Consider the following 57,671-nt stretch of genomic DNA (forward strand, 5'->3'; position numbering starts at 1 on the left):
CAATCTTCGTCCTACGGCAGTTTTTGATGAACTCTTAGACGCCAGTACGCTTAAACCAGAAGTGTTAAAAGGTGTGGACCTTTTTGTTGTTCGTGAACTCACAGGCGGTATTTACTTTGGTGAACCCAGAGAGAATGACGGCTTTAAAGCCTATAACACGATGGTTTACACCAAACCAGAAATTGAACGTATCGCACGCGTAGCCTTTGAATCAGCGATGAAACGCCGTAAAAACGTCTGTTCTGTGGATAAAGCCAATGTCCTTGAAGTCAGCCAACTCTGGCGTGATACGGTCACTGAAATCGCTAAAGAATACCCTGAAGTAACCCTCAGTCACATGTATGTGGACAACGCTTCAATGCAACTTGTGCGCAATCCTCGCCAATTTGATGTCATTTTAACGGGCAATATTTTTGGTGATATTTTAAGCGATGAAGCGAGTATGATAAGTGGTTCTATCGGACTTTTACCTTCTGCATCTATGGGTGGAAAAGTAGGACTTTTTGAACCTATTCATGGTTCTGCTCCTGATATTACGGGTCTTGGCATCGCCAATCCTTTAGCAACGATTTTGAGTGCATCAATGATGCTTCGTTTCGCTTTAGGCGAAGAAAAAGCGGCAAATCGTATTGAAGATGCCATTAAAAAAGTACTCCAAGATGGTTACAGAACGAAAGATTTAGCAGCGTTTGGTGCAAAAGAGGTGTGTTCAACCACTCAAATGGGAACTGTTATTGCCGATTATGTTGCCAAACTATGAAAACATTAACCCTCGCTTCTATCTATGAACTTCAAGGTCTCAAAAATGAGGCTTTGGAGATTTACAAAGAGTTGTTGCGCGAAAACCCCGATAATAAAGAGGCTAAAATCGCCATCAAACGACTTTCAGGTATTCGTAAAAAATACCTTGGCGTAGATGAAGAGATGAAAAAGTTTTTTTTAACGATGAACAGCGAAGTGGAATTTTTAGAATTTGAAAGGTGGTTGGTAAAACTATGGAACTAAAAGAGATGATCCTTTCGACGCTTAAAGAGCTCGATGAAGTGGTAACAAAAGAAGAACAACCATCCCATAGCAACGCACTCGCTCATGAATCTTTTGAGCCAGAGCCTTTACTCGAACTCACAGAAGAGATTAATACACTCAAAGCTTACGCTCCTTCTTTTAGCACAGAAGAAGAAGGATGCTCTCCTGAGAGCCAAAAACAATTTTATCTCAGCTTACGAGAGCGTATTTTAGTTTTATTTGAAGGGTTTCAATCACCCAATAACAAAAATATTGAAGCAAAAATTGATTTGACGCTCAACTTTTTAGAGTATCTCTTAGCCACCATTGATGAACAATTGGAGCATATGGATCGTTCAAAGCAATGAAACCACTGTGTGCACTTCCTGCGCATTTTTATGAACAAATCAAGCATGCAATTGAAGTATTAACGCCGTATACCAAACGGGCGTATTTGGTGGGTGGTAGTGTTAGAGATTTGTGTTTAGATATGCCTTTATATGACCTTGATATCGAAGTGTATGACATTGAACCCGCCGCGTTTGAAACGCTGATGAATCGCGTTGGGGCTGTTGGCGTTGGGAAAAGTTTTTTTGTTTATAAATTGGGCAATATAGATTTTGCACTCCCACGCGTTGAACGCAAAAGCGGTGTCGGACATGCTGCATTTGAAGTGCACGTGTGCAACGATGAAAAAGAGGCATCTAAAAGGCGCGATTTTAGTATGAATGCGATGATGCTCAACATCTTTGATGAAACGTTGCTCGATTTTTGGGGTGGCAAAGAAGCGCTTGCGTCTAAAACGCTCTGTATGATTGATGCGGTTTCGTTTCAAGAAGACAGTTTACGCGTGCTTCGCTCTATCCAATTTAGTGCGCGTTTAGGCTTTAAGATAGAAGCAAAAACGTTGGCGTTGATGCGAAGTATTGACCTGTCAGATTTGAGCCGTACACGGATGTTATGGGAATTTGAAAAGCTCTTTCGCGCACCTTTTTTGCACTACGGACTTTTTTACATGTACGCGCTAGATGTGTTTCAAAAGTGTTTTACATGTAAAGTTGAAAATCGTTTTTTAAGTATCGCCTTTGAATTGATACGATCTAAGCAAAATTTTGAAGAAAAACTACTTTCATACTATTTTGTTTATATCGTAGCCAATCGACTAGGACAAGACCCTTTGGTGTGGCTAAAGCTTCTAGAAGCGCCGAATCATTACCTTAAAACCTTCAAACATCAGCCTTTTTTTGAAGGAGACATCCGTGATGAAATGCTGTACCATGTGAGTCTTGAAATGCCACTGTGTGAATGGCTAGGACACTACCGTCATGGCATGAAAGAGCGCGCCCAAAGACTTGGAATTTGGGATAAGCCTTTTGATGGCGGTATTTGTGTGCAAGATGTGATTCACGATGGTTTTGAAGGGCGTGCCATTGGCGAAGAGTTATTACGAAGAAAGATTGAAATTATCAAACAGGTGTGTGAACATGGAAGAGATTAAAAATTATATTTTGAAAATTGATTGCTCTGATGAAAAAGGGCTTATTTACCGTATTGCGGATGTGGTTTTTAAATATCAACTCAATATCATTAAAAACGATGAATTTGTTGATCGTGAAAACGGCAAGTTCTTTATGCGAGCGGAACTCAGTGGTGAAGTGGATATGGGTGCGTTTAAAGGCACCCTTCAAGCGTATCTTCCCGCACGTGCCAATATCTATCTAGCAGAAGCACGCAAAAAAGATATCATCTTGATGGGAACCAAAGAGACACACTGTTTAGGTGACATTTTACTGAAACACGATAGCGGTGATTTAAACGCCAATATTTTAGCAATCGTATCAAACTATGACGCGCTTGAAGGGCTCAGCTCTAAATTTAATATACCGTTTCATTGTGTGAGCCATGAAGGTTTAAATCGCACGGAACATGAAGCAAAAGTGTTAGAAGTGCTTAGTCAGTACGATCTTGACTACATTGTTCTTGCAAAGTATATGCGTATCTTATCCAGTGAATTTGTCAGTCATTATGAAGAGAAGATGATTAACATTCATCACTCTTTTTTACCGGCTTTTGTTGGTGCAAATCCATATAAACAAGCATTTGCGCGTGGTGTGAAGATTATTGGGGCAACTGCGCATTTTGTCAATAACAATCTTGATGAAGGTCCAATTATCGCGCAAGATGTCGTACGTGTCAATCATGAGATGACATGGCGCGATATGCAACGTGCAGGTCGCAATGTTGAGAAAGTAACGCTTTCCAATGCGCTTGATTTGGTCTTTGAAGAGCGTATATTTGTACACGATAATAAAACAATTATATTTTGAGAGCATTTTTACACGCTTTATAGGCAAAGCTCATAAAGCTACGTTGCCCTAGACACTGAAGCTAGCCTCTTGCGAGGCAGAAAAGTTGTCTTCATAGACTTTACATGTAACGTTTGAAACGTTATGTTATTCTAGGTGTTGAAATTCTTGCTACTCGCGTGGCAGAAAGAAAATTGTGATACGTTTTGTTACTTGGGAGATTCATTTATGTTTAATATCGTTTTAGTTCATCCACAAATTCCACAAAATACAGGCAGTATTGGACGGATGTGCGTGAATGCGGATTGTAAATTGCACATCATTAAGCCTACGATGTTTGAGATTAGCGATAAAACGGTCAAGCGAGCAGGGCTTGATTATTGGCCGTTGCTTGACTTAACCGTTTGGGAGAGTTTAGACGCTTTTTTAGAAGCCAATAACGACCAATGGGATCACTTCTTTTTTGCCACAACCAAAACGAAAAAAACCTATTTTGAAGTCTCTTTTAAGCCAGGGGATTTTCTCTTTTTTGGCGGAGAATCCACAGGTCTTCCTATGGAATTGATGCAAAAAAAATGGGAAAATGCCATTACCATTCCCATGGGAAAACATGGTCGTAGTCTTAACCAAGCTACGTCTGCTGGCATTGTACTCTACGATGCGATTCGTCAAAATTTTGAAACGTTTAAGCAAACGTCCTTATCATGAACAGAGTGGTATCACACTATAAAGGAGCCATAAAAGATGCGTAAAAACCATTTCATTTTTCTTTGTCTTTTGCCAATCATCGCTTGTGCACAGATGAATATTACGACCAATGAGCGTGCTAGCAAAGAGCTGATGCCAGATGTTTTGCAAACACATTTTAGTTTTGAAGAAGAGTCAAAAGATGCCAATGTCATTAAAGAACATCTTAATGCATTGGTCGCTGAGGTAAAACGCTTTGATTCCAAAGGCGAAGTGTGTCGTGGTGGAGGATATTATCTCTCTCCTCGTTATAGCTATAAAGATCAAAAACAGCTCTTTATGGGGTACAGTGGTTCCCTCTCTTTTACCTGTGAATTAAACACCATAGAGCAGTACAATGCCCTTATGAAAAAACTCGATGAACGTAAAGCGCCTAATGTTCGCGTAAATCTAGGTGCTTTAGCATGGAGTGTCAGTAATAAAGCACAAAATGCGGCTCTTTTGAGTTTACGTTCAGAAGTCTTGCGCATCGCTCAAACACAAGCCCAAAATTTTTCGAATGAGACAAAAATGCAGTGTAACGTAAGTGCCGTTTCCTTTGAAGGAACGCAGCCCATCCGACCTGTGTTCATGGAGAACATGCGCGCTAAAGCAGCCATCAAAGCCGAATCTGTTCCTATGGAAGAACCACTACAACGTAATGAGACGCTTTCATTGAATGCTACGGTCAATTATACGTGTTTGAATGCCAAATAAAAACAAGTAGTTTGTGTGAAGGTGTATGATATCGTTTTCATTGGAGCGGGTGCGAGCGCTTTAATGGCAGCTTCTCATTTGGTAGGGCATGATGTCGCACTCATCGATTCCAATCCAAAAATAGGCGCTAAACTTCTCATCTCAGGTGGAGGAAAGTGCAATCTTACGAACCGTTTTGCCGATAGTTCGCATTATGTAGGCGATGCGGATATGATAGCATCTTGTTTTAAAACCTTTGATGCCTCTTCTATGATGGCTTTTGCTAAAAAACATGCTTTGGCTTTAGAAGAGCGCGCGCACGGACAACTGTTTTGTGCCAACAGTGCGAAAGATTTAGTTAGCATTTTTGCACGATTAAGCGCTTTTTGCACCTTTTATCTCTCTACAACCGTTTTACATGTAAAAAAAGAGAATCATTTTATCGTTACAACAAATCGCGGTGACATCGGTGCGAAGAAGCTCATTGTTGCCAGCGGAGGACTGAGTTACGCAAGTATAGGTGCGAGCGATATTGGGTATAAAATTGCGCAAACTTTTGGACATACGATAGAGACGCCTTCACCTGCATTGGTTGGGCTAACACTGCAAAAAGAGCAGTTTTGGATGAAAGAACTCAGTGGCATTGCAATCCCCGTTTGTATTGAAATCGAAGGAAAACGCTTTTGTGAAAACCTTCTCTTTGCGCACAAAGGTATCAGCGGCCCTTCCGTGCTCAGTGCCTCTTTGTACTGGAAAAAAGGTGCGATGCGTATTGATTTTTTACCACAGGTGAAAACGCTTGAGGCATTATTGAAATGCAACGCTAAAAAACAAATCACAACGGCATTAGGGCTTCCAAAACGCTTTTCAAAAGCTTTTTTAGACGCCAATGGAATTGAAGACAAAGTCGTCTCACAATTAACATCTCGTGAAAAAGAGATACTTGCTACGCTAAAAAGTTATACCTTTTCACCTGCAGGTAATTTTGGCTATACCAAAGCTGAAGTGACACGAGGAGGGGTGCGTACCCATGAAATCAATCCAGAAAACTTTGAAAGTCTCAAATGTAACGACCTGTATTTTATCGGCGAGGTCTTGGATGTTACAGGAGAACTCGGTGGATTTAATTTTCAGTGGGCCTTTGCTTCGGCAATACGTTTAGCAAAAGCAATTTTTTGATACAATCAACGAATATCGGTGCCAAAGGATGTATGTGAAGCAAAGGCTTTTTTTGCAATTAAATGACCCAAAGACTGTGCTAGTCGTTGTTTTTATGCTTACTTTTTCACTTCTGTCTTTGGGTATTTTTAAATTGCATTCACTCGAGCTTGAAAAAGAACGTACCCAAGTTGCGACAATTGCGGCAAATTATAGCTATGATATTAAATTTAATTTAGATAGAGCCCTTTCTTCAACCTACACGCTCCAAGCACTTTTAAGCCAAAGTAAAAATGGCATTATTGATAACTTTGAAACTTTAGTGAAAGAGATATTGCCTTCCTATCCTGGTGTCATTGAACTTGCAATTGCGCCAAGAGGGATTATTCAGCAAGTCGCTCCTCTTAAGGGCAATGAAAAAGCATTGGGCCTTAATCTTTTTGAAACGGCAAAACAAATCAAAGAGTCCACCTTAGCCAAAGAGAGTGGAAAGCTTACTTTAGCGGGACCCTTGGAGTTAGTGCAAGGCGGTATCGGCGTTGTCGGGCGCTTACCTATTTTTGAACTTGTGAATCAAAAAGAGAAATTTTGGGGACTTGTTGCTTCTGTGATTCGTATCTCTGATATTTTTGATAATGTCAAAATTGCACAGCTTGGGCATGAAAATTTATCGTATGAGGTGTGGCGAATAGACCCTAATACCGGGGTAAAACAGATTATTGCCCAATCAAAAAAGAAGTTTTTAATAGACCCTATTGAATATACCTTTGATGTTCCTAACAATCAGTGGACGATTACGATGGCTCCTGAAAATGGTTGGGGAAATGTCTCAGAATTTATGTTTAGAGAACTTATCGCTTTAGCTTTTGCCCTCAGCCTTGCCTATATGGCAAAATTTTTAGTCGATTTGAAGATTGCAAAAAGAGCGCTAGAGACCAAGGTCATCCAAACAGCGGGTGAAAGAGACATCTTAAAACGACAGCTTGAAATTATGCTAGATGCCATTCCTGACCTACTTTGGTTTAAAGATGTAAACGGTGTATTTTTATTTTGCAATAAAGCGTTTGAGCGTTTATATGGCGCTAAAGAAGCAGATATTATTGGTAAAACAGACTATGATTTTGTAGAGTACCAGTTAGCTGATTTTTTTAGAGCCAATGATTTAATTGCAATGGATGCGAAAGCTTCTGTGCGTAATGAAGAGGAACTTTGCTTTAAAGACGGTGGTTACAATGGGCTTTTTGAAACCATAAAAACACCTGTTTACGATATGCAAGGTGAATTGATCGGTGTCTTTGGTTTGGCTCGCGATATCACTGAGCGTAGAGAAAGTGAAGTAAAAATCCAGCAATTAGAATATTTTGATCCTTTGACGGAACTGCCCAATAAAGTACAATTACGCTTAAGAACAGAACATGATTTAAGCATGATGGAGCGAAAACATGAGCAATTGGCAGTCCTTTTTATCGACTTTGACCATTTTAAAAATATTAACGACACCCTTGGACATGCAGTAGGGGATGAATTACTAGTCAAAGTTTCCAAACGACTCAAACAGCTTTTGCGTCCTGTCGATACCCTTTCACGTCAAGGCGGTGACGAGTTTGTTTTAGTCTTACCAAGTGTGAGTGTGGACGATGCCGCGCATATGGCAAAGCGCTTGTTACAAACTATCGAACAGCCCATTGAGCTTAAAGAGCATGAGCTTATCATCACCGCATCTATTGGTATAGCGCTTTATCCTAATGACGGCCAAGATATTGATACTCTTTTTAAATGTGCAGATGCTGCGATGTATTTGGCTAAAAAAGATGGGCGCAATAACTACCGCTTTTTTACTGCGGAGATTCAAAGTCGTTCTTCTCGGTTGTTAAGCCTTGAAAATGCGTTGCGCTATGCACACACAAGGGGAGAACTCAGTCTTCATTATCAACCCCAAGTTTCCTTATGTGATGGGAAAATTGTGGGGGTAGAGGCATTACTGAGATGGAACCATCCTGAACTTGGAATGATTCCTCCTTCAGAATTCATTCCGATTGCAGAAGAGAGCGGTCAAATTCTGCTGATTGGTGAATGGGTCATGCGCTCTGCGGCCATGCGTATGAAACAGTGGATTGATATGGGATACCCTGCGATGAGCGTTTCTGTAAACCTTTCAACCGTTCAATTTCACCATGCGCATCTATCAAAGTTGGTGAGTACGATTATTGATGAAGTGAAATTACCGCCATGGTTTTTTGAAATCGAACTGACTGAAAGTGTCGCGGCACAAAACCCGATTCATGCCATTGAAACGATGAATGAGCTTTTTGAAAAAGGCATACGTCTTTCAATTGATGATTTTGGAACGGGGTATTCGTCTTTGAGTTATCTAAAACGGTTTAAAGTCTATAAACTCAAGATTGACCAGTCCTTTATTCGTGATATAAGCATTGACCCTGAAGATAAAGAGATTGTCAAAACCATCATTGCTTTAGGAAAAAGTTTAGGACTTAAAGTGATTGCAGAAGGGGTTGAAACCAAAGAGCAGCTAGATTTTCTAAAAGAGAATGGATGCGATGAAGCTCAAGGGTACTATTTTAGTAAACCCTTGAACATACCTGACATTGAAGCGTTGCTACGAAATCCTGAGATTATTGAGCGTAAGAACAGCAGTAGTCTGCTATCTTTATAACATTACATGTAAAACTAGAATTGGCCGGTACATGAAAAATACCTACGCCGTTTATTTTTAGAGGTTCTTTGAGATTAGGAAGAAGGACTTCGACTTCACCGCTTAAAAATTCCATGATTTCAGCGGCACCTGTGTTAAATGTATAACTTCCTACTTGCATAAAACCCAGTGTTTTTGTCGTGCCATCACTGAATTTAACGGTACGACTCACGACTTTACCATCGTAGTAAACATTCGCTTTTTTGACAACACTTACATTCTCGAATTCCATTTTTTTCCTTTACATGTAATTTTGAAAGCTTCACAATGCTTATGAAGACTTCTTAAATGAAATAGTTCGTAATTATAGTAACTTTGTGCTTGTAATTTCTTTTTCATTCTCTTTGTATATAATTGCATATTTTACAGCCTTGGAGAGTGTCATGAAAATAGCGGATTTGATTAGTGGATACGAGAAATTTAAGGATACAAAGTTTAAAAAATATGAAAATAAATTTTTAGACCTTGTTAAAAATGGACAACATCCAAAAGTTCTTTTTATCGCATGCAGCGATTCAAGGGTTGATCCTTCGCTTATTACCCTATCAGCACCCGGAGATTTATTTGTTCTTCGAAACGTTGGCAATTTTGTCCCTCCTTTTGCTCCTGACAATGACTTTCACGCAACGGCTGCTGGTATTGAGTATGCCGTATCGGTATTGGGTGTGACTGAAATCATTGTGTGTGGGCATTCTCATTGTGGTGCGATTGAGACCATGTACACCAAAATTACAGACATTAATTTAGTCCATGTCAAAAAATGGTTAGAACTTGGGCTTGATGCGAAAAAATATGTCGAACAAAAATTGAGTAAAGATGTCGAACATGCTAAACGACTTGAATTGACTGAGAAAATATCGGTTCTGTTCCAATCCAAAAATCTTTTAACCTATCCTGACGTTGAGCGTCGCGTGAATGAAGGTGAGCTGTTCATTCGAACATGGTATTATCATCTTGAGACAGGAGATTTAGAGTATTTTAATACCGATAGCGGTGAATTTGAACCGATGCATGGAAGTGATAATTAATGCGTTTTTTACTGCTTTTATTGCCTTTATTTCTAAATGCTTTCGATTTTAAAGTCGCAACGTACAATGTCGAAAACCTGTTTGATGCCTCGCGTGCTGGTAATGAATATGAAGAGTACATCCCCAATAATAAACACGGTTGGAATGATGCGATGCTTCGCCTCAAAATTGCCAATCTTGCACGGGTTATCAAAGATTTAGATGCCGATATTATTGCGCTTGAAGAAGTTGAAAATAGGGCTGTCTTGGAACAGCTCAATCAAGCTCTTGGCGACAAGGCGTATCCTTATTTTTTTTATCCTAAAAAGAAAGAGCGTGTTTCTATCGAAACGGCTCTTTTGTCACGCTTTCCTATTGAAAAGACACAAACCTATTGGCTTCCAGACCAAGCAAGAGGGATTCATAAAATTACATTCCGTATCGATGAACAGTCTTTAGATATTTATATCAACCATTGGCCCGCATATAAAGAAAGAGAAGATGAACGTCTGGTGTATGCAAAAACACTGCGTAATCTTTTGGAGAAAGAACGTACAAAAGAGTACATCATCATGGGTGATTTTAACTCACCTTATGAAGAACGTAAAGAGCATTGGGGTATGGGACTTGTGATGTTTTTACAAGCAGGAAACATGAAAGCACCTTTGTATAATTTATGGTATGAACTCCCACAAGACAAGCGTTATTCTCACAGTTACGGCAAACAAAAAGAGACGCTTGATCACATCATCATTCCAAAAACATTGATGGATAATCGCGGCATTGATTACACCAAAAATTCGTTTTCAGTGTTTATAAAACCTTATATGTTGGATGAAAATGGCAATCCCAATCGTTGGCAAATCAGCAATCGTGGTCGGGGAGAACACTTAGGAATAGGCTATTCTGATCATTTTCCTATCTCTGCATTTTTCCATACGCAAAAATTGTAACACAAAAATATAACACCTTTTTAAGCGCTTTGCTTTTATAGTTATACATTATATTAATTATAAAGGATAAAAAATGGCATGCGCTGAAAAATTGCAACGTTTGATGATGGCAGTAGTACTTTTTATTGCTTGCTGTTTAATGAGTGTTGGCTCAATCTATGGCACGATTCTTTTGGGTTTTGTGATTGCGATGATCCTTGTGTGGGCAATCACAGATTTTTGTCCTTCCATTTGGGTTTTCAGTAAACTCGTAGGACACTGCAAAAACTACCGCTAAAGAGCGTGTGACCTTTACATGTAAAAGGACGATTTAACCAAGTCTAGGTTAAAATAAGTCTAAATTATTTACATGTAAAGGTCGATCAATGATCAAACCTCTTTTAATTGAAATTGGCGTCGAAGAACTCCCTGCGATCCCTTTTTTAAAAGAACTTCCCAATATTGAAACATTATGGCTTGATATCTTAGAAAAAAATGCTCTTGGATGCGAGTTTGAGTTTTACTACACTCCTCGTCGTTTAGTCCTTTGGCATAATGCGTTTCCAACATCTCAAGAAGCGCGTGAAGAAGAATTTTTTGGTGCACCACTTAGTGTCGCGCTTAAAGACGGTGAACCAACTGCTGCAGCACTTGGTTTTGCAAAAAAATGCGGCGTTGCATTTAGTGAAATTTCACGAATGATGAAAGATGGCAAAGAAGTGTTGTATTATAAAAAAGCCATTGCCGGCCAAGAGAGTAAAGCACTTTTAAAAGAGATGATCGAAAATTTCCTCAAAGGACTTAATTTTGGAAAGTCCATGCGTTGGGGATTTTTAGAAGAGAGTTTTATTCGTCCTATTCGTTGGATTGGGTGTATGCTGGGTGATGAGCATGTTCCTTTTTCTCTCTACGGCGTTGAATCTACTCCTTTTTCCTATCCGCATCGTACAATTTCTTACGAGCCGTTTGCCTATATGTTCGCAGGCGATTATTTTGAGCGTTTGGCCGAGCGTGGGGTTATTTTGTATCCTCGCAAACGTGAAGCGATTATTTTAGATGAGTTTAAAGCGATTGAAGCAAAAGAGGGCGTTCATATTGAAATTGACCCTGATTTATTGGCAGAGGTTGTGGCAATTACCGAGCATCCAAAAGCGCTTATGGGAACATTTGAAGAGCGATTTTTACGTTTACCGCCAGAAGTCATTATTACGTCTATGAAAGAGAACCAACGTTATTTTCCTGTGTTCAAAAATGGAAAGCTCAGTAACCATTTTATCGTGGTTTCAAATGCCATTAGCGATGATTATGATTTAATTGTCAGAGGTAATGAAAAAGTACTGCGTGCGCGATTAAGCGATGCACTATTTTTCTTGGATAATGACCTTAAAAACGGGCTTCATTACGAAGGACTCAAAGACATCACGTATCTTGATGGATTAGGCTCACTGCTCGATAAAGAGTTGCGTGAAAAAGAGATTGCCTCTTACTTGATGCATAAATACCAAAGGACGCTTATCGCTCAAAATGGACGTTTGAATGCAGCTTCTCTGGATGCGTTAATGCAAAAAGCGGTGATGTACTCTAAAAGCGATTTACTAAGTGAAATGGTGTATGAGTTTACGGAACTTCAAGGGTTAATGGGCTATTACTACGCCAATGCCGCAGGTGAAGATGCTTTATTGGCATTGGCACTGAAAGAGCAGTACCTTCCTAACAGTGAAGAGAGCGAGCTTCCGAGTACACTTTTTAGCTCCATCGTTGCATTAGCGTATAAATTAGATTCACTCATCGCGCTCTTTAGCATCAATAAAATTCCAACAGGAAACAAAGACCCGTATGCTTTGCGCCGTGCGGTGAATGGTATCATTAAAATCGTCTTGGAACAACAAGTATCCTTTGACATCAAAAATGACCTTGGGGCGTTGGCGAAAAACTATCAGGCATTTGATTTTGCACCCTTAGAGACATTTTTCTTAGAACGTCTCTATCAGTTTTTTGATGTAAATCCTTCAATTATTACGGCAGTTATCAGTAGTGGTGAACGCGATATTTTACGTTTATCTCAAAAAATTAATGCTTTGGCAAGTATCGTACAAAGTGAAGGCTTTAAAGAGATGTTCTCAACCTTTAAGCGAGTGGCGAACATTATCAAAAATCTAGAAATAACCGATACGATGAGTGTCAATGAAGCCTTGTTTGATTCTCAACAAGAAAAAGCTCTTTTTGAAGCGTTTAAAGAGGTCAATGAAAAAACCTATGCCTCTTTTGAAGAGAACCTAGATGCTCTTTTTGCGTTGAAACCTTTGATTGATGCTTTCTTCGATAACGTTATGGTCAATACGGATGATGTGGCAGTTAAAACCAATCGTCAAAACCTCATTGCTTCTGTTTATAACGCGTTTAAATCTATTGCTGATATTAAAGAAATTAGCATTTAAAGAATATAAGTAGGTACTTTCGTGCCTACTCCCCTCTCTTAAATCGTTCATTAAGTTTACATTTGGCATAATAGGTTAAATTTATTTAACTACATTAAAAAAAGATTACCAAATATTATGTCAGTAAGCAAACGTATTAAATACTTCAAGCAAATTGCTATTTTATTAACAATTTTTTGGACTATTTTAACATCTCTTTTTGTTGTCTATCAGTTCTACAATGAAGAAAAACACATTGAAGAGAGTTCTTTAGAGAAGATTAAAGGCGTTGCTGAACAATCCATGGCATTTGTCTATTGGGCCTATGAGCAAAAGGCGAATGCGCTCAGTGAAAAAGAACGGTATGGGATTCGTCAAAATTTTTCATTGCGAACTCTCTTAGCCGCTTTAGCCAGTCATAGTGATATGGAACTTAATATTCACTCTATCTACAAAAACATTGATATGTTTTCCGCTCCTTATAATGTCAAACAGACACTTAAAGAGATGATTGAGACCAAAAAAGATAGTTTCACTGTTATTCAAAAAGAAAATGCCAAAGCGCTTTTTTATACCAAGCCAATGCCTGCAAATGCTTCATGTATCTCTTGCCATGTGCATAGCGACGAAGCCATTGGTTCAGTGCTAGGGTTTATGACAATTCAAATGCCTGTTCCTAGCTTCAAAGAGGCCAATCCTAAGAGTTATTATTTTTTAATTTTGATGTACACAGGCACATGGGGGTTGGGTATCTTTGCGATTTGGTGGATTCATGCAAGAGGGCGTAATTATCTAAATGAAAAAACGAAGATGTATGAAGAGAGTATGTACGCACTCATTGATATGGTTGAAAAAAGAGACAGTTATACCGCAGGTCATAGCCAAAGAGTCGCAGAATATGCCAAAATGTTGGTCCTTGCCATGGGCTATTCACACGATGATGCAGATTTTATTTATAAAGCAGGCATGCTTCATGATATTGGTAAAATAGAAATTCCTGATGCAATTTTACTCAAGCCTGATAAGCTAAATTCTATGGAATATTCATTGATAAAGCGCCACTCTACGGCAAGTTACGAATTGCTTTCACGCGAACCATTTTCGCTTTTAGCCAGCGTAGTGTGGCATCATCATGAGCGCTACGATGGAGGAGGGTACCCTAAAGGTCTCAAGGGGGATCAGATTCCTCTCTTCTCGCAAATTATTACGGTTGCCGATGCGTTTGATGCTATGACAACCAATCGAGCGTATCGTAAAAGCCTCACACGTGAAGAAGCAATAGACAATCTTGAAGAAGAGAGTGGAAAACAGTTTAATCCTTTTATTGTCAAAATTGCCAAAGAAGTGTTTAAAGACATTACGTTACCTGAAAATACAACGCAGATGCCAAAAGATTTGTTAGAAGAGATGCGTTTTTCTTACTATTTTAGAGACCAACTCACAGGCTTTTACAATGTCAATTACCTGAAATTCTTGTTTGCACATTCAAATGATTGTCAATTTAAAATCTTGTGTATCGACCATCTTAATTGTATGAATTTTGCGACCTACAATAAAAAACACGGTTGGAAAAAAGGTGATATCTTTTTACGCCAAATTGCTCAAGCCATAGAATCAATATACCCTGAAGCAATCATTGTACGCGCGTATAGCGATAATTTTTTAGTTTTACATGTAAAAGAACACACACATATGGAGTACGAAACAGTGGATAAACTGCTACGTGAGCAAGGGCTGATTATGCACTATCAACATCTTAAAATTGAAGAAGATGAAGTATTAAGCCTTGAAATATTAGAAGATAAACTGCTTCATTTAGATAACTAAGGTATAATTCCCGTAAAACTCCATATTTGAGGGTATAACGATGCATTTTACTACCTGTCCGTTAGATTGTTTTGATGGGTGCAGTATTGTTGTGGAAGAGGACTTAAAGCTCAAAGGCAACAAAGCGCATCCCATTACCCAAGGTTTTTTGTGCCATCATCTGAATCATTACTACCATTTTGATCGTATTGAAGAGGCACGCTATCAAGGTCAAAGCGTTTCATTGGAAAAAGCCTTAGAGCTTTTGGTCGATGCGCTTAAAACGTACGCTCCATCTCGCACGCTTTTTTTTAAAGGCAGTGGTAATCTTGGTGTGATGCAAGGTGTCACAAAAGCGTTTTTTGCCAAACATCAAGCCGTGCTTGCTTCTGGGTCATTGTGTGATGAAGCAGGCGACGCGGGTGTAGTGCAAAGTAGAGGTGCGAATTTATCGCTTTCGCCTTTACATGTAAAAGAGTCCGATGTCGTGATTGTATGGGGAAGAAACCCGAGTGTCACGAATTCACATATGCTTCCTGCGTTAAAAAATAAAACACTCATTGTGATTAATCCTGTAAAAATTGACTTAGCATCCAATGCGGCATTGCACATTCAAATTAAGCCAAAGGGTGATTTGTATTTAGCGCTTCTTTTATGCCGCTTGGTGGCGATGGAAGAGATGGAAGATAAAACGTTTGTACAAGAGCGATGCGATAACTATAATGATTTTTTAGAATTTGTTAATGCGATTCCGATGCGTAAACTCATTGATAAAGCAGGTGTCAATTTAGATGATGTTGGACAATTGCTCTCCCTTGTTAAAGGTAAAAAAGTATCGATTCTTATAGGTATCGGTGTCCAAAAATACAGTTTTGGGCACAGTGTTGTTCGCTCTATCGATGCGTTTGCCGCCATGTTAGGCTTGTTTGGTAAAGTTGGATGTGGGGTAGGGTATCTTTCTAACAGTGGATTTGGGTTTACTTCACCTTTTAAAGTGAACGCTAAAAAAGAGCCTTTACCTATAGCCAACTTTAGCAAATACGACCTTGTGTTTATTCAAGGCGGAAATCCTCTTAACCAAATGCCCTGTTCCAAAAAAGTCCAGGAAAATATCGCCAAAGCAAAGTGTGTTGTCTATTTTGGTCTGCATGAAAATGAGACATCCGCTAAAGCGCATTTGGTCATACCTGCACTCTCTTTTTTAGAGAAAAACGATGTAAAACTCAGTTATGGTCACCATTTTGTAGGACGTATGCCTAAAATTGTCGAGAACAGCGCAGGCATCAGTGAATATGACCTTGCACAAAAATTATTGCAGGCTTTTGGACATGAGGCATTGCCAAGCGATGAAAGCATCATCGAAGAGGTTATCGCTTCAAACAGTGTTCTGCAAGACGGTTTTTTAATTTCAAAAACGTATGAAGAGATTCCTTATGCAACGAAGTTTTATACACCAAGCGGAAAGTTTGAATTTTTAGAGGAATTTGATGATGATATGGAAGAAGAGGGGGAAGGTTTCTTCCTGATTGCCGCAAAACAAAACAAATCTCTGAATTCTCAATTCGTCACCAATGATTATTTGTATGTGCCGACTTCTTTGGGATTCAAGCAAGAAGAACGCGTTAGGCTTACCAATCGTTATGGCTCCTGTATTTATTCCGTGATGCCGAGTGCAAAGCTTCGAGATGATTGTTTATTGCTGTATAGCGGTGCTAAAAATGCCAATATGCTCACCCCTAATGCGATGAGTCAAGAAGGTAATTGTGCGATTTATCAAGATATGAAAGTAACATTGGAAAAGATACAATGAGCGATAACGATATTTTGCTTGATGATGCGTTGTTGTTGGTTGAGCAAAATTTTTATTTTTTGCATATGGGTGAGTTTTTAGGAAAACTCTCTAAAACAGAAGACTTAGTCAATCGAAGTTTGTTTGTTGTCAAAAAATACGATGATGAAAAAGCCTATTATTTTAACTCTGAGATTATTCACGAATTGTTGGTGAATGCTAGGGAAACAAAAAAAGAGGATATATCGCTTTTTGAGTATTTTGTTGAATTCAATGCGTTTCGAGGTATTTGTATGGCAATGGTTGAGAGTTTACGGTTTGAAAGCCCGTTTAAAATTTTCATGCAACAGCTCTTCGGCGATCAGTTTGAGAATTTTTTCGATATTCTCTCGTTTGTTCGCAATGTACTCTCTCATAATATTCACTCAGAAATTTGTTTGAGTGAAAAAGACTACGAAGGAACACTCAAACGCATCCGTCGTATGGGGCGTAATCCTGAGATGGCTTTTGCCTTTCAATACTCCATGACACTCCCTGAACTAGGCGCTCCCAATGATGCGTATACGTTTACATGTAAAATCAATTTTGAAGCACTCACCGAAGGGATGCCTTTTCTAGAAATTCTTTCTATGTGGGAATTGTTGATGCTCAGTGAACTCTGTTTTAATTTGGTAATGACTTACCGTATGAAAGAAGAAAAAGCGTTAAGAGAAGAGGAAGTATGGGCAGAAGAGTAATCTTTCTGCCCATAGGAGGTTTTATACAGCTTCGTTATCAAGCTCACCGGTTCTAATACGAACACTTTTCTCAACATTGGTAACGAAGATTTTTCCATCACCAATTTTGCCAGTGCGAGCACTTTTGACGATAACGTCTATAACTTTATCAACAAGATCATCGACAACAACAACTTCGATTTTGATTTTTGGTAAAAAATCAACGACATACTCAGCACCTCTGTAAAGTTCTGAGTGTCCTTGTTGTCTTCCGTATCCTTTGACTTCACTGACTGTCATACCTGTGATGTCAAGTTCAGCAAGTGCGTCTTTTACATCTTCAAGTTTAAATGGTTTGATAATCGATTCGATTTTTTTCATCTGTTATCCTTTGCGCTTATTATCTTAAGTTAAATGATTTTTCGCCGTGCGCTACTTCATCTAAACCTTGAGACTCTTCTTCACTTCCAACTCTTGCACCACCGGTTAAGATAGATGCTATTTTAAAGACAACAGCAGTCACGATTGCTGTATAGATAATTGTCACGACAATACCTTCAGCTTGAATGAGAAGTTGGTCAGCTTTTCCATAAAGTAAGCCTGTTCCTAATTCATTGACTTCTGGGTTTGCAAAAATACCCGTAGCCAGTGCACCCCAGATACCCGCAACACCGTGGATACCAAATGCATCGAGTGAATCATCGTATTTGAGCGCTTTTTTAAGGCCATTGACACCGTAGAATGCTACGATACCTGCAACGATACCGATAATTAAAGAGGCACTTGTATCAACAAAACCAGCCGCTGGAGTAATGGCAACAAGACCCGCTACGATACCAGAAGCGATACCAAGTAATGTGAATTTTTTATAGGTAACATACTCAATAACCATCCATGAAAGACCAGCAACCGCAGCAGCAGTGTTTGTGACAAGGAATGCACTCGCAGCAATACCATCAGCACCTAATTCGCTACCTGCGTTGAATCCGAACCATCCGAACCATAACATACTTGCACCAAGTACGGTTAATGTGATAGATGATGGGAACATTGCTTTACCATAATCTGAACGACGACCTAGCATAATACACATAACTAAACCAGCAACACCCGCATTGATGTGAACAACGGTACCACCAGCAAAGTCAAGAACGCCAAGCTCAGATAAGAAACCGCCGCCCCATACCCAGTGCGCGATAGGTGCATAACATGCAACAATCCAAAGTGCCGCAAAAATAATCCATGTAGAGAATTTTAATCTCTCAATAATTGCACCGCTTGCAAGCGCTACTGTAATACCAGCAAAAGTCATTTGAAATGCTGCAAAAAGAAGTACCGGAATGTTTCCAGTTGCCCAAATGTCGGTTACTTTAATACCACTCATAAATAGGCTATCAAAACCGATAACGCCACCGATGTCTGTACCGAACGCCAATGTATAACCACAAATAACCCATACGACAGACGCTACGATGTAACCCATAACACTCATCGCAATGGTGTTCAGTAGGTTTTTAGAGCGAGACATACCGCCATAAAAGAGTGCCAAGCCAGCGGGTGTCATAAACATAACTAGCGCAGTTGCAGTTAAAACCCAAGCGGTATTTCCCACGTCAAGTGTTAATACCTTTTCGGCAGCATCAGCAGCAGCTTCGTCAGCTGCCCACAATGTTGATAGTGGCAACAAAGTTGCAAGAGCAAGTAATTTACTTCTCATGAATTTCCTCCTAAAATGTTGAACTGATGAAATTGTATCACTAGTCGTATTTTAATATATGCACCAATTTGATTAATTTTTAATCACTTTTGAGAAAATGAAATTTTTACTGCATTTGCTCCATTAGAAGATATAATTCGATTTATTTTTCCAAAGGGTCACAAATGACAATGAATTTCTATTTATGGCTCTCTATCTCTTTCTTTGTTGTATCGCTCCTTTTATCTCGAAATCGTACACGAAATCGCTACTCTCTCTTCTTGGGCGCTGTTATTATCTTTTGTTACATTATTTTAACAGGAGCTTACATTGTTTCTGATTATTTTACAGGTGAGGGCATTAATGACGCCGTTATTTATCACTTACGGTATGGACTAGAAGGTTCTGGTTTTGGTGATTATTATTTAATCATTTTAATTGGATTTGGTTTTTTTCTTGCCAGTTTTATTCTCTCTTTCTTCTATTTTCGTCTTTTAAAGAACGATATCTTTCCTAAAGAGAAGCGCATACGAAGGATTTTATCGAGTCTGTGTTTGCTTTTGGCGCTTGTATCCCATCCAACACTTGTAACATTTTATGATGACGTGTCTGAGGCTGTGGGGATTGAGAATGAACTGAGTGTTCAAAACAATTTCGCAGAATACTATAAAACGCCGACGATTCAAAGTGTGAGCGATGAGCATCTCAATTTAGTCTATATTTTTGCTGAGAGCTTTGAAACTACCTATTTTGATGAATCGCTTTTCCCTTCTTTGGTGACGCATTTACGACACATCAAAGAGCAAACTACCTATTTTACTGATATTCGGCAAGTCAAAGGTACGAGTTGGACGATAGCAGGTGCAACAGCCGTGATTTGTGGGTTACCTTTAGTGACCCCTTCTTCAAGCTCCAAATCGTCTCAAGGCAACTCGATGTCAAAGATGGATTCGTTTTATTCTGGAGCAACGTGTTTGAGTGATTTGTTGCATAAAGAAGGCTATAAGATGGCAAGTCGCAGAGGCGCTTCTTTAAAGTTTGCAGGGACCGATAAATTGTATCGTACCCATCACTTTGATGATATTAAAGGGCTTGACGAGTTAAAACCCTCCCTCAAAAATCCAAATTATTTGACACCTTGGGGTTTGTATGACGATACGCTGTTTGATATCGCCTTTAATGATTTTAAAAAGCTCTCTTCGTCAAAGCGGAAATTTGCACTTTTTGTCTCTACGATGGATACTCATCATCCCGCAGGGCATGTCTCAAAAAGTTGCCAGAACAACAGTTATAACGATGGTAGTAACAGTATGCTAAATGCCGTGTATTGTTCCGATGAGCTGATTGCTAAATTTATCAAAAAAATCCAAGACTCTCCGTATGGGAAAAATACGATTATCGTTGTTGCAAGCGACCATCTTGCGATGCACAATTTAGCGATAGATACACTGAATAAAGGTGAGAGAAGGGATCAGTTTATGATTATTGATCCACGAACGCCAGTTGAGAAAAAAGTTGAGAAAACAGGTTCTACTCTTGATATCGGTGCGACGCTATTACCTCTTTTAGGGTATAAAGCAGAGCTTGGGTTGAGTCGAAATCTGCTTGGAAATGATACCTCTTTAGTCAAAGTATTTGACGATTTTGATGAGCAACTTGATGCATGGACAAAAGATATCAGCTTATTTTGGGAGTTTCCTAAAATTGAACACGATATGCTCCTAGAAGCGAATGGTCGTGGTTTTAAAATTGGAAAGACGTTTTATCGGTATCCGATTGTTTTGCGCATCAATGATGTCAGGGAAGTCAATCCTTTTTTTGAAGTCCAACTCAAGTATTTTGAGACGCCTAAATTGTTTGAGTATCTAAAAGACTTTCAATCCAATGACCTTTTCTTATGGGTCGATAAATGTTCGCGTATAGCCGCATTCAACGATGCCAATGTTTCCATCAAAAGTAAGTATTGCTACGCTTTGGGCAAATTAGGCAGTGAAATTGTGAGTGAAGGGCTAAAGACCGATACCTCCATCTCTCTTGAGCAATTAAATCACTTTTTAAACCTGCCAACGGATGAAAATATCACGGCACAACGACGAGAGCGTTTGATGCATCTTCAAGACAAATAGCTTTTACATGTAAAAAGATTAGTGTCGCATCAAACGGTATTTTTGCAAGACTTTATCGCCATAAAGATTGACCACTAAGCCAGTGATAATCATCATGGCGGCTATCATTTTCCATTGAGGCAATGCTTCGTGCAAAATAAATGCGGCTGATGAAAACCCAAAGATCGGCACTAACAGAGTAAAAGGTGTGACGATGGTTGCTGGGTAACGATTGAGTAGCCAACTCCACACCGCAAAGCCAAAGAGTGTGACAGGATACACAAGGTAGGCAACCGCGCCCATACCGGTCAATGAGAGATGCATCAGTGTTGAGGCATTCCACAGATGCGATTCTAAAATAAACGATAAAAGCAATAAAAAAGGTGAGGCAATCAAGCTTCCCCAAACAACAAGAGAGAGCATATCGACATTGCCAATGTTTTTAGAGACCAAATTGCCAATGGCCCATGAAAGAGCGGCTAATTCAACCAAGATTAATCCAAAAAGGTTTAGGTCACCGCCGGTGTGCATCCCTACATAGCCAATACCTAAAAAAGCGATGCACGCCCCTATGACTTTGCTATAACTCATAGACTCTTTGAAAAAAATAACTGCTAAAAGCGCTGTAAAAAAAACTTGTGTTTGCAAGCTTAATGAAGCAAGTCCTGCACTAACGCCGACGTACATACCTGAAAATAAAAAAGCAAAATCAAAGACAAGCATACTCATCGAATAATTGAACAGTTTTATCCAAGACGTTTGTGGTCGTTTAATAAAAAAAATGGCTGGAAATGCGGCAAAGAAAAACCGTAAAAATGTCAGCAAAATAGGAGGTACTTCTCGTAAAGCTACTTGAATAACTACGAAATTGACTCCCCAAATCATTACAACGAATAAAATCAAAAATGTATGTCTTAAAAGCATTGTCCTACCTAGTGATTATTAACGATTATTCATTGCAAGTTTAATGCCAAATGCAACGAGTGCAATACCGGCTAAACGAGTGGCAAGTGTACGTGCAAATGGAAATGCTTTTAATTTAAGTGCTACCGTATTACCCACAAGGACTAAAAGTGCTTGATACATAAAACTAATGAGACTTACATGTAAAATCATAGCGATTAAGGTTGCTTGCGATGCATCTGCTTTTAGAAAAAGAGGAAAGAACGCCACGAAAAATAGCATGACTTTTGGGTTGGTAATACTGACAAAAAAGGCTTGTCTTAAATAACGCCACGCAGATTTTTTAGGCTCGTGAGATGCCGTGTCTGCTGTGATTTTTGTTCGTACAAGTGTTATTCCAAGCCAACACAGATACCCTGCTCCAAAGTATTGAAGTAGCGTAAACAGCAGTGGGTTTTCTTGCATGAGTGCTGCCAGCCCAATAAGTGCTGCAATCATAAAAACAAAATCCCCCAACAAGGTGCCAACCACAGCTCCAAGACCCGCACCCACGCCATTACGTGCTGTTGCATTTAAGATAGCAATGGTGCCAGCACCGGGAATGAGTTGAAAAAGTATAATGGCCATTACAAAACTGTAATAATTCTGAATGTCAAACATGGTTGCTCCTTGTTTAAAAATTGTTTTTATTATACAACGATTTCAAAAAGGCCATTGCCTATTTTTCGTCCTATTTTTGTCATACATTTTGCTTATAATATCCAAATAAAGCATCGCTTTATCAAGAATGAACTAGAATACAAGCACTGTAAAACGTATAATTAGCATCATCTCATTGATACGATTTATCTAACGGGACAAGGGGACATACATGAGTGTTAATTTACTCTTAATTGGGGCAAATGAGGCAACGACTGCGGAGTTGGTTTCTTTAGTGGATGCAACATTATCAACAACAGCAGTTTATGAAAAAGCGACGCTGAGTAACTATCAAAATTTCGATGTTTCCAAATTTGACTTAGTCGTGTGTTTCGCCAACCGTTACGATGAAATGGTCAAAAAATATGGAAAAGAGATCGTTGTAGCGGTTGAATTTGTCCCTCCAACGGATTTCTTTGTTGCCGTGAGTCGGATTCCTGCGGGTGAAACGGTTGTTATTTTTAACAACAGCATGTCAGGGGCGAATGTAACACTCAAATTTTTAAAATATTATAAACTCGACCATGTAAATTATAAAATCGTACCTTTTGATGAATGCAGTGATGCTGAGACAAAAGAGGCGTTGAACAATGCCAATTATATCATCGGAACCGATGGCTACGTTTCTGCGGGTAAAGCCCTTTACACTAAATACAATCACTACCTAAAACCTGATGTTATCGTAATTCCAAGTCCTCCTCGTTCTGCTACGGCTGAGAGTGTCAGCGCTCTAGCCCAAGTCGTTACAGCGATTAATAACGACAAAGCTTTGCAAGAAGCGCGTGATATTTCTAAAACGTTGGCTGAACAAACCAAAGAAATTTCACTCATCACCAAAAGTGCTTCGCAATCTATTGAAGACACTGCAAATACCATTGTCGTCGTTAATAGCAAACTCGCTTCTGAAGTTCAGAACGTTCAAGTGACCAACGACATGGCACAAGAATTGACCAATGCTGTCGAGCAAATTGGCACGATTACCACTGCGATTAAATACATTGCCAGTGAAACCAACCTTTTAGCGCTTAATGCGACCATAGAAGCGGCGCGTGCGGGAGACCATGGACGCGGTTTTGCCGTTGTAGCAAGTGAAGTTCGCAAACTCTCCGACCAAAGCAACAAATCAACCGATAGCATTCGTGTGTCCATTATGGAAGTTCAAAAAGTGGTTGATCAGATTGTTCCTGCTTTACAACGCACGGTGGATGAGATTATCAAAACACAAGCCGAAGTGGAGCGTATTAGCATTGCGGCACAAGAAGAGAGCAAAGCTATGAATGAAATTATTAAAAAACTTCAAATTATTGTGGATGTCTCTGAAGCGCTCAATGCCGCTGAAAACAGCCATAACGAATAGATTTCTTCTTTAAAAGGGCGCAAGCCCTTTTCCCTTTCAACAGTAAGCGAAGTATAAACACTACTAAATAGGTAGGAATACTTGACAATAAAGAGGCAATATGCTACACTTCCGCACATTAAATTTTAAGGAGGCATTTATGCGACCATTTTTAACACTCTCTACTCTTTTGGCTCTTTGTATGATGAACGTTTCAGCAAAAGAGATTAAAATTGGCGTCATGATGCCTATGAGTGGAACCCTCGCTTCATACGGACAAACAACGTATGAAGGCGTTGAATTAGCCCATGCGCTTCAACCGACATTGAAAAATGGCGATAAACTAACATTGGTTCTTGTGGATAACAAAGGGGACAAAGTGGAGTCTGCCACTTCGGCAACAAGGCTGATTACCTCCGATAAAGTCGTAGGTATATTAGGTGCGATTACCAGTACCAACACCGCGCAAATTATTTCTATTGCCGATAAAAAGAGTATTCCTGTGATTGCTCCAGTCGCAACTAATGATAAATTGACCTTAGGTAAAGCGTATGCAAGCCGTGTCTGTTTTACAGACTCGTTTCAAGGCTCCGTGGTAGCGCAGTATGCGACACGTGATTTAAAACTCAAAACGGCTGTCGTTTTAACCGACCAAGCACAGGTCTATTCGTTAGGGCTTTCAAAAGCATTTACCGAAGCCTTTGTTAAAAACGGTGGCAAAGTACTCAAAGAGATTCGTGTCAGTTCAGGCGATAAAGACTTTAAGGCCGTTGTGGCGCAAATCAAATCACTCAATCCCGATATGATTTTCTTGCCAATTTATCATGCGGAAGCCTCTATGATTGTTCGTCAGGCAAAACAAATTGCGTTAAATAAACCATTTTTATCGGGCGATAGCGTTGCAAATCCAACGTTTATTGAACTCAGTGGTGACGCGGCTGAGGGACATATGTTCACAGACTTTTTTGACCACAATGCACCTCCTACCGAAAAATCAAAAGCGTTTATAGCGGCGTATGAGAAAAAAACGGGTAAGAGAGAGGTCAATTCGTTTGTAACGCTTGGTGCTGATACGTATAACGTCATGGTCGATGCCATCAATCGTTGTGCCAATCCAGAAGACAGCGTTTGTATCAACAAAGAGATTAAGCACACGAACCATTTTGAAGGTGTTTCAGGATTTATCTCCATCGATGAGCAAGGCAACGCGACACGTTCTGCTGTTATCAAAGAGATTAAAAATGGCAAAGCCGTTTACAAATCTACGGTCAATCCCTAAGGTTTTACATGTAAACGTAAAAGAGGCAAAGCGCTTCTTTTACGTTTGATTAGGATTTAAATTTCCCCAACTCATTTTTAAGATTTTCCGTCATACTGTGCAAGTGGTCTGATGCTTGCGAAACATTGCCAATGTTCGAGACATTCTCATGCGAAATGGTATTGATTTTATCAATTTCGATGACCATTTGTTTGACTTTTTGCGCATTGTGGACAAAATTGGTGACGGCATGGTTGGTATCGACAATCGTGTTAGCGATAACCCCATTAATGTGATTCATTCCCCCTTGTACTTTTTGGGTAATCGAAGCGAGCTGATTGATTTCATGGGCATTGTTGGCGATGTCGGTATTTGCATCCATAATGGACTGGACGACGACATTAATGGTTGCATCAATTTCCACCAAGCTTTTTTGAGTACGCTCCGCCAACTTTCGCACTTCATCGGCAACGACGGCAAATCCTCGTCCATGTTCTCCCGCACGTGCGGCTTCAATAGCGGCATTGAGTGCGAGCAAATTGGTTTGGTCGGCAATGTCTTTAATAATGTTTAAGACATCTTTGATTTCGCTAGCATTGTGACTGACGTTTTCAAGCTTTCTGACCAATTCTTGCTCTTTTTCGATGGTCATCTGCATGGTTGATTCGAGTTGTTCGACGTGTGATTTGACAACACCAATGTCATCTTGTGTTTTTTTGAGCGTACTTTCTGAGGTTTGCGCTGTATGCACAGAGAGCTCTAATGCTTTGGAAATATCTTCGCCTTCTTCTTTGGTGTGTGCGACAATTTTTGATTCTGCTTCGACGTTGGAAACAACATTGAGCGCTGTACGCGACAACTCTTCGGAGATAGAAGCATTCTCCTGACTAATCATTTTCGAATTTTGGACAATTTCGTGCAATTTGGCAATAAACGTATTGATATAAGAAGAGACTTGCGCAAATTCATCATTGCCATGAACATGCAATCTTTGCCTTAAATCACCTTCTGCGCTAGAGAGTTCATAAGCGATTGAGCCTAAATTTCTGAGGGGTTTAAGAAGCGCTCTCATCAACAGAACAATCACCACGATAGCACCAAAAAGCATTAAAGAACCCATCATAAAAAGCTTTTGCATTTGGGCATTTAAAAAGGAATACGATGTCTCTTTATTGTAAGCAATGCCCACTCTCCACCCACTTTCTTTAGAGGTGGTAAAGGCGTAGAGTTTATCTTCTTTATTAAATGTGTAGTTAATCAATCCTTCTTTTAAATCGCCAAATTGAGAAGTGAGGCTTGGCGCAAAATTTGCTAAATCTTTGCCAATAAAATCAGCATTAGGATGCGCAAGCACAATGCCTTTCGTGTCTTGTAAGATGCCATACCCGCCTTTAAATTTGATACTAGCGATAGTTTGTACCAAAGCATCTAAGGTGATGTCCACACCTAAAACACCCACGAGTTCTTTATCGACATTGTAAATGGGTGTCATAAGGGTGACCATTAAGACATGATTGGTTGCTCCCATATACGCATCGGTAATGCTTGTTTTATGGTCTTTTTTCGCCTGAATATACCATGGTCTTGTTCGTGGGTCATAGCCAACAGGACGTTGTTTCTCACTGCCCCAAATCATATCGCCGTCTTCAAAACCGACGTATGAGTCAATCGCGCCAACCGTTTTGGTGGTTTCTTGAAGTTTTTCAACCATTTGGTGAAGGCTTCTTAAGTCTATATCTTGAAAGAAACGAGCAGAATTTTCAATTTCATTTTTTTTCGTCGATAGCATCAGGTCAATATAGTCTGTAAAGGAGTGTGTCGCCATTTTTAAACTGGATTCAATTTGATGGATGCTGTTTTTCTTTGTATCGTTGTAGCTAAAGATACCAAAAGAGATGAGACTAAAAAACATGAGCAGCGAGACTGTAAGGATAATTTTTGTTCTAAATAGCACGAGGAGGATTCCTTTGTAATGTTCATTCAATGTGAATTTTAAACCATAATAGATACAAAATAGTTACAGCCACATTACTGATAAGAGTTTTACATGTAAAAAAATTGCTGTATGAAAGGTAAAAAAAGGAGTGAATGTTTTGGACTATTTTTCTCTTTTTATCATAACATTATGCGAGATTTGATACTATATAAGTATGTTATAACACACTAGGAATATCACTTGTCACCAATCAAAAAACTTATTAGCGAAAAAATTTTAATCATAGATGGCGCGATGGGTACGCAAATCCAAGCGCTAAGCATTACGCAAGAACAATGGGCAGGCAAAGAAGGGTGTAATGAACTTTTAAACGCTACCGCTAAAGAAGCAATTTTTGGCATCCATAAAGGCTATTTGCTCGCGGGTGCTGACATCATCAAAACCAATACGTTTGGTGCGTTGCCATGGGTTTTAGATGACTATGATATGGGTGAACGTACTTATGAACTTGCCCGTGCGGGTGCCCAGATAGTCAAAGAAGCATGCGAGCAATTTTCAACACCCCAAAAACCTCGTTTTGCAGCAGGCGCGATGGGTCCTGGCACGAAACTGCCTTCATTAGGGCATATTGATTACGATACGATGTATGCAGGGTATAAGATAACGGTGCAAGGATTACTCGATGGCGGATGTGACCTTTTCCTCATTGAAACTGCGCAAGACCCTTTGCAAATTAAAGCCGCACTTCATGCCATCGAAGATGTCCAAAAAGATTTACATGTAAAACGTCCCATCATGGTCTCTGTGACGATAGAACTCAGTGGTTCAATGCTCATTGGAACGGATGCTACCACGATAGCAACCATCTTAGAGCCTTTTGATATTCTAAGCCTTGGGTTTAACTGCGGAACAGGTCCTGAACAAGTTGAAAAACATGTCAAAACCCTTAGCGCTATTTGGCCAAAACCTATTAGTGTCCATGCCAACGCAGGGCTCCCTCAAAACCGCGGTGGCTACACGTTCTATCCGATGGGACCAAGAGAGTTTGCAGAGCTTCAAGAAAAATTTATCGCATATGATGGGGTGAGTATTTTAGGAGGATGTTGTGGTACGACACCACAGCATATTTTAGAACTTGCCAAACGTGTGGAGGGCAAAAAGCTTTTAGCGCCTAAAGGTGAGATGCCAAGAAGTATCGCTTCTTTGTTTGAAACCAGAAGCCTCAAACAAGACCCGGCACCTTTCTTAATCGGTGAGCGTAGCAATGCCACAGGCTCAAAAGCGTTTCGTGAACTACTGCTTGCAGAAGACTACGATGGTACGCTGAGTGTCGCGCAACAGCAAGTCAGGAGTGGCGCGCATGGTATTGATGTCAGTGTTGGGTTTGCAGGACGTGATGAACACAAAGATACCAAAGAGGTAGTTGGACGCTATGTGCAAAAAATTCTCTTGCCTTTAATGCCAGATACCACACAAGTTCCCGCCCTTGAAGTCGCCCTTAAACTCATTGGGGGCAAGCCTATCATCAACTCGGTTAATCTAGAAGATGGCATCGTCAAGTTTGATAAAGTCTGCTCCCTCGCAAAGCGTTTTGGATGTGCGCTGGTGTGTTTGACGATTGATGAAGAAGGCATGGCAAAAACCAAAGCAAAAAAAGTGGAAATCGCCGAGCGTATTTATCAATTAGCTACTACAAAACACGGCATTAACGCAGGGGATTTAGTCTTTGACTTACTCACATTTACCGTAGGAAGTGGGGATGCTGAGTATCATACTGCGGCGATTGAAACGATTGAGGCGATTCGTGAATTTCATGCAATGCACCCTGAAGTGGGTTTTGTACTAGGCATTTCAAACATCTCGTTTGGTTTGGCAAAACACGCACGCGAATACCTAAACTCCGTCTTTTTGCACCACTGTGTTGAAGCGGGTCTTAGCATGGCGATAGTCAATGTTAAAAACACGCTTCCAATGCATAAAATCAGTGAAATAGATAAAAAGGTCTGTGAAGATTTGCTTTTCAACCACCGTGAAGAGGGTGATCCACTCTTTAAATTTATAGAGCATTTTGAAGGGGTTGTGGAGAACAAAGACGAGAGTGATGCGGCGTATTTAGCGATGAATACGAAAGAGAAAATCTCGACTTTGCTCATTGATGGCGATAAAGAGCGAATGCTCACGCTATTGCCAAGTGCCAAAGATGAGATAGCCGCAGAGGTCATCGTCAATGAGATTTTGATTGACGCGATGAAAGTCGTTGGCGAGCTCTTTGGTAGCGGAAAAATGCAGTTACCTTTTGTGCTTCAATCAGCAGAAGTGATGAAAGCCTCGGTTGATTACCTACAACCGTTTTTACCCAAAAGCGAAAAGAGTACGACCACAACGCTTATCATCGGAACGGTCAAAGGCGATGTGCATGATGTGGGTAAAAATCTTGTCGATATCATCTTAAGCAATAATGGTTTTAAAGTCATTAACATCGGAATTAAGGCTGATTTAGAGCAGTTTTTAGAAGCACTTAACGAGCATAAAGCGGACGCCATTGGTATGAGTGGACTTCTTGTCAAATCGACCAATGTGATGAAAGAAAACTTAGAGGCGATGCAGAAAATGGGCATTAAAATCCCTGTCATTTTAGGTGGCGCGGCACTGACGGATGCATTTGTAGAAGATTTTTGTCGCCCGATTTACGATGGACCTATCTTTTACTGCAAAGATGCTTTTGAAGGCATTGAAGCAATGGGACGCATTGAAGCGAAAAATTACGATACCGATTTTGGGCATAAAAGCGTTGATAACAGTGTCACGAAAGCCAATAAAGAAGAGCGCGTCATTCCTCCTTTTTCGGAACTAAAAATGCCAAGTCGTGAGATAAAAATTCCCACACCTCCCTTTTGGGGCAGACGTGTTTTAAAAACCGATGTCAAAGAGCTTGCATATTTTTGGGTCAATCACAAAATCCTCTTTTCTCAACGTTGGGGTTACAGTGGAAAAGGGCAGAGTAAAGAAGAGAAGCAAAAACAGCTTGATGAGGTGTTGTGGCCAACGTATGAGCGTGTAAAAGCCGACATTGAAAGGTTAGGGCTATTTGAGCCGACCATTATTTATGGGTATTATCCTGCGCGTTCTTGTGAAAACAAACTCTATGTGTTCGATGAAAAAGAGGGCTATTTTAGTGAAGAGCAGGTCAATACAGAACCGATTGAAGCTATCAAAGAGCGTGCCACAAACGTGTTTGATTTTCCACGCCAAAATAGAGTGCCATATCGTGCATTGAGTGACTTTATTCACCCCTCTCGTCACGATGTGATTGCTTTAACGTGCGTGAGTGCAGGTGCAAAATTTTCTGCCTATGAAAAAGAGCTGTATGACTCAGGTAATTTTACCGAGTACTTTTTTGTGCATGGATTGGGCGTAGAACTTGCCGAAGCGTTGGCTGAGATTGTGCATAAGCAAATCCGCCTTGATTTGGGCATTGCGGAGCATGAAGGGCATAGTTTACGCGATGTGCGTATGAAACGCTATCATGGATGCCGTTACTCATTTGGCTATCCTGCGTGTCCGGCATTAGAAGATACGAAAGTCATTTTTGAATTGTTAAAACCAGAAGAATTTGGCATAACGCTTAGTGAAACATTTCAAATTCATCCTGAGCAAAGTACCACGGCTATCGTGATGCACCACAGGGAGGCCTTATATTTTAATGTCTGATGTATAATGCACATACAAAGGATACAGATATGAAAAAAACAATCGGCGGGTTATCGGTCTTATTGGAAGGCAATCAGAAAAATAGAGCCATCATTTTTTTACATGGCTTCCCTTACGATCACACGATGTGGCAAGCTCAAATAGCGGCGTTTAGCGAGGCATATTATTGTGTTGCGTATGATATAAGAGGTCTAGGTGACTCTTCGGTTGGTGATGGTCAATTTACGATGGAGTTATTTGTCGATGACCTTGAAATGATGATGCATGAACTTAAAATTGAAAAGCCTATCATCTGCGCATTTTCGATGGGTGGGTATGTTGCTTTGCGCGCATTAGAGCGCATGGAAAAGAAATTTTCAGCGGTTATCTTATGCGATACACTCTCCAATGCCGATGACAACGAAACCAAAATCAATCGGTCTGATTCGATTAAGCGTATTAATGCGCAAGGTTTGTCCTCTTTCTCCAAAATTTTTGTTGCACGTTGTTTTAGTGATGCGTACAAAAAAGAGCATAAAGATGCCATTGAAAAACGCATTGCCAAGTCTCGAAAATTTAATTCTATTGGCATCAAAGGTGGCTTGCTTGCGATGCTAACACGCAATGACACGACACCGTATCTCTCTTCGATTAAACTTCCGACACTCGTTCTTTGTGGAGAACACGACACGATTACACCACCCATTCGTGTAAAAGCCATGGCAGAGCAGATACCAGGCGCACAGTTTGTGCTTATTAAAAATGCGGGGCATATGAGTGTAGTTGAAAATCCAGAAGATTGTAATGAAGCAATGAGGATATTTTTAGAAAACAACTAAGGAGCATCTATGGCTAAAGTCATCATCTTTAGTGGTGCAGGCATCAGTGCGGAGAGTGGACTCTCCACCTTTCGTGACACGGGCGGATTGTGGGAAAAGTACCGCATCGAAGAGATTTGCCAAGCGGGGTGTCTGTCTTGGAATAGAGAAAACACCTTAACCTTTTATGATGCAAGGCGCGAACAACTCGCCTCTGTCACGCCCAATGCTGCCCACTACGCCATCGCTAGACTTCAAGAGCACTACCCCAATGACATCGCCATTATCACTCAAAACGTAGATGACCTTTTCGAGCGAGCAGGTTGCAAGGACGTTTTACACTTGCACGGTTTTTTGCCCAGACTCCGTTGTGAAAAGTGCGGTGACACTGAACTTGTCGGCTACGCCAAACAAAAACGAGACGTTACATGTAAAAGCTGTGGAGGCTCTCTACGCCCCGACATCGTCTTCTTCGGCGAAGCCGCCCCAATGTACGAACACCTCTACGAAGCGATGGAAGAGTGCCAGTTTTTGGTCATCATCGGCTCAAGCGGAAACGTCGTAGCAATGGACAATTTCGCTTTACATGTAAAGGTCGCAATTCTCAATAATTTAGAAAAAAGTGACGCGATTAACGAGAGGGTTTATACGAAAGTGTTGTATCAAAAGGCGACTGAGGCGATTGATGAGATTGTGGCGGATGTGGAGAGGTTTTTACAAGGGTAATTTTTTATAACTTTACATGAATAATACGAAAGTTAAAAGTCAAGACTTTTCTATTTTTTTATTTTGTGCAAAAATTTAGATTTCCTAAATTTACAGAGGTTGTTTTGACTCTATGTAAAACTTTTTGGACAAATTTTCGCTAGAATTTAATGCACTAAAAAAATAAGATAATGAAACTAAAGGGTTACTCTGCTTTTTTCTATATTCTTATTGATAAAACAATGTCATACTAAAAAAGAGTGTAGAAAATTAAAATTTTACTCTATGATTATCTTAATTTGAATTAATAAGTAGGCTAAATTTATGGCAATAATTACAGATTATTTACGCATTAAAAGAGTCCTTGGGAAAACTGACTTTGGCGGGTGTAAGCCTGTATGGGTTATAGCTGATGATAACAAAGAATACTTACTCAAATTTCGCCAAGATGATAATGAAAAAGACATCTCAAATTTTAATGAATACGTAGCTTATCAGCTTGATAAAGCACTCAATTTTAATCTATCCCCTCAAGCAATAAAATTTATTATAATCGACGATGGCGATATAGAATTGTTTGAAAAAGCACCAATAGAGTATGAATCAATCGAATTTGCCAAAAAGTCTATAGGGCTTAATATTGCTATAGAAAAAATACCAGATGTACAAAAAGCAGAAGATTTGAGTGTTAAAGCATTTAGAAAAAAAATAGCGAATCTTGACAATATCATCTTGAATTCTGATAGAACAAGCCATAATCCAAATATACTTTTTAGTCCACAAACCAATAGGCATTATGTCATTGACTATGGGTTGGCACTTCTTGACCATAGGTTTTATAATGCTTTGAAAAATGGTGATGATCTTAGCACTCATGAGATGAAATTACAAAATTGCAATGTTACCGCGAATGATTTTTATATTTTTAAAGGAGAAGCTAAAATAAATTTTGCTAGCAGCTTTAAAGAAATTTTTGATATAGTTCACACTATAATTTTGAAATGTCCCGATGATTGGGAACCGTTACAGTTTAGTACAGAAATTGCCGATCTTATTGCAAACAGAATCTTAAACAAAAGGTTGTTCTTAGCAACCAATAAATGCCCATGTGAGTTATATCAATGAATGAATTATTAAACTACCAAATAGTCCATTACTACCACAACAAAACTGCTTTAGAATTTATCAATATTGGTGTTATTGCCTATAATTCGACTGCATTCTCATTTAAATTTATTCAAGAAGATATGGAACAATTTTCATGCTCATTATTTAATAAAAAATCTCTTATCAATACTATAGATTATTTACAAAATATCCTTTATTCATGCAAAAACTATGATGATTTTAAGAAAAACACTTTATATATGGATAATTTTTCTTTTAGTAAGCCAATGATAAGCAAGATATACAGTAGTTTTAATGACGAAATGAACTATATATATCACGATTATATCGCATATAAATTTGAAAAACCAAAAGAAGTCTTTGATAGAAAAGAAGAGATAAAAAGAATCTCCAAAGAAGTAATTATTAAAAAATTTAAAAAATATGCTAGTTACACTGAAAAAGAAAATTTCGATTTTGTAATTGATGTTAAAAAGAATAATACTAGAGAACAGTACCCAACAGTTATTGGTAGTTTACTGAATAGTAATGATATGTCTCGCGTTCTCAATATCATTTTACACCAAGATATAAATCGAGGTATTTATGCCTACACTAATACAAACGATGATTTATTGAGGCACCAAGAAAGAGCTCAAAAAGCCAGCTTAACACTTCAAGATAAGCTCAATTTTCTACCAAAAGATTTTAGTACAGAAGATAATATTACTGCAAGTATCGATAGGCTGATAGCATAACTAAAAATTTTACATTACATTAGAACTATTACTGTTGTAGAATAAGGAAGCTTAATTTTAAATTTTTCCACTAATAAACCTTTTACATGTAAAAACATTCAAGAAGTATAAAATCTCACTTGCATGGGCGAGGAAACTTTTTACATGTAATAAAAAAGTCTCCTCTTTTTGCATTTTTTAGGCGCTTATATTTTATAAATCGCAATCTCTTCTTTGAGTTTGACGCTCATGCCGTACAAGGTATGAGCAGAAGTGGATATAGCTTCGGCACTTTGGGTGTTTTCGGTGGACAAACCGCCGACAACGTTGATTTGGTGCATGATTTTCTCCGTTGTGTGTACATTATCTTGTGTGTCGTCATAGAGTTTTTGGATAAGATTGATTGTATCTGCAAGGGTTTGGGTGGTGGTATCGGTATGGTCATTGACCGTCAGCGATGAACTCACAAGGTTTTGGATGCGCTCGATGTTATGGTTCATTTTTTCCGAAATATCGCTGACGGATTGAACGATGATATTGATGGTCGCATTGGTATCGACCAAGCTTTGTTGTGTTCGCTCCGCCAACTTTCGCACTTCATCGGCAACAACGGCAAATCCGCGTCCGTGCTCACCTGCGCGTGCGGCTTCAATGGCGGCGTTGAGCGCTAGCAAATTTGTCTGGTCGGCAATATCGGAAATAATCGTAATAATTGCTTTAACTTGGCTTGCTTCTTCTGAGAGGGTTCGAAGATGGGTGTTGATGTCCGATTCGATGTGCGATGTTACATTGAGTTGTTCGATGGTGTAGGAGAGCGATTTTTTGACTTCGTACATATTCTCTTTCGTGATGGTTGCTTTTTCCAATACATTTTGTGCTTCATGCGATGAGATTTCCATTCCCGCTTTCATGCGATGCGAATGCGTCGTAATGTCTGCAATAACGTTTGATTCTTGATCGACGGAGTGTTGAATCGCCGAGGTAGTGGTCGAAAAGGTTTCTGAAACGCTGAGGTTATTACGCAGTAAAACATCGATGGTGTGGAAAGACTGGCGCAGCATTGCTATGAGTTCATTGAGTTGAACGCTCATACGTGCCAATTCGTCTTTCCCTTGGATGGTAAGATTTTGCGTAAAATCTTTATGGCGAGTGATGTGCTCAATACTGCGTCCTAGATTTTGAATGGAAGTGACAATTTTAGTTGCGATAATGTAGAACACGCTCATCGTCAAAAGAATGCTCAACGCGACAATGATCGAAATCGTCACGGAACTTTGCTGCATGATGGCGAGATTGCTGGTTTGGATGTGTTGTAAAAGCGTGTCTTGTTCTTTTTGAATGCTCTCTTTTAGTGCATTGGATCGCTTCGTTAAAGCGGTCAGTTTGCGATTGTCTTCGCTTTCTTGAAACGCTTTGGTTTTCATTTGGTCTTTGTTTTGGATGACGATTTCAGAGATAGCGTAACGAAGGGCGTTCCACTCTTTATAGGCTTGCGATAAGCTTACAAGTTTTTCTGTGAGGCTTTCTTCATCAAAAACTTTGGACAGTTCTTCTAGTTTTGTAACGATGGCATCGGAATCTTTTTTAAATTTATTCAAAAACTTTTGCTCTAAAAAAAGTCTAAATCCGCGCAAATCGGCAGATGTTTCGCTGGCAAGCGTTTGAATTTCACCTACTTTGAGCAATCGCATGGTGATGGCTTGCGCTTGGCGATTGTTCTCATATGAGATATATCCTATCGAGGCATAGGTTATAAAACATAAAATGGATAAAAAGGCTAATTTTCTTTTGATGGTACTTAAATCAATCACGTGTATCCTTTTTTATTGTTGGTATCATTTAAAAGATTTTATCAAGCAAAAAGGAGAAAGTAGAGAGAAAGCCGTTTGTGTTTAAACTACCTCAACATCAACGCTTCAACGTTTCGCTTTTGTATCATAAAACAGAGTAGGCTATAATACAAAGCAATCTAAGATCACAAAAGGGGGAGAGGATGGATACGTTTTTAGAAGCAGCCATAGAAGAAGCCCAAAAAGGGTTACAAGAAGGTGGTATTCCGATTGGTGCTGTGCTTGTGATAGACGGTAAAATCGTCGGGCGTGGGCACAACAGAAGGGTGCAAAAAGGAAGTGCTATCTTGCATGCGGAGATGGACTGTTTGGAAAATGCAGGACGTTTGAGTGCTCGTGATTATCAAAGAGCCACGCTTTATTCGACGTTATCACCTTGTGATATGTGCAGTGGTGCCATTTTACTGTATGGAATTCCAAAAGTCGTTATCGGTGAAAACCAAACGTTTCGCGGACCAGAGGAGTACGTGAAATCCAGAGGGGTTGAAGTTGAAGTTGTCAATCACCCAAAATGTTGTGAATTGATGGAAGCTTTTATCCACGATAACCCTAAACTTTGGAATGAAGATATCGGGGTGTAACAAAGAATCAAAGCGGTATTTGTAACGTTTTGTCTTCCTGAAATTTTTACATGTAAAAGCGATTATCCCAAAAATTTGCCCCGCTTCATCTAAGCTTAGATACAACAGTTTTAGCTACAATAGATTCCTATACCCATGCAATCTGCATGATTTTTACTTCAACATTACGAGGTGCCCTGACATACGAGTTGCCCAGCCAAAGGGTTTTGCACAACAAAATACACGGAGGCATATATGCTTAAACAACAACACTCTTCTTCGTTAAATTCAAACTCAAGTGTGGTTCTTGCAACCGATTTAGATGGTACGCTGCTTGCAGGTCCATTGCCCGCAAGGCGCTATTTACGTGAACTTTTCAGCGGAAATATTCCTGATGCTAAACTTATTTTTGTAACAGGTCGCGGACTAGAATCCATCTTGCCGCTTTTGAATGATCCGATGGTTCCAAGACCCGATTATATCATCGCGGATGTGGGAGCGACGGTGGTGCATGGTGACACGTTATTGCCCATTTTTCCTTTGCAACAGAGCATTTCCGATGTTTGGCCAGGTACGCAACACGTACTTGACGCACTTGAGCCTTTTACCTATTTGGAGCGCCAAAGTGTGCCACAAGAACGACGTTGTTCGTTTTTTGTACGTGAAGGATTGATTGACGATGAACTTCGAGCGGTTGTGGAAGCGTTAGGCTGTGAACTACTTTTTTCAGCGCAAAAATACCTTGATATTTTGCCCAAAGGCACAGGCAAAGGCTCAACGTTAAAAAAACTGTGTGAGCACCTTGCGTTTAGTCCGCACCAAATTGTCACCGCAGGCGATACACTCAATGATCTTTCGATGTTTAAAGAGGGCTTTTCAAGCATCGTTGTGGGTGGTGCCGAGCCTGCTTTGATTCATGAAGTGCGTGAATGTCAAGCGGTTTATCTCTCCTCAGGTGAGGGGTGTGCGGGCATTATCGAAGGGCTAATGCATTATGAATTTTTAGAAAGTAAAAAACCCTCCATCCTTCACAAAGCAGGTCAGTCAGACTTGGTGATGGTGTATCATCGTTTGCCTTTTGATGAGATGAGTAACGGCAAACGCCACAGTCCTAAAAGTCCTAATGGGATTATTCCAACTCTGCTCAATTTTTTTACGTCGGGCATTGAAGGCTCATGGGTTGCGTGGTCATTGCAAGCAAGCAGAACGCCTGAAGATTTTGAGGTACATGTGGATGTCGATGTTGCCAAATACCCGCATTTACACGCCGCGCGAATTCCTCTTTTAGCCGAAGATGTGGACCTTTTTTATAAGAAATTTTCCAAAGAAGCCTTTTGGCCGATTATCTTCTCGTTTCCTGATAAGGCGGAGTTTAAGCAAGACCATTGGGAACATTACCTGCAAATTAACGAAATTTTTGCGAAACAAACGGCATTAGAAGCAGCCTATGGGGCGTTGGTTTGGATTCATGATTATAATTTATGGATGGTTCCTGCTTTCTTGCGCATGTTACGACCCGATTTGAAAATCGCCTTTTTTCACCATACCACGTTTCCCCCTTCCAATATTTTCAACATCATTCCCTGGCGCAGAGAGATTATCGGAAGTTTGTTGCAGTGCGATTATATAGGCTTTCATATTCCTCGTTATGTGGAGAATTTTGTCGATGTGGTGCGAAGCTATGCTCCTACGAAGATACTTTCAAAAACACCATGTGCGCCACGTTTTATGACGTATGGCTGTGCGCTTGGCGTGGATAGAGTCACCAATAGCATTCAGGTGAGTGGACGGGAAGTGCATGTAGGCGCACATCCTGTTGGTATTGACTGTGCTCAGATAGACCTTTTACTGAAAAAGCAAAGTGTTCGCCATAAAATCGAGAGCATTCGCGCTGAATTTGTGGGCAAACGCGCCATTCTCTCTTTGGAGAGGCTCGATTATGTCAAAGGCGCACTTGAAAAACTTTTAGCCTTTGAAACACTGCTAGAACATCATCCTGAGTTTGTCGGAAAATTGGTTCTTCTCAATTTTGTAACACCTGCCGCACCAGGTATGGAAGTCTATGAATCATTACGCATAGAAGTCGATAAGATGGTCGGACGCATCAATGGGCGTTTTTCGACGCTGGATTGGACGCCTGTGCGTTATTTTTACCGCTCTCTTGCGTATGAAGATGTCATTGCCTATTATGGTGTGGCAGATGTCGCGTGGATTACGCCCCTTCGTGATGGGCTGAATTTGGTGGCGAAAGAGTACGTGGCGACGCAAGGAAATGTGGGTGGTAAAGGCGTGTTGGTGCTCTCCGAATTTGCAGGCGCTGCGGTGGAACTGCATGGCGCACTGCTCACCAATCCGTATGATGCAAAAAGTATGGAAGAGACACTCTACCTTGCGCTTACCTTAGGCGAAGATGATCGAGCATATCGTATGTCAAGGATGAATGCGATAGTGCGCAGTAACGATGTTCATACGTGGGGCGAGGGCTTTATGGATGCGGTTAAATGAATACTTATACGAGGCACAATGGGGTTGTCATCTTTTACATGTAAAACATTTTTGCATCCTTTCTATCTTTTGTACGTCTTTATTTATATAATTATAGAGGTAAAAAGGAGTGTGTATGTTTTCGACCCTTATTGCAATGTGCATTTTTTCATTGGTTATGTCCATCTCTCCAGGACCTGTTAATCTTATCATCGTTTCATCGGGTGCTAATTATGGCTTTAGAAGAACGATGTCTTTTGTCTCAGGTGCGACGATTGGCTTTACGCTTTTACTGATATTTATTGGCTTTGGATTTATCAAAATCATCCAATCTTATCCGGTTTTATTTCATTACCTTAGCCTTGCAGGTTCCTTGTTTATCATCTACATTGGTTATAAAATCGTGACAGCTTCCTCTTCTGCGATAGAAGTTACGCATGAAGAGCGCGTTCCTAAATTTTATGAGGGTTTTTTATTGCAATGGCTCAATCCAAAAGCATGGATAGCCGCGGCTTCTGGTATTTCACTGTTTTCATCAACCCATCATCATCTTTTAGCCTTTATCGCTATCTATTTTTTAATATGTTATGCGTGTTTAAGTACTTGGGCTATCTTGGGAAATGCTACGACAATGCTTTTAAAATTTAACAATGGTTTGAACTTTTTTAATAAAGCAATGGGCTTGGTACTTATAGCCATTGCCGTTTATTTGATATACCTACAATTCACAACAACAGGAGGCATAACGTATGGATGATTTGGCAACCATTTGGCAAGAGTACCACAACCAACTTTTACGTTTTATCAGCTCTAAAGTGAGCGATAAAGAGATGGCTAAAGATATTTTGCATGAAGTGTTTATCAAGATTCATACCAAAATTCATACGTTAGAAGACCCAATGAAGCTTAAAAGTTGGGTCTATCAAATTACGCGCAATACCATTATTGATTATTATCGCAGTCGAAAGGTACATTTAGATGTCCCAGAATGGCTTGAAGATGAATCTCCTTTAAAAAGCAATGTTCACGTGCAAGAAGAGTTGTCGCTCTGCCTTGGATTACTCATTGCCAAACTTCCTCAAAAATACCGTCACGCCATAGAGCTTTCAGAGATGGAAGGCAAAACGCAACACGAATTGGCTCACATTGAGAACATTTCACTCTCAGGCGCAAAATCGCGTGTGCAACGTGGACGAAAAATGTTGCAAGAGATGCTTTTTCAATGTTGCGAGCTTGAAATCAGCCGTTACAATGAAGTCATTAGCTTTGAACTCAAAGACAAAAACTGTAAATTAGAGGGCTAAAATAGTTTGTACATGTAAAAAAAAATCGACACGTTTCTTAAAATCTCACGGAATAGTTCTTGTATAAGACCTCACAGTCAAAACACAAAGGATACACGATGTCGATAGTACAGTATATCAAGGAAAATAATCTAGCGTGGCAACCATCGTTTAACGGTGAAATAGGCAATGGTTTCGTTGGTTACCGAGGCGCTTTAATTGTTGAAGAGGGGAAACAACTCTCACCCGATAGAATCTTGCCGCCTAAAGTGCAAGCAAAGCAAGTTTTATTGGTTGCCGATGATGCAAAAGTCTCTTTTTTTGCTGCGGAGTTAGAGAGCATTTTGCATTTTGAAGCATTTTTTGAAAAATACAAAGCGTTTTTTACGCCTGAAACATTGGTAGTACTTTATGTAACGGATTTAGATAAAAATGGCACCTTTACGTATGAAGGCATTACGATTCATGCCTATTCTTTGGCAGAGAGTTCTGTGTGGAATGAGCTTTTAGACCTCTCAGGTTTAGACAAAAGTGACCTCAAAAAACTTGACAATAAAAAGAAAATAGAGGTGCTGTATGAAGGACTCTTAAAAACAGATTGTTCTGCAAAAGCAATGAGCTATGAAGAAGTTCTCAGTTATAAAGGTGAGAGTTCAAAAAAAATCATGGGTGCTGTGTAATACGTACTTCAAGAAGGCTTTACATGTAAAGCCTTCTGTGCTATTACTTAAAGTTTGTAGCCAAATTTCTGCGCAACTTTTTCGTACTGCGGCAATGCAAGATAATTTTTTTTGCCTAAGCGTACCACTTCAAAGATAAGACCATCCATCTCACTCTGACCCCCTTTTTTAAGGTCACGTTGCATCGATGCAGAAGCCGTTGGTGCTAGTGCATCTAAAATAGCAAGATTTTTTTCAACGGTATCGTCATTGAGGTTAATATGCAGTGCTTTAGCGACCATCATGACTTCTTTCATTAATTCAAGCGCCATTGTACGCTCTTCGCCTTCATGCTGCATTGCTTCTACGGTGACATCAAAGTAAGCGCCACATGCTGCCATGGGTGAGACGAACGAGAATTTTTGCAGCGCATCTTTTTGAATGTTATCGGAGAGAATGCCACGAATGCCACTTGCGTTTAAATCATTGGCGATGGTTTCTAAAATAGGGCGGTACTCGTTGGGGTGTCGTACGCCAAAAACCACACGGAAAATATCGCCGGTTTGCAAAATCGTCCCTGCTTCTTTAATCTCCGCCGCGATATAAATGCAACCATCCGTTACCAAAAGGTGTGGCAGTTTTTCTTGCATCATGCCGCCTGTACCATAGATATTTAAGATGGGGATGACAACCGTATCTTTATGTGCAACGCGTTTGATGAAAGGAATGATATCGTCAATGGAGTATCCTTTCACACAGACAAAAATGACATCGGGTTGTTCGTGATATGCTTCCATCGTGCAAGCTTTGATAGAAGAGAGCGTGTAGTTGCCTTTGAGGCTCGTTTGCATTTTTAGACCGTTGGTTTGTATCGCATGAAGGTGATTGCCGCGTGCAATTAAAGAGATATCAAAACCTGCCTCATGCATAAAAGCGCACAGACTTCCACCTGTTCCTCCTGCTCCAATGACAAGATATTTCATAGTGGCTCCTAAAGTATAGATGGTTTGTTGAGACCATCATATAGAAAGTTTAATTACAAGACGATGAGAAAGTATTGGGTAATCGTGTCATTTATGGTTAAAGAGAAGGGACTTTTACCATATACCCAATGCCTCTAATATTGACAATGAAGTCTTCTTTTAAATGATTTTTTAGACGATTGATCTCTGTTCGAATGGTTGCGTCATCAATATCCATATCAAAATCACTCCATACGTTTTCCCTAAACATATCGTAACTACAGACAAATCCTCTATTGTGTGTCAAAAACTCTATGATTTGTAATTGTCGTTTCGATAACACTTGTGGTTCTTCGTGAAAATAAAGCGTCATCCCTTCGCAATCAAAACTGTATGAAGGAGAAAGTCTTTTATGGCACATATTCTTTTTAGCGGTTTTGGAGATTCTGTCGATTCTAAGATTGAGTTCTTTTAAATGAAACGGTTTTTTCAGATAATCAAAACATCCTAGTTCAAAAGCGCGTGATATATCCTCAATGTCGATGAGTGTCGAGATAAAAATAACGGGCATCATTCTTTTTTGAGCGTGCAATGTCTCCAAAATCGTTAAGCCATCAATGTTGGGTACATTGATATCAAAAATGAGCAAGTCAAATTTTTCATTTTCTAAAATGCCCAAACAGACATTGCCGTCTCTGACAGACGTGATGGAGTGACCGCTGGTGGTAAGGTACTTTGTAATGGATTCATTCAAAAGAATGTCATCTTCTAAGAGTAAAATTTTCATGCATTTATAGCTTTAAATTGGTATGAAAAGGACGTTATATTTTCATTAGAATGCAGTGTTATTTTCACGTTTTCTTCCTTACAGATTCTTTTAACGAGGTTCAGTCCCAATCCAAAACCATCTTGGGCGAGTTCTTCACGATAGTATTCTTCAAAGATTTTTTCGGGTTCTTGAATTTTTCGTGAATGCGATGCTATGGTAAAGTGACAGATGTCATTGTCTAAATGTAACGAGATAGTAATTTTTTCATTTTCAAAAGTATATTTGATAGCATTGGTCAAATTATTGTCAATAATGCGTTGTAATTTTGTCTCATTAAATAAGATATAAACTTCATTGCAATTTATTTCAAAACAAAATTGCGATTTGGCTTTATCGGCAACTTGTGCAAAAAAATCGATGCGGCTACGAAGATAATCGACTAAATCAATCTTTCGTTTCATGTAGTGGATTTGGTCTTTTTTAACGAGATAACTCAAATCATCATACATCGAAAAAATACTTTTAACGGCAACTTCGATATTTTCCAAATAAATATTGCGTCCAAATTCCATCTCATGCAGTTCAATACTGCTCATAATGACACTCAGTGGCGTGTTCATCTCATGAACGGTATAACGCAAAAATTGTCTATGGGATGCTAAAAGATTTTTGGAGTAATTCATCTGCTTTTCTAAGCGCTTGGATTGTTCATTATAATCACGCGCACTTTGTTCAATAAGATGGGTTAAAGACTCAATCGTTTTAGAATACGAGGTGTTTTTTTTAATTTCTTCTCGTTGTTCGGGTAGTGGAACGGCGATAATCGTTTGTGTTGATTCGCTTAATGCAACAACGGTGAGTGTTTGATTGAGGAGTTTGTTGTGCCTATTTTGATGGTAAAACTCTGAATAGGTAAAAAAACCTGAGGTTGTAGCCGTTTTTGAAAAAGACCCAATGCCCAACTTAATAAGAAACGGCATAAACCTTCTTCGCGCCATGCATGAGAAGATAAAAAAAGATTCAACATTGAGGGTGTGTAAGTTCTCTAGGACTTCTATGGGGTCTTTCATTAAAGACTCAGCATCACCAAACCCAATTCTAACTTTATCACCTTCAGTAAAATTTCCACTGTAACTCAGACTTTCATCTTCATGTTTCGCAATGACGGCTCGTGCCATTGTCACGCCATTTTTTTCAAGGATAAGTGGAAATTCTGTTCTTGAAAAATTACTACCGAGGTATTTATCGTAAAAACAGGCGGCTTTCATATTGTCGATGAGATAAACTCTGTTATCTTGGACTTTATTAATGGTGTGTTCTAATCCTATGGGTTTCCAATCAAATTTATAATCCGTAGCGACTTTTAAAATATCAGAATTTAAAGAGACGCCGACCACACCTGCGCCGAGGATCGTATTTTGTGAAGAAATGTAGGTTTGTTCAAACTTCCCATTATCTCCCGCCATGCCGCCGCAAATAGGTATGTTTGCATCAAAAGATTCTATTCCTTTTAAAAATTCTTCGGCATTCATATGGGTGCCATCAGAAAAGAGAATAAGTAATTTGGTGTTGGGTGTTACTAAATTAGCGGCAAGGTTAAATCCGCATTGAAAAGAATCTTCATCGTGTGCAGAGGCTGTTTTGATATGTGTATGTTCAAAAATACTAATAGCAATGATGGTTCTGAGTGTCGTGATAGATTCGCCGTAAATTTCCCCATCGGTTGTGGTTCCAATACAAATCGCATGAGGGATGTGTGTGAGAATAATGTCATTGACATAGTGCAGTACCTCTTTCCCTTGGCCACAGAAAATCTGCACTAAAACATTTTTTTCGTTCGTAAATAACGCAAAATCTATCATATCTGGTAGCGATCCTGTTTCATAACAAAAATTATAAGTTTTCATAAAACGTGTCTCTCCATCATTTGAACTTGAGATAAAGATACCCAATAGCAGCTTAGAAAGAAGCTACTTTTGATGATAAAAAATAAAATATAAAACTTTAAATGTAAACATGTTACTCATATGTAATATTTTTTTTATGCAAGATTTAAACAAAAATACGATTGCTATTTTCATGCTACATTCCTCCTATATAATCATCATTGGGACAACAAAAAACACAGGTTATGGGAGGCAAAAATATTCTATAAACATGAATAATACAAGGTATGTACGTGTTTCATGGTGGGTTTTAGTTTGGTGAGTTTTTTGATGGTTCATAATAGATAATATGCATTGAATGCATATTGAGAGCAAGGAAATGAGATTTTCAAAAAGCTTATGCATAAAAATATGCTGCTTCTGCATATTTACAACTTGTAAGAAATTGCAAAACTATTTTATGAGGTAAAGAATATGTTAAAGAAAACATTAATCATTAATGGGGTCAAAACAACTTTAGTTGCAGACGTTGAAGAAAAATTATCAGACGTACTTCGAAAACAATTAAAACTCACAGGTACAAAAGTGGGTTGTAACAGCGGTGAATGTGGTACATGTAGTGTTTTACATAATGGTAAAGTCGTCAGATCTTGTCTTTTAAAAATGAAAAAACTTGAAGAAAACGATGAAATCATTACAATTGAAGGTGTGGGAACAAAAGATAAGCTTCATCCGCTTCAAGTGGCTTGGATGGTTCATGGTGCGGCACAATGTGGTTATTGTACCCCAGGCTTTATCGTTTCTGCTAAAGCACTTCTTGATCAAAATGTTAATCCAACGCGTGAAGAAGTGCGTGATTGGTTCCAAAAAAATAAAAACCTCTGCCGCTGTACAGGGTATATTCCATTGGTCGATGCTGTCATGGATGCCGCTAAACTTATGCGTGGCGAAATTGCGGTCAAAGATATTTGGAAACAACTTCCTGATGGTGCTTCATTGGTTGGTTCTGAATTTATCCGTCCTTCTGCACTTGCTAAAGTTATGGGAACATGGGACTTTGGTGCAGATTTAGGTCTAAAACTTCCTGAAAATACCCTCCATGCAAAAATCGTACAAGCTGAAGTTTCTCATGCGAATATTCTCTCTATCGACACAGAAGAAGCTAAAAAAGTTCCAGGTGTTGTTGCCGTCCTTACCTATAAAGATGTTAAAGGAACCAACAGAATTAATGGTTTGGCTTTCCCTACCAATAAAGGTGATGGTTTAGATAGACCAATCTTAAACGATACAAAAATTTTCCAATACGGTGATGCCATTGCGATTGTTTTGGCTGAAAATGAAAAAGCAGCGCATGCAGGCGTCGATAAAGTCAAAGTCGAACTTGAAGTCTTACCAGCGTATATGAATGCACCTGATGCGATGGCCGATGATGCGATTGAAATTCACCCAGGTACGCCAAATATCTATTTTACGAATCATATCAGCAAAGGTGCTGAGACAGCTTCTATCATGAAAGAAGCACCGTATGTGGTTGAAGATAGTTTCTATACACAACGCCAACCGCACTTACCACTTGAGCCAGATGTTGGTTTTGCGTATGTTGATGATGATGGCAAACTCATTATTCACTCAAAAAGTATCGCACTTCACTTCCATGCTTTGATGATTGCAGAGGGTGTGGGTATGAAAGCTGAAAATGTTTTCATCGTTCAAAACAATACGGGGGCTACATTTGGTTATAAATTTAGTCCAACGATGGAAGGACTTCTTGGTGTTGCAACGATGGCAACAGGAAGACCTGTTTATCTTGAATTTAATATGAAACAACAAATCACTTACACGGGTAAACGCTCACCATTCTGGACAACGATGAAAATGGCTGCTAATAAAGAAGGAAAAATTTTAGCGTTAGAATCTGATTGGAGCGTTGATCATGGTCCTTACTCTGAATTTGGTGACTTATTAACCCAACGTGGTTTTCAATTCGGTGGTGCTGGCTATATGATTCCTAACATTCGTGGTAATGGACGTACCGTTTGTACGAATCATGGTTGGGGTTCTGCGTTTAGAGGATACGGCGCACCTGAAATTATGTTCCCTTCTGAAGTATTGATTGATGAATTGGCTGAAAAAGTGGGTATGGATCCGTTTGAATTTAGATACAAAAATATCTACAGACCAGGCGATACAACACCAACGGGATGTGAACCAGATGTTTACTGTTTAGAAGAGCTCTTTGAAAAATCTAGACCGGTTTATGAGTTAGCTAAAAAAACGGTCAAAGAGAAAAACGCGAAAGCTGCTCCTAATAAAAAATACGGTGTAGGTGTTTCTGTCAATATCTACGGTTGTGGTTTGGACGGTCCTGACTCTTCTGAAGCATGGGCTGAAATTACTAAAACGGGTGTGGCAGTCGGTAACTCATGGGAAGATCACGGTCAAGGTGCAGATATTGGAACATTGACCTATGCGCATGAAACTCTAAAACCGCTTCATCTTAAACCTGAGCAAATTGATCTTGTCTTAAATGATATGACTAAAACACCAAACAGTGGACCAGCAGGTGGTAGTCGTTCTAACCTTGTAACAGGTAATGCGACGGTTGTTGCGTGCCGCAATCTTCTTGAAGCGTTGAAAAAACCAGATGGTACATATCGTACTTATGATGAAATGGTCGCAGAAGGTAGAGAGCTTAAATACATGGGTAAATGGACTGCCCCATGTACCGATACACCTCCAACAGACGGACAAGGAAATCCATTTGCGGGTTACATGTACGGCGTTTGTGTTGCCGAAGTTGAGGTCGATACAGCAACCGGTAAAACCAATGTTGAGAAGATGATGTTAGCATCGGATGTGGGTACGATTATTAACAAATTGGTTGTTGATGGACAAATGTACGGCGGCTTGGTACAAGGTATCGGCTTGGCATTAACAGAGGATTTTGATGATTTGAAAAAACATACAACCTTAACAGGATGTGGTATTCCAAAAATCAAAGACGTTCCGGACAATATTGAATTAATGTACACCGAATACAAACGTCCTAACAATTTCTTGGGTGCTTCAGGTGCCGGTGAAATGCCTTTGGCGGCTCCTCATGCAGCGATTATTAACGCGATTTACAATGCATGTGGTGCAAGAGTAACGCATTTACCAGCACGTCCAGAAAAAGTTTTAGCAGCGTTGGCTGATTAATGATGGTAGCACGCTGATTATATACCATGAGAGAGATATAAAAGTCTCTCTCATCATTTTGCCTTAATGCGATACTACGAGGACATAAAGAATGGATTTAGATAAATTATTGGAAATTAGTAATCAATGCATTCGCACAGAACCACCCGTATGCGTAGCATCGTGTCCTGTTCATATGGATGTCATTGCTTTTATGTCTGAAATTGAAAAAGGTGATTTTGCTGGGGCATACAAAGTGATGGAAAACAAAATTCCTTTTAGCAGACTCATTGGAAAAATATGTGACCATCCTTGTGAAGCAACGTGTGTACGAAAAGACGTCGGTGGCAGTATCCGCATCAGTGAACTTGAAAAAACCGTCATTGATTTAGGATATACCGTACCTAAAAAAGCACTACTTTTACCGAAGAATAAGGGCAATATTGCTGTTATCGGAGGTGGGCTAAGCGGTTGTGTTGCGGCGGTTGAATTGGATAAAAAAGGCTACCGTGTTAGTATTTACGAAAAATCATATCGTTTGGGTGGCTCTCTTTGGGAGTATGAGCACCACGGTCTGGATGCTCATATCATTGAAGAAGAACTCTCTCTCATTGAAAAAAAAGGCATAGCCGTTCATTATGCTACGGAAGTTTTAGAAGAAACTTTACCGAGTTATCTAACGCAATACGATGCTATCTATTTAGGAACAGGCATCTGGAGCAAAGCATACTTCATTCATCCCAGTACGTTTCAAGTCGATGAGTCGTCCTTATTTATTGGCGGCAAAATTCAAAGCCAAAATAATTCGGTTATCGCTTCTGTCAGTTCTGGTAAGCGTGCCGCTGTTTCCATAGACCGTTATCTTACCAAGACATCGATGAGCGCTTCACGAGAACGTGAGGGTGTTTTTGAGACAAAGTTACACTACAACATTGATGCCATAAACGCTGTTACGACAGTTGTGAAAACAGCTTCTGTGTATAGCGAGGATGAAGCTAAAGAAGAGGCAAGCCGTTGTCTTAAATGCCAATGTGACGCGTGTATTAAAGCGTGTGTTCATATGCAACGATTTTCCATCACTCCTGATAGTTATATTCGAAGTATTTGCCATAATGAACGTATTGTATTAGGAACACGTCGTGCCAATTTGATGATTAACTCTTGTACTGAATGTGGTTTGTGTCAAGAGGTTTGTCCTGTTGATATTGGCATGAAAGAGATTATTCATGCGACAAGAGAGAGTATGGTTGAACGCAAAAAAATGCCACTCTCCGCCCATGATTTTGCGCTCAAAGATATGGCATTTAGCCAAAGTGATGCTTTTTCGCTGATTCGAAAACAGCCGAGTAAAGAAGCCTCCAAAGACCTTTTTTATTATCCTGTTATTGCCTTTTCAGCGTATGCAAGAGGCTTATATAAAGGCTCTGGAAAAACAGGCTATCTGTTTTACCCCGGTTGCCAACTTAGTTCAACACACGCAGATTACATAGGCGATATTTATAAACACCTTGTAGGGGTGATTAAAAATAAAGACGCAGATAATGATGTTGGACTTTATTTAGGCTGTTGTGGCGCACCTGCTGATTGGGCGGGAAGGCTTGATTTAATGCCTGAAAGCATCGAGAAAATACGTAAAACGTGGGAAGAGATGGGTGAACCTACGTTTATTTTAGCATGCTCAAGTTGTGCCTCTACGTTTGAGAAATACCTGCCGATGATTAAAACAATCTCTTTGTGGGAAGTATTTGATGCGTATGGCTTACCCGAAGTCGATATTAAAAAAGGGAAGCGAGAACTTTGCATTCATGATGCTTGTGCAACCAGGCATAATTCTGCCATCCATGAAAGTGTACGCAATATCGTGAAAACGCTAGGGTATAGCGTTCACGAGCTTGAATATTCCAAAGAGAAAGCCAAATGTTGCGGTTATGGTGGATTGGTATCGTGTGCTAATCCTGAGCAAGCGGATGATTTTGTGAAAGATCGCATCAGCGAAAGTGATCAAGATGTCCTTGTCTATTGTGCGATGTGCAAAGACGCTATTGTCAAAGGAAATAAAAAAGCCTATCACATTCTAGACATTATCTACGGCAATGAAATCAACCAACAAAGTCCCCAAAAAATGCCAACGCTTTCTGAGCGACAAAACAATCGAAAACGACTCAAACATCAGCTTCTTAAAGAGATATGGCATGAAGAAGAGGAGTGCACGATGAATTCAACCTATGATTTTACGTTACATGTTTCAGACGCAATCACTTCGCTGATGGAAAAGCGGTTTATTTTGCTCAGCGATGTTGAAAAAGTAGTGGCCCATTCTATAACACACAATGAGCGTTTTTTCAATCCCGAAACATCGGATTTCCTTGCACGCTTGAGAATTCAAAATGTGACCTTTTGGGTGCAGTATGAAGAACACGGTAAGGACATCACGCTAAAAGATGTTTACAGCCATAGAATGGAAGTTGTGGAGTCTTAACATGGAAAATAAAATTGATACACACATACCCTGGATGTGCGATAAATGCCATAAAGCTTTAGTGTCTCAAAAAGTTAAAGTACGTTACCTTGACGGTAATTTTGAAGTTGAACTTTTAAAATGTCCTGAGTGCAATATGGTTTTTATCAGTGAGGATTTAGCTTTAGGCAAGATGCTGGAAGTTGAAAAAAGCTTGGAGGACAAGTAGCGTGAACGCGTATGAAAGTAGCCATATGCAAGCAGCCACGGGTGAAACATTACGTCCTGGTGGATTTAAACTCACGGAAAAAGCTGTGAAGTTTTGCGCTTTGAATGCGCAGACACGTGTGCTTGATTTGGGATGTGGTATGGGAGCAACGGCTTCGTATCTTTATCAAAATTATGCGATGAAAATCGTGGGCATAGACCCCTCTAAAAAGCTGTTAAACATGGCAAAAGAGAAAAATCCTTTTGCCACATTTGTGGAAGGTTCAGGGGATTGCCTTCCCTTTGAGCATGCTAGCTTTGAGTGTGTTATTGCAGAGTGTACGTTGTCGCTTATGAATGATTTACATGTAACGTTGCAAGAGGTACACAGAGTTTTGGAAAAAGGCGGTTGGTTTGTCATTACGGATGTTTACGCAAAAAATCCTGAAGTAACAAATCAATTGGATTATTTTCCAATTAATTCGTGCATGAGGGGAATTCACGATTTGCTCTCTTTGCAAGAATCGTTGGAAAATATCGGTTTTGAAATCATGCTCTTAGAAGATTGCAGTCAGTTGCTTAAAGAGCTGATGGTCAAAATCATCTTTTCGCACGGCTCGATGAGCACATTTTGGAGCAAAACTGTCGAAGATGAAGCACCGCAAACGTGTTGTCATTTTCAACAAATATTAAAAAAATGCAAACCCGGTTATTTTATTTTAATCGGGAGAAAAGGAGAAAAGTAATGGATGATTTATCACTACGTTTATTTAAACTCTCATCAGAGGGATTTTGTTGCGCACAGATCATGTATAAGCTCGCTCTTGAAGATGAAGGTTCACAGAATGATGATCTTATACGTGCCGCACAAGGTCTTTGTAGAGGCATCGCCGATACTCAGAAAACCTGTGGAATACTAAGCGGAGGTATTGGCGTTTTAGGACTTTATGCCGCAAAGGGAAATGAAGTTGAAGAGGCGAAAGAAGGTTTTTCTCAAATGGTCAAGGCCTATCACGACTGGTTTAAATTGGAATTTGGCTCTACAAAATGCGTCACGCTCATTGGTGTCACAGATTTTCATGGAGAAGATCAGAGTTATAAGATGAAATGCGCAGATATGATTAAAAAAGCCTATGTTAAAGTCTATGAGATTTTATCAGAATATGGCTATGAATACGGAAGCAGAGAATAAAAACGATGGCAACGACCCCTTTGATGATGCCGACTCAAAGTTTGTGTCCTATCTGCTTATGCGTTCTTGATGCGTTTATTGTGGAAGAGGGCGATAGAGCTTTTATGCTCAAAACCTGTTTAGAGCATGGTGTATTTGAAACAACGTTATGGCGAAGTCAAACGTCTATGAATGAGTGGATACGCACCAAAGAGAGAGCTTTTATCCAAAACCCCATAACCGAGGTCAAAAATGGATGCCCTTTTGATTGTGGTTTGTGCAGTGCTCATAGACAACACACCTGCACAGCACTCATTGAAGTGACAACACGTTGCAATTTAAAGTGTCGTTTTTGTTTTGCGGATGCGCTAGATAGCAAGGATAAGGACCTCTCTTTAGCGCAAATACGATTTCAGTATGAGAGCATTCTAAAGGCTTCAGGAAAATGCAATATCCAACTCTCAGGGGGCGAACCTACGGTGAGAGATGATTTAGCAGATATCGTTCGCATTGGAGTAGAACTTGGATTTCCTTTTATTCAAGTCAATACCAATGGCATTCGTATGGGTCAAGAAGAAGCGTATGTGAAAGCATTAAAAGAAGCAGGCCTGAATTCGGTATTTTTACAATTTGATGGTATTGATGATGCAATTTATCAAACATTACGAGGTCGTGCGCTGTTTGATGTGAAGTGCCAAGCGATTGAAAATTGTCGTAAATATGGCATCGGTGTGGTCTTGGTTCCAACCATTGTTCCTAACGTAAATGTGGAAAGCATCGGTGACATTATTCGTTTTGGTATCAGTCATTCTCCTGCGGTCAGAGGGGTACATTTTCAGCCTGTAAGCTACTTTGGTCGCATTCCAGAAGCTCCTAGGGATGAAGATAGAATCACGTTGCCTGAAATTATGGAAGGTATTTGCGAGCAAACCTATCACATGATTTCATTGCAGAGTATGCAACCTCCCGGATGTGAAAATGCGCTTTGTTCTTTCAATGGCAATTATTTGATAGAAGAGGGCGTTTTAAAACCTATTACGAAGCGCTCATGTTGTCCCAGCAGCAGTGAAAAAGCCGAAATAGGCGCCAACAAAGCCAAAGCGTTTGTGGCACGTAATTGGTCGTATCAAAAACAAACTCATGAAGAAAAACTCACGGATTGGGACGCTATTCTTAGTGCGATTCAAAACAATGCTTTTAGCATTTCGGGTATGGCGTTTCAAGATGTGTGGAATGTTAATTTAGAGCGTATTAGAGATTGTTGTATTCATGTATCCACGGCTGAGGGAAAACTGATTCCTTTTTGTATGTATAACATTACCAACAAAGAGGGTAGGTCACTTTATCGAACGGCAAAGAGGGACGTATGAAAGTAACACCGCTTGAGCCATGGATCGTAGAGCGTACGCATATCGCTCAAAGAAGCCAAGAGGCTTTGCGTGCGTATCAGTTGGATGCACTGATTAAAACGTTAGCATATGCAAAAGAGAAGAGTCGATTTTATCAAATGATGTTGAAAGATAGTGATATTAATGCTATCGCATCGTTCAAAGATTTTGAGCGCATTCCTTTTACTTTACCTTCGGCAATTAAAAAAAATGCCCATGACTTTTTGTGTGTCCCCGCCCAAGAAATTGAGCGCATTGTCACCTTAAATACCTCAGGTACCACAGGCGATGAAAAGCGCATCTTTTTTACGCAGAAAGATTTGGAATTGACCATTGACTTTTTCCAATATGGAATGAACTGTCTTGTTGATGAAACGGATAAAGTGATGGTATTGCTTCCAGGACCCTCTTTTGGAAGTATCGGCGATTTGCTCAAAAAAGCATTGACCCTTTCCAACATAGAGTGCATCGTGCAAGGGGTGCTAAGCGATGTTGAAAAAACGGCACAGTGTATCGAAGAGAACAAGATTACCTGTTTGGTGGGTATTCCCATGCAGGTGCTTTATCTCAGTCGTGTTAAGCCTGACATGTTTAAAAACCATATCAAAAAAGTGTTGTTAAGTACAGATTATGTGCCCAATGCGCTTATTGATGCGTTAAGTGAACAAGGATGCCTTGTTTATAATCATTACGGAATGACGGAAATGGGTTATGGTGGTGGCGTTGAGTGCGAATGTTTGAATGGGTATCACTTAAGAGAGAATGATTTGTATTTTGAAATCATAAACCCTCGTACCGGTGAATGCGTTGAGGATGGTGACTATGGTGAGGTTGTTTTTACAACGCTCAATCGCCAAGCGATGCCATTGATTCGTTATAAAACTGGTGATATGGCACGTTTTTGTGTTAAGCCTTGTGCATGTGGTACTTTTTTGAGAACCATGGAAAAAGTCCTTGGTCGCATCGAAAATAAAGTAAGCATTCATCACTATGACGTTCATTTGCGAGACGTAGATGAAATCCTTCTGCCGTTTCATGAGGTGATGGATTATACGCTTAGCATGTATGAAAACACTACTTTACATGTAAAATTGATTTTGGCGGAAAATACGCCAGAAGAGGCGCTCAAAGAGGCAATAACAAAACGCATAAGAGAGCATTTTACTTTTGAATTTACGCTTGTGTTAGAGACTGAAAAAGATGATTATTCCCCGAAAATTACCAATAGTATGATTAAACGAAAACTACATGACTATAGAAACAAAATGGAGTATAAAATATGAAAACAATCATTGAACATATTGTCGATAGTTTAAATGAACAACAAGAAAGCGTTACGGCAACGATATTGCAAAAAAGCGGTTCAGCACCCAGAGAAGCTGGAACCAAAATGGTGATTCGTAAAGATGGATCGATTGCTGGGACAATAGGCGGTGGACTCCTTGAGGCGATGAGCATGAAATTAGCCTCTAAAGTGCTTCAAACCAAACAGTGTTTCATTGAAGATTTTGAGTTATCAGATAGTGATGCTACGGCTCAGGGTATGGTGTGTGGCGGTGAAGTACGCGTTTTGTTGGAATATATAGATGCTTTGGATATTTATCAACAAAATATCTATCATAAAGCCAAAGAGTTGCAAAGTGCAGGTATCGACTTTATTCTCATTACCAAAATTCCACAAAGCAACCGAGCCATTTCAGGCAAAAACAAATGGATATGCACCGAATCAGAAGTGTATGGTGTTGAAGATAAAGAAGTCTTGAGTATCGTTGAGAACTTAAGGGATAATTTCAATCGCATTAAATTTCATCTGATTGATGGAAAAAGCACCTATATGATTGAGCCTATGTACAATACTGAGCGTCTTTATATCGTGGGGGCTGGTCACGTGTCTCAACAAATAGCGACACTGAGTAAAACGCTTGGTTTTTATACCGCCGTTTTAGACGATAGAGAAGACTTTGCCAATAAAGATCGCTTTCAAACTGCCGATGAAGTGCGCGTTATATCCTCCTATGAAGGTTTGGCTCAAGAAGTCAGCATTCCTAAAAATAGTTATATTGTTATTGTGACTCGAAGTCACTCTTTAGATAAAGTGGTTCTTACGCAAGCGCTTCAAACCCGTGCTAAATACATTGGCATGATTGGTAGTAAAAACAAGAAAAACCATATTTACAGTGAGCTTTTACATGAAGGGTTTAGTCAAAAGGATTTGGATGAGGTGCATTGTCCTATCGGCGTTGCTATCAATGCGCAAACGCCTGAGGAGATTGCTATTAGTATTGTAGCGGAATTAACACAAGTCAAAAGAAGCTAATCCATGACAAAAAATAACATCGCTGTTTTAATTATCGCTGCGGGGTATTCTTCGCGCATGCATGATTTTAAGCCTTTGTTGCCATTTCGAAAGAGCTGTGCGTTGGAGCAGTTGATTCAGACCTATCAACACTATGGCATAGAGCATATTTATGTTGTCGTTGGGCATAGAAAAGAGGAGATCATCGAAATTCTCAAAGGCTATAATGTTCACATTGTGTATAACGAGGATTATGATGAAGGGATGTTTAGCTCTATTCAAAAAGGAATTCATGCGATAGATGAAACAGAGGTGCGCGCATTTTATATGCAACCTGTGGATATCCCGCTTATAAAAGAGCAAAGCATTGCTCGTTTATATGAAGCGTATGTCCGTGAAGGCAAGGGTGTTATCTATCCAACATTTTTTGGTAAAAAGGGTCATCCACCGCTCATTGATATGAAGTATAAAGCGCAGATTCTCTCAAGCAATGGCGAAGGAGGGCTTAAACGTGTTTTGGAAATGTTTAAGGCGGATGCTTTACATGTAAATGTTTCTGACCAATCGGTTTTAATGGATATGGACACGAAAGAAGATTATCAAAAACTTCTTCTCTACGAAGCACTCAATGCTCCAAATAAGGAAGAGTGTATGGCGATTATGCTGCAAAACAGTGTTCCAGAGTTTATTGTAAAGCATTGTGAGGCCGTGGAACGTGTGGTGAGCAGTTTGTATGAAGAGATTGCTCCTTATGGTTTAGGCATTGAAAAGCATACGCTAAGTGCTGCGGCATGGTTGCATGACATTGCACGTAAAGAGAAGCATCACGCTTTAGTGGGTGCGGATTATATGAAAGCGATGGGGCATGATGCCATAGGCAATATTATTGCAACGCATATGGACATTGACGTTGATGTCAATACGCCCTTAAACGCCAATGAGCTACTTTTTTTAGCCGATAAACTGGTAGAAGAAGATGAAGTATGTGGCCTTAGAAAACGTTTTAAAAGAGCATTTAAAAAGTGCGAAGGAAATGCGGAAGCACGAACAAATATAACAAAACGTTTAGACGCGGCACATCAGATTATTCACAAAATAGAACAATTAACACGTAAAGCATTTCCGTATGGTTGAAAAAGTATATCTACTGCGCCACGGGCACATTGATAATGGGGATGAAAAAAGGTATTTAGGACAAACCGATATTTCCTTAAGCGCCCAAGGCAAAGAGCACGCAAGCGCTTTGAGGGACTATTTTAAAGATATTCCTATTGATGCTATGTTTACGAGTCCTTTAAAACGCTGTGTGCAAACCAGCCAAATCATCTGTGAAGCGAAAGATATTACATACAAGGTTGTTGAAGCATTTACTGAGATTGATATGGGAGAGTGGGAAAATGTTGCGATGTCATCTATCAAAACGGCATTTCCTAAACTGTATGCAAAAAGAGGCGAAGATTTAGAGTACTTTACGCCTCCAAAAGGTGAGAGTTTTCATGCTCTAGCAAAACGGGTTAGAAAAGCCTTTGACGCAATTGTACTTAATACCAAAGGGACTATTCTCATTGTCGCGCATGCAGGGGTCAATCGTATGATTTTATCCAATGTATTAGGACTTGCCATTAACGATATGTTTTGTATTGAACAGCCTTATGGATGTATTAATGAATTGCTATGGAATGAACAAAGCATGCAGTGGGATTATCAAAAAGTTTGAGAAAGAGACTTTACATGTAAAGCCTCTTTGGGGTTAAAAAGCGTTAATTAATCTTTGCTTTTTCGAGTTTTTTGCGTTCGACTTTCATGCGGTCTTGAAACTGTTTGCTACGATCTTTGGCAAAGATTTGCATGTCTTCAACTTCATCCATTTCATCTACAATTTCAACGCCTAAAAGTGTTTCAAGTGCATCTTCAAGTGTGACAACACCTGCTGTTTGTCCGTAGCTATCAAATACCACAAAAAGGTGAGTTTTGCGTTTGACAAATTGGTCAATTAAATTAGGTACAGGAAGATTTTCTGAGACCAAATGTACTTCGTATGATATGGCTTCTAAGGTCATTTTATCGTGGTCTTCAACGCTCTCTTCTAAAATACGCTGATTAAAAACGATGCCCACGACATCATCCAGTGTTTCGCCAAAAATAGGAATACGCGAATGAATATACATACGATCATCTTCAATCGCTTCTTCTATCGTGGTTGAAGCAGGAAGCGCGAAAACAACACTACGTGGCGTCATAATGTCTTTGGCTTTTATAT

The 57,671-nt window shown here is 39.7% G+C and carries 50 protein-coding genes (2 of these 50 cut by a window edge); 39 read left to right on the forward strand and 11 right to left on the reverse strand.

What is annotated here, in order from left to right:
• From leuB to AC5SLP_RS06440, 9 genes are all read left to right on the forward strand, one after another.
• Window positions 1-760 carry the 3' portion of a 3-isopropylmalate dehydrogenase gene (gene leuB / locus AC5SLP_RS06400; RefSeq protein ID WP_495254323.1) on the forward strand. Its footprint begins 314 nt before the window's first position, so only the last 760 of its 1,074 coding nucleotides appear in the window; the start codon falls outside the window, past its left edge; it ends in the stop codon at window positions 758-760.
• The gene (locus AC5SLP_RS06405; RefSeq protein ID WP_495254324.1) at window positions 757-1,005 is read left to right on the forward strand and encodes a tetratricopeptide repeat protein; all 249 of its coding nucleotides are present in this window, start codon (window positions 757-759) and stop codon (window positions 1,003-1,005) included. Before leuB ends, AC5SLP_RS06405 begins: the two co-directional genes overlap by 4 nt.
• Window positions 996-1,373: a CiaD-like domain-containing protein gene (locus AC5SLP_RS06410; protein WP_495254325.1), complete on the forward strand. Its 378-nt coding sequence runs from the start codon at window positions 996-998 to the stop codon at window positions 1,371-1,373. The genes AC5SLP_RS06405 and AC5SLP_RS06410 overlap by 10 nt, the downstream gene beginning before the upstream one ends.
• Window positions 1,370-2,503 carry a tRNA nucleotidyltransferase/poly(A) polymerase family protein gene (locus AC5SLP_RS06415; protein ID WP_495254326.1) on the forward strand — a complete coding sequence of 378 codons (1,134 nt, stop codon included), beginning with the start codon at window positions 1,370-1,372 and terminating at the stop codon, window positions 2,501-2,503. Before AC5SLP_RS06410 ends, AC5SLP_RS06415 begins: the two co-directional genes overlap by 4 nt.
• Entirely contained in the window at window positions 2,490-3,332 is an 843-nt protein-coding gene (purU, locus tag AC5SLP_RS06420) for a formyltetrahydrofolate deformylase (RefSeq protein WP_495254327.1), read from the forward strand. Before AC5SLP_RS06415 ends, purU begins: the two co-directional genes overlap by 14 nt.
• A gap of 207 nt (window positions 3,333-3,539) precedes the next feature.
• The gene (locus AC5SLP_RS06425) at window positions 3,540-4,019 is read left to right on the forward strand and encodes a tRNA (cytidine(34)-2'-O)-methyltransferase (RefSeq protein WP_495254328.1); all 480 of its coding nucleotides are present in this window, start codon (window positions 3,540-3,542) and stop codon (window positions 4,017-4,019) included.
• Window positions 4,020-4,055: 36 nt separating this feature from the next.
• Window positions 4,056-4,754 carry an SIMPL domain-containing protein gene (locus AC5SLP_RS06430; RefSeq protein ID WP_495254329.1) on the forward strand — a complete coding sequence of 233 codons (699 nt, stop codon included), beginning with the start codon at window positions 4,056-4,058 and terminating at the stop codon, window positions 4,752-4,754.
• 15 nt (window positions 4,755-4,769) lie between these two features.
• Window positions 4,770-5,912, forward strand: a complete 1,143-nt coding sequence (locus tag AC5SLP_RS06435; RefSeq protein ID WP_495254330.1) for a BaiN/RdsA family NAD(P)/FAD-dependent oxidoreductase — start codon at window positions 4,770-4,772, stop codon at window positions 5,910-5,912.
• Window positions 5,913-5,946: 34 nt separating this feature from the next.
• Window positions 5,947-8,565 carry a bifunctional diguanylate cyclase/phosphodiesterase gene (locus AC5SLP_RS06440; RefSeq protein WP_495254331.1) on the forward strand — a complete coding sequence of 873 codons (2,619 nt, stop codon included), beginning with the start codon at window positions 5,947-5,949 and terminating at the stop codon, window positions 8,563-8,565.
• Here the strand turns inward: AC5SLP_RS06440 and ppnP are convergent.
• On the reverse strand, window positions 8,525-8,836 hold the full coding sequence (gene ppnP / locus AC5SLP_RS06445; protein WP_495254332.1) for a pyrimidine/purine nucleoside phosphorylase: 312 nt from the start codon (window positions 8,834-8,836) through the stop codon (window positions 8,525-8,527). The two genes, AC5SLP_RS06440 and ppnP, sit on opposite strands and share 41 nt — an antisense overlap.
• Window positions 8,837-8,987: 151 nt before the next feature.
• On the opposite strand from ppnP, the gene AC5SLP_RS06450 reads away from it, so the two are divergent.
• From AC5SLP_RS06450 to AC5SLP_RS06480, 7 genes are all read left to right on the forward strand, one after another.
• The gene (locus AC5SLP_RS06450) at window positions 8,988-9,632 is read left to right on the forward strand and encodes a carbonic anhydrase (RefSeq protein WP_495254333.1); all 645 of its coding nucleotides are present in this window, start codon (window positions 8,988-8,990) and stop codon (window positions 9,630-9,632) included.
• On the forward strand, window positions 9,632-10,564 hold the full coding sequence (locus AC5SLP_RS06455; protein ID WP_495254334.1) for an endonuclease/exonuclease/phosphatase family protein: 933 nt from the start codon (window positions 9,632-9,634) through the stop codon (window positions 10,562-10,564). The genes AC5SLP_RS06450 and AC5SLP_RS06455 overlap by 1 nt, the downstream gene beginning before the upstream one ends.
• Window positions 10,565-10,637: 73 nt before the next feature.
• Window positions 10,638-10,841, forward strand: coding sequence for a phosphoribosylaminoimidazole synthetase (locus AC5SLP_RS06460; RefSeq protein WP_495254335.1), 204 nt, complete (start codon window positions 10,638-10,640; stop codon window positions 10,839-10,841).
• Between the two features lie 88 nt (window positions 10,842-10,929).
• Complete coding sequence (glyS, locus tag AC5SLP_RS06465; protein WP_495254336.1) at window positions 10,930-12,981, forward strand: glycine--tRNA ligase subunit beta; 2,052 nt, start codon at window positions 10,930-10,932, stop codon at window positions 12,979-12,981.
• A gap of 117 nt (window positions 12,982-13,098) precedes the next feature.
• Entirely contained in the window at window positions 13,099-14,787 is a 1,689-nt protein-coding gene (locus AC5SLP_RS06470; RefSeq protein WP_495254337.1) for an HD-GYP domain-containing protein, read from the forward strand.
• Between the two features lie 40 nt (window positions 14,788-14,827).
• Entirely contained in the window at window positions 14,828-16,576 is a 1,749-nt protein-coding gene (locus AC5SLP_RS06475) for a molybdopterin-dependent oxidoreductase (RefSeq protein WP_495254338.1), read from the forward strand.
• The gene (locus AC5SLP_RS06480) at window positions 16,573-17,292 is read left to right on the forward strand and encodes a hypothetical protein (protein WP_495254339.1); all 720 of its coding nucleotides are present in this window, start codon (window positions 16,573-16,575) and stop codon (window positions 17,290-17,292) included. The genes AC5SLP_RS06475 and AC5SLP_RS06480 overlap by 4 nt, the downstream gene beginning before the upstream one ends.
• A 21-nt stretch (window positions 17,293-17,313) precedes the next feature.
• Here AC5SLP_RS06480 and AC5SLP_RS06485 read toward each other — a convergent pair whose 3' ends face one another.
• Together AC5SLP_RS06485 and AC5SLP_RS06490 are read right to left on the reverse strand one after the other, a co-directional pair.
• Window positions 17,314-17,652 (reverse strand): P-II family nitrogen regulator, encoded by a 339-nt coding sequence (locus AC5SLP_RS06485; protein WP_495254340.1) that lies wholly within the window; start codon window positions 17,650-17,652, stop codon window positions 17,314-17,316.
• Window positions 17,653-17,671: 19 nt separating this feature from the next.
• The gene (locus AC5SLP_RS06490; RefSeq protein ID WP_495254341.1) at window positions 17,672-18,988 is read right to left on the reverse strand and encodes an ammonium transporter; all 1,317 of its coding nucleotides are present in this window, start codon (window positions 18,986-18,988) and stop codon (window positions 17,672-17,674) included.
• A 164-nt stretch (window positions 18,989-19,152) separates the two neighbouring features.
• On the opposite strand from AC5SLP_RS06490, the gene AC5SLP_RS06495 reads away from it, so the two are divergent.
• The gene (locus AC5SLP_RS06495; RefSeq protein ID WP_495254342.1) at window positions 19,153-21,093 is read left to right on the forward strand and encodes a sulfatase-like hydrolase/transferase; all 1,941 of its coding nucleotides are present in this window, start codon (window positions 19,153-19,155) and stop codon (window positions 21,091-21,093) included.
• 18 nt (window positions 21,094-21,111) lie between these two features.
• On the opposite strand, the gene AC5SLP_RS06500 is transcribed toward AC5SLP_RS06495, so the two are convergent.
• Window positions 21,112-21,996 carry an EamA family transporter gene (locus tag AC5SLP_RS06500; RefSeq protein ID WP_495254343.1) on the reverse strand — a complete coding sequence of 295 codons (885 nt, stop codon included), beginning with the start codon at window positions 21,994-21,996 and terminating at the stop codon, window positions 21,112-21,114.
• An 18-nt stretch (window positions 21,997-22,014) separates the two neighbouring features.
• Complete coding sequence (locus AC5SLP_RS06505; protein WP_495254344.1) at window positions 22,015-22,635, reverse strand: LysE family translocator; 621 nt, start codon at window positions 22,633-22,635, stop codon at window positions 22,015-22,017.
• Between the two features lie 211 nt (window positions 22,636-22,846).
• Between AC5SLP_RS06505 and AC5SLP_RS06510 the strand changes: the two genes are divergently transcribed.
• Both AC5SLP_RS06510 and AC5SLP_RS06515 read left to right on the forward strand, forming a co-directional pair.
• Window positions 22,847-24,031 (forward strand): methyl-accepting chemotaxis protein, encoded by a 1,185-nt coding sequence (locus AC5SLP_RS06510; RefSeq protein ID WP_495254345.1) that lies wholly within the window; start codon window positions 22,847-22,849, stop codon window positions 24,029-24,031.
• A gap of 139 nt (window positions 24,032-24,170) precedes the next feature.
• On the forward strand, window positions 24,171-25,289 hold the full coding sequence (locus AC5SLP_RS06515; protein ID WP_495254346.1) for an ABC transporter substrate-binding protein: 1,119 nt from the start codon (window positions 24,171-24,173) through the stop codon (window positions 25,287-25,289).
• 49 nt (window positions 25,290-25,338) lie between these two features.
• Here the strand turns inward: AC5SLP_RS06515 and AC5SLP_RS06520 are convergent, their stop codons facing one another.
• Complete coding sequence (locus AC5SLP_RS06520; RefSeq protein WP_495254347.1) at window positions 25,339-27,222, reverse strand: methyl-accepting chemotaxis protein; 1,884 nt, start codon at window positions 27,220-27,222, stop codon at window positions 25,339-25,341.
• A 222-nt stretch (window positions 27,223-27,444) separates the two neighbouring features.
• On the opposite strand from AC5SLP_RS06520, the gene metH reads away from it, so the two are divergent.
• The 5 genes from metH (at window position 27,445) to AC5SLP_RS06545 (ending at window position 34,282) form a co-directional block, all read left to right on the forward strand.
• Window positions 27,445-30,915: a methionine synthase gene (metH, locus tag AC5SLP_RS06525; RefSeq protein WP_495254348.1), complete on the forward strand. Its 3,471-nt coding sequence runs from the start codon at window positions 27,445-27,447 to the stop codon at window positions 30,913-30,915.
• A 29-nt stretch (window positions 30,916-30,944) separates the two neighbouring features.
• Window positions 30,945-31,733, forward strand: a complete 789-nt coding sequence (locus AC5SLP_RS06530) for an alpha/beta fold hydrolase (RefSeq protein ID WP_495254349.1) — start codon at window positions 30,945-30,947, stop codon at window positions 31,731-31,733.
• 9 nt (window positions 31,734-31,742) lie between these two features.
• A complete protein-coding gene (locus AC5SLP_RS06535) occupies window positions 31,743-32,438 on the forward strand; it encodes an SIR2 family NAD-dependent protein deacylase (protein ID WP_495254350.1) in 696 nt (231 codons plus the stop codon).
• A 303-nt stretch (window positions 32,439-32,741) separates the two neighbouring features.
• On the forward strand, window positions 32,742-33,542 hold the full coding sequence (locus AC5SLP_RS06540) for a HipA family kinase (protein ID WP_495254351.1): 801 nt from the start codon (window positions 32,742-32,744) through the stop codon (window positions 33,540-33,542).
• Window positions 33,539-34,282 (forward strand): hypothetical protein, encoded by a 744-nt coding sequence (locus AC5SLP_RS06545; RefSeq protein WP_495254352.1) that lies wholly within the window; start codon window positions 33,539-33,541, stop codon window positions 34,280-34,282. The genes AC5SLP_RS06540 and AC5SLP_RS06545 overlap by 4 nt, the downstream gene beginning before the upstream one ends.
• 185 nt (window positions 34,283-34,467) lie before the next feature.
• On the opposite strand, the gene AC5SLP_RS06550 is transcribed toward AC5SLP_RS06545, so the two are convergent.
• Window positions 34,468-36,072, reverse strand: a complete 1,605-nt coding sequence (locus AC5SLP_RS06550; RefSeq protein WP_495254353.1) for a methyl-accepting chemotaxis protein — start codon at window positions 36,070-36,072, stop codon at window positions 34,468-34,470.
• A gap of 182 nt (window positions 36,073-36,254) precedes the next feature.
• Between AC5SLP_RS06550 and AC5SLP_RS06555 the strand changes: the two genes are divergently transcribed.
• The 5 genes from AC5SLP_RS06555 to AC5SLP_RS06575 all read left to right on the forward strand — a co-directional run bounded on the left by AC5SLP_RS06555 (window position 36,255) and on the right by AC5SLP_RS06575 (window position 41,118).
• The gene (locus AC5SLP_RS06555) at window positions 36,255-36,692 is read left to right on the forward strand and encodes a nucleoside deaminase (protein WP_495254354.1); all 438 of its coding nucleotides are present in this window, start codon (window positions 36,255-36,257) and stop codon (window positions 36,690-36,692) included.
• A gap of 234 nt (window positions 36,693-36,926) precedes the next feature.
• Complete coding sequence (ggpS, locus tag AC5SLP_RS06560) at window positions 36,927-39,176, forward strand: glucosylglycerol-phosphate synthase (RefSeq protein WP_495254355.1); 2,250 nt, start codon at window positions 36,927-36,929, stop codon at window positions 39,174-39,176.
• Window positions 39,177-39,291: 115 nt separating this feature from the next.
• Window positions 39,292-39,912 carry a LysE family translocator gene (locus AC5SLP_RS06565; protein WP_495254356.1) on the forward strand — a complete coding sequence of 207 codons (621 nt, stop codon included), beginning with the start codon at window positions 39,292-39,294 and terminating at the stop codon, window positions 39,910-39,912.
• A complete protein-coding gene (gene sigZ / locus AC5SLP_RS06570) occupies window positions 39,905-40,459 on the forward strand; it encodes an RNA polymerase sigma factor SigZ (RefSeq protein ID WP_495254357.1) in 555 nt (184 codons plus the stop codon). The genes AC5SLP_RS06565 and sigZ overlap by 8 nt, the downstream gene beginning before the upstream one ends.
• A gap of 98 nt (window positions 40,460-40,557) precedes the next feature.
• Window positions 40,558-41,118, forward strand: coding sequence for a hypothetical protein (locus tag AC5SLP_RS06575; protein WP_495254358.1), 561 nt, complete (start codon window positions 40,558-40,560; stop codon window positions 41,116-41,118).
• Between the two features lie 47 nt (window positions 41,119-41,165).
• Here the strand turns inward: AC5SLP_RS06575 and AC5SLP_RS06580 are convergent, their stop codons facing one another.
• From AC5SLP_RS06580 to AC5SLP_RS06590, 3 genes are all read right to left on the reverse strand, one after another.
• Entirely contained in the window at window positions 41,166-42,080 is a 915-nt protein-coding gene (locus AC5SLP_RS06580) for a ketopantoate reductase family protein (RefSeq protein ID WP_495254359.1), read from the reverse strand.
• Window positions 42,081-42,177: 97 nt separating this feature from the next.
• On the reverse strand, window positions 42,178-42,846 hold the full coding sequence (locus AC5SLP_RS06585; protein WP_495254360.1) for a response regulator transcription factor: 669 nt from the start codon (window positions 42,844-42,846) through the stop codon (window positions 42,178-42,180).
• Window positions 42,843-44,735, reverse strand: a complete 1,893-nt coding sequence (locus AC5SLP_RS06590; protein WP_495254361.1) for an FIST N-terminal domain-containing protein — start codon at window positions 44,733-44,735, stop codon at window positions 42,843-42,845. Before AC5SLP_RS06590 ends, AC5SLP_RS06585 begins: the two co-directional genes overlap by 4 nt.
• Window positions 44,736-45,188: 453 nt before the next feature.
• Here AC5SLP_RS06590 and AC5SLP_RS06595 point away from each other — a divergent pair, with 453 nt between their 5' ends.
• The 10 genes from AC5SLP_RS06595 to AC5SLP_RS06640 all read left to right on the forward strand — a co-directional run bounded on the left by AC5SLP_RS06595 (window position 45,189) and on the right by AC5SLP_RS06640 (window position 57,128).
• Window positions 45,189-47,912 carry a molybdopterin-dependent aldehyde oxidoreductase gene (locus AC5SLP_RS06595; protein ID WP_495254362.1) on the forward strand — a complete coding sequence of 908 codons (2,724 nt, stop codon included), beginning with the start codon at window positions 45,189-45,191 and terminating at the stop codon, window positions 47,910-47,912.
• A 91-nt stretch (window positions 47,913-48,003) separates the two neighbouring features.
• A complete protein-coding gene (locus AC5SLP_RS06600) occupies window positions 48,004-50,370 on the forward strand; it encodes a pyridine nucleotide-disulfide oxidoreductase/dicluster-binding protein (RefSeq protein WP_495254363.1) in 2,367 nt (788 codons plus the stop codon).
• A gap of 1 nt (window position 50,371) precedes the next feature.
• Entirely contained in the window at window positions 50,372-50,578 is a 207-nt protein-coding gene (locus AC5SLP_RS06605; protein WP_495254364.1) for a DVU_1557 family redox protein, read from the forward strand.
• Between the two features lies 1 nt (window position 50,579).
• Entirely contained in the window at window positions 50,580-51,302 is a 723-nt protein-coding gene (trsM, locus tag AC5SLP_RS06610; RefSeq protein WP_495254365.1) for a DVU_1556 family methyltransferase, read from the forward strand.
• Window positions 51,302-51,748, forward strand: coding sequence for a DVU_1555 family C-GCAxxG-C-C protein (locus AC5SLP_RS06615; RefSeq protein WP_495254366.1), 447 nt, complete (start codon window positions 51,302-51,304; stop codon window positions 51,746-51,748). Before trsM ends, AC5SLP_RS06615 begins: the two co-directional genes overlap by 1 nt.
• Window positions 51,749-51,753: 5 nt before the next feature.
• Entirely contained in the window at window positions 51,754-53,097 is a 1,344-nt protein-coding gene (gene trsS / locus AC5SLP_RS06620) for a radical SAM (seleno)protein TrsS (protein WP_495254367.1), read from the forward strand.
• Window positions 53,094-54,398, forward strand: coding sequence for a DVU_1553 family AMP-dependent CoA ligase (locus AC5SLP_RS06625; protein WP_495254368.1), 1,305 nt, complete (start codon window positions 53,094-53,096; stop codon window positions 54,396-54,398). Before trsS ends, AC5SLP_RS06625 begins: the two co-directional genes overlap by 4 nt.
• Window positions 54,395-55,432: an XdhC family aldehyde oxidoreductase maturation factor gene (locus tag AC5SLP_RS06630; RefSeq protein WP_495254369.1), complete on the forward strand. Its 1,038-nt coding sequence runs from the start codon at window positions 54,395-54,397 to the stop codon at window positions 55,430-55,432. The genes AC5SLP_RS06625 and AC5SLP_RS06630 overlap by 4 nt, the downstream gene beginning before the upstream one ends.
• Before the next feature lie 3 nt (window positions 55,433-55,435).
• Entirely contained in the window at window positions 55,436-56,545 is a 1,110-nt protein-coding gene (locus tag AC5SLP_RS06635; RefSeq protein ID WP_495254370.1) for a DVU_1551 family NTP transferase, read from the forward strand.
• The gene (locus AC5SLP_RS06640) at window positions 56,538-57,128 is read left to right on the forward strand and encodes a histidine phosphatase family protein (RefSeq protein WP_495254371.1); all 591 of its coding nucleotides are present in this window, start codon (window positions 56,538-56,540) and stop codon (window positions 57,126-57,128) included. Before AC5SLP_RS06635 ends, AC5SLP_RS06640 begins: the two co-directional genes overlap by 8 nt.
• A gap of 43 nt (window positions 57,129-57,171) precedes the next feature.
• Here the strand turns inward: AC5SLP_RS06640 and AC5SLP_RS06645 are convergent, their stop codons facing one another.
• Window positions 57,172-57,671, reverse strand: partial view of a CNNM domain-containing protein gene (locus tag AC5SLP_RS06645; RefSeq protein WP_495254372.1) — the final stretch only. Its footprint extends 577 nt past the window's final position; the window shows 500 of its 1,077 coding nt (coding positions 578-1,077); the start codon falls outside the window, past its right edge; the stop codon is at window positions 57,172-57,174.

It is taken from the genome of Sulfurospirillum sp. E15m (assembly GCF_059415145.1).

Bases quoted from the DNA above. Each gene is read 5' to 3' on its own strand.
- AC5SLP_RS06615 (WP_495254366.1), top strand. From the start codon at position 51,302: ATGGATGATTTATCACTACGTTTATTTAAACTCTCATCAGAGGGATTT.
- AC5SLP_RS06495 (WP_495254342.1), top strand. From the start codon at position 19,153: ATGACAATGAATTTCTATTTATGGCTCTCTATCTCTTTCTTTGTTGTA.
- trsS (WP_495254367.1), top strand. From the start codon at position 51,754: ATGGCAACGACCCCTTTGATGATGCCGACTCAAAGTTTGTGTCCTATC.
- AC5SLP_RS06545 (WP_495254352.1), top strand. From the start codon at position 33,539: ATGAATGAATTATTAAACTACCAAATAGTCCATTACTACCACAACAAA.
- AC5SLP_RS06490 (WP_495254341.1), bottom strand. From the start codon at position 18,988: ATGAGAAGTAAATTACTTGCTCTTGCAACTTTGTTGCCACTATCAACA.
- AC5SLP_RS06600 (WP_495254363.1), top strand. From the start codon at position 48,004: ATGGATTTAGATAAATTATTGGAAATTAGTAATCAATGCATTCGCACA.
- AC5SLP_RS06470 (WP_495254337.1), top strand. From the start codon at position 13,099: ATGTCAGTAAGCAAACGTATTAAATACTTCAAGCAAATTGCTATTTTA.
- AC5SLP_RS06480 (WP_495254339.1), top strand. From the start codon at position 16,573: ATGAGCGATAACGATATTTTGCTTGATGATGCGTTGTTGTTGGTTGAG.
- AC5SLP_RS06535 (WP_495254350.1), top strand. From the start codon at position 31,743: ATGGCTAAAGTCATCATCTTTAGTGGTGCAGGCATCAGTGCGGAGAGT.
- AC5SLP_RS06510 (WP_495254345.1), top strand. From the start codon at position 22,847: ATGAGTGTTAATTTACTCTTAATTGGGGCAAATGAGGCAACGACTGCG.
- AC5SLP_RS06410 (WP_495254325.1), top strand. From the start codon at position 996: ATGGAACTAAAAGAGATGATCCTTTCGACGCTTAAAGAGCTCGATGAA.
- AC5SLP_RS06625 (WP_495254368.1), top strand. From the start codon at position 53,094: ATGAAAGTAACACCGCTTGAGCCATGGATCGTAGAGCGTACGCATATC.
- AC5SLP_RS06575 (WP_495254358.1), top strand. From the start codon at position 40,558: ATGTCGATAGTACAGTATATCAAGGAAAATAATCTAGCGTGGCAACCA.
- AC5SLP_RS06425 (WP_495254328.1), top strand. From the start codon at position 3,540: ATGTTTAATATCGTTTTAGTTCATCCACAAATTCCACAAAATACAGGC.
- AC5SLP_RS06555 (WP_495254354.1), top strand. From the start codon at position 36,255: ATGGATACGTTTTTAGAAGCAGCCATAGAAGAAGCCCAAAAAGGGTTA.
- AC5SLP_RS06430 (WP_495254329.1), top strand. From the start codon at position 4,056: ATGCGTAAAAACCATTTCATTTTTCTTTGTCTTTTGCCAATCATCGCT.
- AC5SLP_RS06475 (WP_495254338.1), top strand. From the start codon at position 14,828: ATGCATTTTACTACCTGTCCGTTAGATTGTTTTGATGGGTGCAGTATT.
- ggpS (WP_495254355.1), top strand. From the start codon at position 36,927: ATGCTTAAACAACAACACTCTTCTTCGTTAAATTCAAACTCAAGTGTG.
- AC5SLP_RS06565 (WP_495254356.1), top strand. From the start codon at position 39,292: ATGTTTTCGACCCTTATTGCAATGTGCATTTTTTCATTGGTTATGTCC.
- AC5SLP_RS06595 (WP_495254362.1), top strand. From the start codon at position 45,189: ATGTTAAAGAAAACATTAATCATTAATGGGGTCAAAACAACTTTAGTT.
- AC5SLP_RS06485 (WP_495254340.1), bottom strand. From the start codon at position 17,652: ATGAAAAAAATCGAATCGATTATCAAACCATTTAAACTTGAAGATGTA.
- AC5SLP_RS06460 (WP_495254335.1), top strand. From the start codon at position 10,638: ATGGCATGCGCTGAAAAATTGCAACGTTTGATGATGGCAGTAGTACTT.
- AC5SLP_RS06500 (WP_495254343.1), bottom strand. From the start codon at position 21,996: ATGCTTTTAAGACATACATTTTTGATTTTATTCGTTGTAATGATTTGG.
- AC5SLP_RS06505 (WP_495254344.1), bottom strand. From the start codon at position 22,635: ATGTTTGACATTCAGAATTATTACAGTTTTGTAATGGCCATTATACTT.
- AC5SLP_RS06640 (WP_495254371.1), top strand. From the start codon at position 56,538: ATGGTTGAAAAAGTATATCTACTGCGCCACGGGCACATTGATAATGGG.
- AC5SLP_RS06605 (WP_495254364.1), top strand. From the start codon at position 50,372: ATGGAAAATAAAATTGATACACACATACCCTGGATGTGCGATAAATGC.
- glyS (WP_495254336.1), top strand. From the start codon at position 10,930: ATGATCAAACCTCTTTTAATTGAAATTGGCGTCGAAGAACTCCCTGCG.
- AC5SLP_RS06530 (WP_495254349.1), top strand. From the start codon at position 30,945: ATGAAAAAAACAATCGGCGGGTTATCGGTCTTATTGGAAGGCAATCAG.
- AC5SLP_RS06515 (WP_495254346.1), top strand. From the start codon at position 24,171: ATGCGACCATTTTTAACACTCTCTACTCTTTTGGCTCTTTGTATGATG.
- AC5SLP_RS06580 (WP_495254359.1), bottom strand. From the start codon at position 42,080: ATGAAATATCTTGTCATTGGAGCAGGAGGAACAGGTGGAAGTCTGTGC.
- AC5SLP_RS06635 (WP_495254370.1), top strand. From the start codon at position 55,436: ATGACAAAAAATAACATCGCTGTTTTAATTATCGCTGCGGGGTATTCT.
- sigZ (WP_495254357.1), top strand. From the start codon at position 39,905: ATGGATGATTTGGCAACCATTTGGCAAGAGTACCACAACCAACTTTTA.
- AC5SLP_RS06630 (WP_495254369.1), top strand. From the start codon at position 54,395: ATGAAAACAATCATTGAACATATTGTCGATAGTTTAAATGAACAACAA.
- ppnP (WP_495254332.1), bottom strand. From the start codon at position 8,836: ATGGAATTCGAGAATGTAAGTGTTGTCAAAAAAGCGAATGTTTACTAC.
- AC5SLP_RS06405 (WP_495254324.1), top strand. From the start codon at position 757: ATGAAAACATTAACCCTCGCTTCTATCTATGAACTTCAAGGTCTCAAA.
- AC5SLP_RS06450 (WP_495254333.1), top strand. From the start codon at position 8,988: ATGAAAATAGCGGATTTGATTAGTGGATACGAGAAATTTAAGGATACA.
- AC5SLP_RS06540 (WP_495254351.1), top strand. From the start codon at position 32,742: ATGGCAATAATTACAGATTATTTACGCATTAAAAGAGTCCTTGGGAAA.
- purU (WP_495254327.1), top strand. From the start codon at position 2,490: ATGGAAGAGATTAAAAATTATATTTTGAAAATTGATTGCTCTGATGAA.
- AC5SLP_RS06415 (WP_495254326.1), top strand. From the start codon at position 1,370: ATGAAACCACTGTGTGCACTTCCTGCGCATTTTTATGAACAAATCAAG.
- AC5SLP_RS06455 (WP_495254334.1), top strand. From the start codon at position 9,632: ATGCGTTTTTTACTGCTTTTATTGCCTTTATTTCTAAATGCTTTCGAT.
- AC5SLP_RS06590 (WP_495254361.1), bottom strand. From the start codon at position 44,735: ATGAAAACTTATAATTTTTGTTATGAAACAGGATCGCTACCAGATATG.
- AC5SLP_RS06585 (WP_495254360.1), bottom strand. From the start codon at position 42,846: ATGAAAATTTTACTCTTAGAAGATGACATTCTTTTGAATGAATCCATT.